We start from the raw sequence: 54,420 nt of genomic DNA, 5'->3' as shown, positions 1-54,420 counted from the left end.
TCTCGTCGCGCTTCCGGTCGTGGACGAGAACGAGCGCATCATCGGCGTCGTCACGGTCGACGACGTCATGGACGCGATGGTCGAGGAGCACACCGAGGACGTGCAGAAGTTCGGCGGAATGGAAGCGCTGGACGAGCCGTACCTCCAGATCGGCTTCTCGGCGATGATCCGCAAGCGCGTCGTCTGGCTCGTCGCGCTGTTCGTCGGACAGATGCTCACGACGTCGGCGATGCAGCAGTTCCAGAGCCAGCTCACGCAGGCCCTCATGCTGACGCTGTTCATCCCGCTCATCATCAGCTCCGGCGGCAACTCCGGCTCGCAGGCGACTTCGCTCATCATCCGCGCCATGGCGCTCGGCGAAGTCACGCTCGCCGACTGGTGGCGAATCGCGCGGCGCGAGCTGCCGCTCGGGCTCGCGCTCGGCGCGGTGCTCGGCGTGCTCGGCGTGCTCCGGATCGTGCTGTGGCAGCAGCTCGGCTTGTGGGATTACGGCGACCACTACCTGCTGGTCGCGCTCACCGTCGGAACGACCCTGATCGGCGTCGTCGCATTCGGCTCGCTCGCGGGCTCGATGCTGCCGTTTCTGCTGAGCCGCGCAGGGCTCGACCCCGCCAGCGCTTCCGCGCCGCTCGTCGCCACGCTCGTGGACGTGACGGGCCTCACGATCTACTTCAGCGTCGCGCTCTTCCTGCTGAGCGGCATTCTACTGTAGCGGAAACACCCGGTTCGCCCTACTATTAGGAGGGCAAATCGGGCTGACCCCCGACCAAGTTCGCCTCTTTCCCTGCAAGCAAACCGACAGGAGACAGCAGATGACGACGGTCCAACGGGTTGCACAGATCTTCGGAGTGGTGTTCATCCTCGTGGCACTCGCCGGCTTCTATACCGGCGGGATGAACATGGATGCGGATCCCGCGACGGCGCCGGCGATATTCGGGATGTTCCCGGTCAACCTGCTCCACAACCTCGTCCACCTGCTGTTCGGTATCTGGGGTCTCGCCGCGTCGCGCTCGTACACCGGCGCCAAGCAGTACGCGCAGATCGCCGGCGTGATCTATCTCGTGCTCGCGGTCCTCGGCTACCTCGCGCCCAGCGGGTTCGGCCTCGTTCCGCTCGGCGGCAACGACATATGGCTGCACCTCGTGCTCGGCGCGATCCTGGCCGGTGTCGGATTCACGGCGAAGCCGGCGACAGTCGCCCCTACGGGGTCGACCATCTAGAACGAATCACCGCTCGCAGAAACGGCGCCCTCACGGGCGCCGTTTTTTTGCGAGCGGGTCCGAGTGGGTTGCAATGGAATCCCCTTCAGCTACCTCGGAGCTTCTTGTCTGGCGGAGACCATCCCCTTCTCCAGCCATGCATGCTCTCCCTTCAACACCTGCATGGCAAGCCGGTACAGTGCCGCATCGTGCTTCCCGTACAGCTCGTCGAACTTGGCCTCGATCCGTCCCCGCGCCTCGCGGCAGAACATGTCCGCCAGCTCGATCCCGCGCGCATTCCCGTTCTCCTTCAGCATGTGCGCCCGGACGCACGCCGCCGACATCGCGTACAGCTCCGCCCCTATGTCCACCGCGCGAAACAACACCATCTGCCGCTTCTCGAGCTTGGGTCCGAGCCGCACCATCACGTGAAACAGCGCGCGTCCCAGCCGCCGCGTGGTGCGCTCGACGTACCGCACGTGCCGCGCGAGCCTGCCGAACTCCGAGTAGCTCTTCACCTGCTTCGCCGGGGACCAGCGCATCGGATACCAGGTGACGTAGAACGGCATCGCGCGCGCCAGCGCGCGCAGCTTCTGCCTCGTGCCGAGCTTGGGATTCACGATGTCGAACGCGAGCGCGAAGTGGTGGTCCACCGCCTCGCGCGCGATGAACAGCCGCATGATCTCCGACGATCCCTCGAAGATCAGGTTGATCCGGAAGTCGCGCATCGCGCGCTCGACCGGAATCCCGGGCTCGCCGCGGCTCATCAGCGACGCCGCCGTCTCGTACCCGCGGCCGCCGCGGATCTGCAGCGTGTCGTCCACGATCCGCCAGCCGGCTTCGGTGTTGTACAGCTTCGCGATCGCGGCCTCGAGGCGGATGTCGTAATTCCCGCGCTCGTACAGCATCGTCGACAGCTCCGCCACGGCCTCCATCGCGAACGTCGTGGCCGTCATGCGCGCGATCTTCTGCGCCACCGCCTCGTGCTTGCCGATCGCCTGCCCCCACTGCACGCGCTCGTTCGCCCACGTCCGCGCGACGTTGATCATCTGCTTCCCCGCGCCGGCCGCGCCCGCGGGCAGCGTCAGCCGCCCGGTGTTCAGCGTGACCAGCGCGAGCTTGAGCCCCCGTCCCTCCTCGCCGAGTATGTTCTCGCGCGGTACCCGCACGTTCTCGAAGCGCATCAGGCCGTTCTCGATCGCCTTGAGCCCCATGAAGTGCAGCCGCTGCGCGACCGATACGCCGGGCATCGAGGTCTCCACTATGAACGCGGTGATCTGCTTCCGCGGCTTTCCGTGCACGACGACGTCGGGAGTGCGCGCCATCACCACCAGCAGCTCCGCGCGCGTCCCGTTGGTGCACCAAAGCTTCTCGCCGTTGAGGATGAAGTGGCTCCCGTCCTCCGACGGCGTCGCGGTCGTCGTCATGTTGGCCGGATCGGATCCCGCGTCTACCTCGGTCAGGGCGAACGCCGAGATCGCGCCGCGCGCGAGCCGGGGGAAATATTTCCGCTTCTGCGCGTCCGTTCCGAACAGCTTGAGCGGTTGCGGCAAGCCGATCGACTGACTCGCGGAGAGCAGCGCGACGAGCGAGCCGTCCTTCGACGTCACCAGCTGCATCGCGCGCGTGTACGTGAGCTGCGACAGGCCGAGCCCGCCGTATTCCGTCGGGATCTTGATCCCGAACGCGCCCATGTCGCGCAGCTCCTGCACCATCGGCTCGGGGATGTTGCCCGTTCGGTCTATCTCGTCGGAATCAACCCGCTCCATGAAGGCCTTGAGCCTCGCGAGAAAGGGCGCCGCGCGCGCCGTTTCAGCGGGATCGTCGGCCGGGTGTGGATGGATGAGGTCGAGCCGGAACCGGCCGAGAAACATCTCGCGCACGAAGCTCGGGTGCGCCCATTCGGTTTCGCGGGCTTCTTCGGCGACGTCGCGGGCGTCTTGTTCGGAGGCTGTTGTCTGCATGCTGATAGGTGACTAGTGACTAGTGACTAGTGACTGGTGACTAGTGACTAGTAAAGGGCAGAATAGTGCTGCGTGGTAGTTACTACACTGACCGGAGTTTTTCTATCAGGGTTGTTTCTAGTCACTAGTCACTAGTCACTAGTCACCGCCTTGCCGCCGCCTCCGCAGCACCAGAATCGCAGTCCCGCAGATGGCTATGAGCGCGAACACGAACCACTGCATCGCATAGCTCCGGTGACTACCCTCATCCAACGCCGGTGGAGGCGCCCGCGGTGGGGTGCGCTCCGGGTCTGCGCCGGGAGAAGTCAGCACGACGTAGTAGGGCGCCACCGGATAAGGCAGAATCGAGTCGATCGTCGGCAGATGAGGGCGCCGAACCGCATCGAGCCGTCCCGTGGTTCGCGCACCCGCTCTGCTTCCCGTCTCGAGCAAGCGCACGTAGCCCACGGCGTCGACGGGATCGTCCTCGCGCCACGGCCTCGTGTCCGCGGCGACGCCGTCCGGGGCGTAGATCCAGCCGCGGTTGACGAGGATCGCCGTGTCGCTCCCCGCGACCCGCAGCGGCGTCAGCAGGTTCACGCCCGGCGATCCCTGCCGCGACCGCAGCGTCAGTACCAGCTCGCGCTCGAAGTCGTACTCGCCGGTCACGAAGACGCGGCGATGTCTCGCCTGCTCGAGGTCGCGCGGTACGTTCCGCAACTGCACCGGCTGCTGCCCGAGCCGCAGCTCGATCGGCGCGTTGTACGCCTGCCGCTCGCGCAGCCGCGACAGCTGCCAGAACCCGAGCCGCACGAACAGCGCCACGACCAGCAGCGCGACTCCGATGAAGACCTTCTCGCGCGTCGTCAAAACAACAGCAGCTGCTCGCCGATCGTCTCCGGCGCCACCGGGGTCTGCCCCACGGCCCGCTGAATCTCGCGCGCGCTCGCGGGGCCGTGGCCGGCGAAGTGGTTGTTGACGTACGCGTACACCATCGTGACGCTGGCGGCGAGCGAGATCAGCGCGTTGCGCCAGAGCTCGATCTCGCGCGTCCGGTCGGCCTGCACGCGCGAGTAGTCCACGATGTCGCGGTTCGGCCCCATGAACCGGATGTAGGCGAAATCGGCGGTCGGCTTCTGCGCGAGCGCGAGCATCGTCTTCCGCGGAATCCACCGTCCCTCGACCAGCGCGAGCGCGACGTTGTGCTCGCGCAGCAGCGCGTAGATCCCGTCGTTCATCCAGCCGCGGTGGCGAAACTCGATCGCGACCTGGAGGTCGCGGGGCAGCCGCTGGAGGAACGCGACGAGCGCCGGAAGCTCCGGCGGCGCCAGGTCGGGCCCCAACTGAACGAGCGTGGGACCGAGCTTCGAGCCGAGCGCCCGCGCGCGCTCGAAGAACAGCTCGGTGGCCCCGGTGGTGTCGCGCAGCCGCTGCTCGTGCGTGATCTCCTGCGGCAGCTTCAACGCGAACGCGAACCCCGGCGGCGTGCGCTCGGCCCAGCTCTGAAACGTCGTCAGCGCCGGAATCGCGTAGAAGGTCGAGTCGACTTCCACGGTGTCGAAGGCGCGCGCGTACACGGAGAGATAATCCGACGGGCGTGTCCCCGTGGGATAGAAGGGGCCCTCCCACGCCTCGTAGTTCCAGCCCTGGGTGCCCACGCGGACGTTTCCGAGCATGACAACAAGATACAGCTAGCAGCTGGCTGCAGTTCTCAGTGTGACGGTGCCTGTGTGTCGCCGATCATGTCCACCATCACCTGCGCCGCCAGCGGCGCGCCGATCGACAGCCGCTCGTCTCCGACCGACAGCGTGATCGGGCCGTCGAACGGCTCGCACGCGAGCACCGCCACAGTCACCCCCGGCATGATCCCCAGTGAGGCCAGGTAGCGCAGCACCTCGGGGTCGTCGTCGCTCACGCGCACGACGGCCACGCGGTGACCCGGACCCAGATCCGCGAGCGAGCAGTACTGCGTCTCGTCCACCTTCCCCTCGCGCGTCGGGATCGGCGCGCCGTGCGGATCCACCGCCGGCTCGCCGATCGCGGCGGCCATCTTGTCGATCAGCTCCTCCGACGCGGCGTGCTCGAGCCGCTCGGCCTCCTCGTGCACGTTGTCCCAGCGGTAGCCGAGCGTCTCCACCAGATACGACTCGATGATGCGGTGCCGCCGTAGCGTGCGCAGCGCCGCGCGCCTCCCGGCCTTCGTGAGCGTCACGCCCCGGTACCGCTCGTACGCGAGCAGGCCGTGGTCGGCGAGCCGGCGGATCATCCCCGTCACCGACGCCGGCGCGAACGACAGCCGCTGGGCGATGTCGTTCGTGGACGCCGCGCCGCCGGCCAGCTCCAGCTCGTAGATCGCCTTGAGATAGTCCTCGGCGGGGCCCGTGATGACCGAGTCCTTGTCCTTCATCGCTTCGCGCTTGGTGGAATCGGCCGGGCTCCTGCTCATTGCGCCGCGCTCGCTTCGCGCGGCATCCCGCGCACGAGCAGCACCGGCACCATCGAGCTGTGCCGCACCGCGTTCGCCACGCTCCCGCGCAGCAGGTCGTTGAGGAGCTTGTGCCCGTGCGTGGTCATCGCGATCAGGTCGCACTGCTCGCGGTCCGCGGCCGCGGTGATCTCCGCGCCGGGGTCGCCGCTCGCCAGCACCGCTTCCGCGGCGATCCCCTGCTCCTGCAGCGAGGCCGCCAGCCGCTCGATGTACGCCAGATCTTCCTTCATCTCTTCCGACTCACGGAGATCGAGCTGACGGATATTTCGTGCCACCCAGCCGTCGGCCACGTGGATGATCACGACGCTGGAGCCGCACAGCTTCGCGAGCCGCGTGATGTGCGCGAGGATCGTCGCGTCGTACTGCGAGTTTTCGACGGGCACGAGAATGCGCTGGTACATCAGATCCCTCCGGCCCTGAAGATCTGCACGAGCAGCCACCCGTTCAGCGTCGCGATGATGACCGCGACGACGTAAGCCCCGACTTTCAGCCAGCCCGGATTGGCGAACCCGCCCATCTTGACCTTGTCCGACGTGAACCGCACCAGCGGAAAGACCGCGAAGGAAAGCTGCATGCTCAGGATCACCTGGCTGAGCACCAACAGCTTCGCCGTCCCGCTCTCCCCGTACAGTATGGCGACGATGGCGGCGGGGATGATAGCTATTCCCCGCGTGATCAGCCGCCGGAGCCACGGGCGCAGGCGGATGTTCAGGAAGCCTTCCATCACGATCTGCCCCGCGAGCGTGCCGGTGAGCGTCGAGATCTGGCCCGACGCGAGCAGGGCGAGCGCGAACACCGTGCTGGCGCCGGCGCCGAGCAGCGGTGTCAGCAGCTTGTAGGCGTCCTGTATCTCCGCGACGTTCTGGTTCGGCGTGCCGTGGAAGGTCGCGGCCGCGACGATCAGTATCGCCGCGTTGATGAACAGCGCGAACGACAGCGCGATCGTCGAATCGATGAACGCGAACTTCACCGCTTCCTTTTTTCCGGTGGCCGTCTGCTCGTACTTTCTGGTCTGCACGATGGACGAGTGCAGATAGAGGTTGTGCGGCATCACCGTCGCGCCGAGTATGCCCATGGCGATGTACAGCATCGCTGGATTGTGCAGCAGCTCCGGCGGTGGCGCGAACCCGAACACGATCCCCGCAACCGGCGGCTTGGACATCCAGATCAGCGCCGCGAAGCACACGCCGACGGTGCCGAGCAGCACGATCACCAGCGCCTCGAGCAGCCGGAATCCCTTGTTCTGGAGGTACAGCACCAGCAGGACGTCGAGCGCCGTGATGGCGATGCCCCACGTCAGCGGGATTCCGAACAGCAGGTTGAGCGCGATCGCCGTACCGATGACTTCGGCCAGGTCGCACGCCGCGATCGCCAGCTCGCAGATGATCCAGAGCATGAAGGAGACGGGCCGCGAGTAGTGATCGCGGCAGGCCTGGGCGAGGTCGCGGCCCGTCACGATGCCGAGCTTGGAGGCGAGCCCCTGGAGCAGGACCGCCATGATGTTCGCCAGCAGAATGACGCTGAGCAGCGCGTACCCGAACTGCGCACCGCCCGCGAGATCGGTCGCCCAGTTGCCCGGGTCCATGTAGCCGACCGCGACCAGGTATCCCGGGCCGGCGAACGCCAGCATCTTCCGCCACCAGCTCGCGCCGGTGATCGGTATCGTCCGGTACACCTCCGCCAGCGACGGCGCCAGCCGCGCGTGCCTCCATCCGGGCTCAACCGGCGGATTCACGTGCATCTCGATGTCGTGCGGTGGCTTTACCGGCCCGGCCAAATGACTCTCGTGTGGAAGGCGTCCGAGAAGTTAGGCGTGCCTAAACTCTCTCGTAAGCGGCTCTTTCTGGCCATCTGGCGGTCTGGCCTCTGACTTCTCATTGCTTGGATTCCCTTTCCCTAACCAGGAGCTGACAAGCGGCTAAGTAGCTGCCCCACAATACGTTCCGTCATCCCCCAGACGGTGTGATCCCCGTGCTGGAACGCCCGCACCCGCATCGCCATCCCCTGCGCGGTAACCTCCGTCTCACCCCACCCCGACTCAACCCGCAGCGCATCCAACGGCACCCAGAACGCCTCCGCGACTTCGCCGCTCGCCTGAATCGCGGCCTCAGCGGAGACCGCGGTCACGAAAGGACGGACAACTATCCTCGGCAGCAATATCGTATTCGGCCGGACGTCGTCGAGCGCGCCGAGGATCGCCCCGCTCGCCGCGAGGTCGATCCCCGTCTCCTCCCACGTCTCGCGGATCGCCGTGCGATCCAGCGATTCATCGCCCGGCTCGTGCCGCCCGCCCGGAAACGCCACCTGCCCGCTCCACGGATCCTCGGCGTACTCCGCGCGCCGGATGAACAGCAGCTCGAGCCCGCGCATCTCCACCGCCCGCAACACCAGCGCGACGGCCGCCGAGCGCGCGTCCGGATCGGGCGCGCCCACCCCGGGTCGGGCCGCGAGTGACTGCGCGATCCTGACGACCTCGGGGTCGGCCAGCGTCCGGTCCAGGCTCATTTCAACCGGGCAGAGTCGCCGGGTAGAAGTCGGCGGTCCCGGCCATCGCCATGCGCAGCTCCTCGGGAATCGTCACGAGCGGGTGGGCGGCGCCCAGCCCGTGGTTCGCGCCTTCGATAACGCGCACTTCCGCGCGCGCGTTGGCCCGACCCAGCCTGTGCGCGTCGCTCACCGGAACCACGTCGTCAGCGGAGCCGTGCACGATCAGCCACCGCGCGCGCACCCGCGCGGCGGCGCGCTCCACGTTCAGCCTCGCGCGGGATTCGCGCTCGCACTCCTCCCACGCGGACTTGTCGATCCGCAGCACCTGGCCCGTGCGGCTGTTCACGACCTCGGTGTAGCCGCGCTCGCGCCAGTCGCGCAGCTGCTCTTCCGACCACCGCTCGATCGTCGCGATCGACGCCCACGTCACGAGCGAAGCCACGCGGTCCGAGTCGGCCGCGAAGAAGATCGCGGTCGCGCCGCCGCGCGAATGTCCGAACAGGCCGAACTCGCGCGCGATCCATCCATGCTCCGTCGCGTGGTCGACCACCGCGCCGAGGTCCTCCAGCTCGCGCGCGTACGTGTTCCCCGCGAAAGCCTCGATCTCGGTGAAGTTCTCGCGGTCCTTCCCGACGCCGCTGCCGGAGAAGTCGAACGCGATGGCGTTGAGCCCGCGCTCGTTCACCGCCTCGGCGAGCGTCGGCCACGGGCCCCACCGCGCGAACCCCTTGAATCCGTGACAAAGCACGACGCCGGTCTTCGCTCCCTCGGCGGCGTACAGGTCGCCCCGCACCGTGCGGCCGCCGGGAGCCGCGATCTCGAGCTCCTGCCTCAAGATTCCACCTCCCTCCCTTCCATCGCCCACTGCAGAAAGCCGCCGGACATGGACGCGACGTTCTCGTACCCCATCTGCTGCATCGTGTCGGCCGCCAATGCCGAGCGATTCCCCCGCGCGCAGTAGACAATCACGCGCGCGTCGCGCGGGGCGGCGTCCTCGACCTTCGACTCCAGATGGCCGCGCGGCAGAAACACCGCGCCCGGAATCCTGCCGAGGTTCCACTCGTTGGGCTCGCGCACGTCGAGATAGACCGCCGGCTCGCCGCGCTCCCGCAGCGCGGCCACTTCGGCCGGCGTGACCTCCCTGATCCGGCCGCGCGCCTCCTCGATCAGATCCGCTCCCGTCTTGTAGCTCATGATCGCTCTCCGGTGATTGGCAAGACGTTGAGAGTGCGCGCGTCCGCGTCGAGCCGCGCGCGCGCGCCGACCGGCAGCGTCCACTGGTCGTCTATGTGGCCGATCGGCGCGCCGGCGATGCACGGCACATCCACCAGCTCGGCCATCTCCGTGAGTATCTCGTCCAGCTCGCGAGTGCCGCTCGCCGAGCTCGCGGGGCAGTCCGTGCACTCGCCGAACACGATTCCGCGGCAGCTCTCCAGTGCGCCGCTCAGATATATCTGCCGGAGCATGCGGTCCACGCGGTATGTGCGCTCGCCGACGTCTTCCAGAAACAGAATGGAATCCTCGAGGTCGGGCGCGAACCGCGTCCCGATCATGGCGGCGACGAGCGCGAGGTTGCCGCCGACGAGCCGTCCCACGCAGCTGCCGCCGCGCAGCACGCGCGCGTTGGGCGCCGCGCCGCACGGATCGGTTCCGCCGCTCACCGCCGCGAGCAGCGACGCGCGGCTGAAGTCGGTCAGCCGCACTCGCGCGGTCGGACCGTGAAAGCACACGATCCGGGATCTTCCGCTCACCGCCGACAGCAGCGAGGTGAGATCGGAGAAGCCGATGATCGCTTTCGGCCGCTGCGAGAGCGCGTCGAAGTCCACGTCGGGCAGGAGCCGCATCGCGCCGTAGCCGCCCCGCAGGCACCAGATCGCGTCGATGTCGTCGTCGCGGATCGCGTCGTTGAGATCGCGCAGCCGCTCGTCGTCCGTCCCCGCGAAATACCGGTGCTTGTTCAGTACGTGCGCGCCGGTGCGCGGCTCCCAGCCGAGCGAGCGGGCGTTGGCCTCGCCGCGCTCGACGTCTTCCGGGCCGGTCAGCGTGCCCGCGGGCGCCACGAGCGCGACGCGCGCGCCGCGCTTTATCGGAGGAACGGGCCGGATCGGGGCGAGTGGCATGAATTGTTATTTCCGGGAAGGACGATGCATTCGGTGCTCCGGATGCGGAATGGCATATCGCTTGCCTTTTTACAGCGCAGGAACGTGGTAATGACTTTAGCAGGAGGAAGAGAAATGGCGAACTCCAACTGGAACAAAAAGGATTCGGCCCGCACGTCGTCCAGCCGCGAGAAGAGCGGCGGTAAGCGCGGCTCGCCGAGCGGAAGCGAGAACCAGGGCGATGCGTTCGAGACCGACAATACGCGCCAGGGCGGGATGAGCGGATCGAGCGGCACCACCGGCCCGACCGGGCTGGGCGGCGAGACGTCGGAAGATGCGACTTCGCCCCCCGGCGGAGTGGAAGGCACGTCGACACGCGACGGACGCGAGGATCCCGACAGAGGGAGCCGGCGGTAACCTGGCGCGGGTTCGGCGGATCTAGCGGGGCGTCGCCACTGCGACGCCCCGCTAGTTTTTTCCAGTGACCTCAATTCGGATCGCACTGCTCGCGGCTTTGCCGTGGGTGCTGCTGCCCATCGGGATGGTGCTGCGGATGCGGCGCTCGCGCACGCTCGACGAGTTTACGGCCGAGCCGCCGCGCGACGCGCCGCTGGTCTCGGTGATCGTCCCGGCGCGGAACGAGGCGCGCAACATCGGGCGCTGCGTGCGCTCGATCCTCTCCACTGATTATCCCAACGTCGAGCTGATAGTCGTGGACGATCAGTCCACCGACGGCACCGGCGCGATCGCGGCCGGGCTCGGGGCCACTGTGATCGAAACTCCGCCGCTCCCGGCCGACTGGTTCGGCAAGCAGTGGGCGTGCTGGACCGGCAAGTCGCGCGCGCGCGGGCAAATCCTCTGCTTCACCGACGCCGACACCGAGCACGCGCCCGATCTCATCCCGCGCACGATCAACGCGATGCGCGCGCTCGAGGCCGACCTGTTCACCGTCTCCGGCAGGCAGGAGATGGTGACGCTGTGGGAGAAGCTGGTGCAGGCGCAGGTATTCGGGATGCTCAACGCCTGGTACGGCGGCACCGAGGAGATCAACCGCTCGAAGCACGCGTGGCGCAAGATCGCCAACGGCCAGTACCTGGTGATCCCGCGCGCGGTGTACGGCGAGACGGGCGGGCACGAAGCCGTGAAGCACACCGTGGCCGAGGACCTGCTGCTGGCGCAGCGGTTCCATCGCCTCGGCAGGAAAGTCGTGTTCATCGAGGGGCGCGAGCAGCTCTCGACCCGCATGTACTCGTCGCTGCGCGAGATGATCGCCGGCTGGGGGAAGAACGTGTACGCCGGAGGAATGCACGCCATGCCGCCGCGTGTTCCGCGCTGGATCTTCCCGCTCGGACTTGTCTTTCCTCCGCTGTTCAACCTGCTGCCGCCGGTCACGCTCGGGCTCGCGGCGCTCGGGTTCGCGTCTTACCCGGTTCTCGTCTGGGCGGCTGTCGCCACGGCAGCGACCGTGTTGCTGTGGATGAAATTCTATAGGGACGCGGGGGAATCGGTGTTTCTTGCCCTGTTGTATCCGCTTGGCGCCGCGATGGCGCTGTTCATCTACGTACGCGCGATAGCGCGCGGGCGCAATGTGAGCTGGAAGGAAAGGGACTACGTAGCCAGCTAGATCGGACAATGCGGGTAACAAAACGATGACTGGGGCTGAGCGCGTGTTGCCGATAGTGCACCGTGCTCTCGCTCAGCCGCGCCCGCGCCCTGCTCTCCGCGGCATCGTCGCTCGACCAGCTCGCGTCCATCGCCCGCGAGCTGGGCTTCCCGGGACCCGCCCGCCGTCTGGACAGAGCCACACGCGAGGCCATCGGGATTCCTTCCGCTGTCGCCGAGGTTCGGATCAGCCGCGGGCCAGGCTCCACGCGCGCGCTGATTCTCGACGTGACACAATCCGTCCCGCTGAAGGACGCGCTCACGCGAACCGCGTCGCGCCTCTCCTCGCACGCGCCGCAGCTGCTCTGGCTGCTGCTCGCGATCGACGCGGACCGAGCGCACGTCGCCGTTGCCGCGTTTTCGCACGAGCGACATCCGCCCCGCACCCGCGCGCTGCTCTGCGAGCGCGCGAACGTGCTGGACAGCGACGCCGAGACCCTCTGCGCGCTCTCGTCGGCACGCGCGCAGATCGACGTGCTGATGCACTGCCGGTGGACGGAGGTACTGGGCCGCGAGGCTCTCACGCGCCGCTTCTATCTCACACTGGAGCGGGTTGTCGAATCGCTCGCGCAGTCAACGACTAGCTCGCTGGGATCGGCGGATTCCCGCGAGCTTTCGCTGCTGTACGTGTCGCGGCTCCTGTTCCTCTCCTTTCTCGAGACGCAGGGCTGGCTCAACGGCAATCACGGCTTTCTCGCCAACGGCTTTGCCGATTGCATGGCTGACGGTGGCCGATATCACCGCCGCGTCCTGCTGCCGCTCTTCTTCGGAACGCTCAACACTCCGCCGCGCGCCAGAAGCGCCCGCGCGCGCGGGTTCGGCGACGTTCCCTTTCTCAACGGCGGACTGTTCTCCCGGAGCGCCCTCGAGCGCCGAGCGCGGGCGGTCGAATTCCCCGACGAAGCGATCGGCGTTCTCTACGGCGAGCTGCTCTGCCGCCATCGCTTCACCCCGCGCGAGGATTCGAGCGAATGGTCCGAGGCGGCCGTCGATCCCGAGATGCTCGGCAAGGCTTTCGAGTCGTTGATGGCGCCTCCGGAACGCAAGTCTTCCGGCGCGTTCTACACCCCGCAAGCGCTCGTCGAGCGGGTGATGCGCGAAGCTCTGGCGCATGCGCTCGCGGACAAAGCCGTGTCCAGCGAGGAGATCGAATCGTTGCTGGCGAGACGCGAGGTCCCGTGCGCCGCCCGCGCCACCCTGCTGGAACGATTGCGCTGCTTTCGCCTGCTCGACCCGGCGTGCGGCTCGGGAGCGTTTCTCGTCTACGCCCTCGGAGAGCTGAGCTGGCTCGCCGCCGCGTGCGGAGATGGACGAACCGCGGGCGACGTCACCCGCTCGACTCTGACGACTTCCATCTTCGGCGTGGATTCCAACCCGATGGCGGTCTGGCTGTGCGAGTTGCGCCTCTGGCTCGCCATGGTGATGGAGCAGCGGGACGAGGGGATTCGCTCGATCACGCCGCTGCCCAACCTCGACCGGCAGATCCGTGTCGGCGACACGCTCACGGGCGGCACGTTCGGCGCGGCAGACCGCGTCCCGTCCCGCGCGGTCTCACGTCTGCGGCTTCGCTACACGCGGTCCCGCGGCCCCCGCAGAAAGACGCTTGCGCGACTGCTGGATCGGACCGAGCGAGCGCTGGCGATCGCCGCGCTTGCCGGCGAGATGAAAGCGCTGGAGAGCGCGCGGCGCGAGCTGCTGCTGTCCGCGCGCGCGCGCGACCTTTTCGGCGGCCGTCAACCGCCCGGCGCGGACACCCGCCGGGCGCTCCTGGACATTCGTTGCGCACTGCGCGAGCTGAGACAACGGAACCGGAATCTGCTCGCCGGCGCCGCGTTGCCCTTTTCGTTCGCGGCTCACTTTTCCGAGGTCGCCGACGCCGGCGGCTTCGATCTCGTCGCCGGTAACCCGCCGTGGATCCGCCTGCACCGCATTCCCGCGCCAATGCGCGCCCGCCTGCGCGAGGAGTTCCGCGTGTTCAGGGGATCGGCCTGGACGGCCGGCGCCGAAGCCGCGCGCGCGGGCGCCGGCTTCGGCTCGCAGGTCGACATGGCGGCTCTCTTCGTCGAGCGATCACTGACTCTGCTCCGTCCGGGCGGAATCGCGGCGCTTCTGCTCCCCGCCAAGCTCTGGTCCTCGCTCGCCGGCGGCGGCGTCCGCGCACTGCTGCGAAACGAGACCGCGATCCTCACGCTGGAAGACCTGAGCGGCGCGCCCGTCGCATTCGACGCGGCGGTCTATCCGTCGCTGCTCGTAGCGCGCACGTCCACTCCCGAGAGCGGAAGTCTCACCCGCTGCGCCGTGCACCGGCGCGCCACGAAGTTCGCGTGGCACGCGCAGACCGCGCGAATTCCGCTCGACGGCACGACGGGCAGCCCGTGGATCCTCACTCCGCCCGACGTTCGAGGCGCGTTCGACAGGCTGCGTGCCGCCGGCGTTCCGCTCGCGGAGACTCGTCTGGCGCGTCCGCTGCTCGGCGTGAAGTCGGGCTGCAACGAAGCCTTCGTAGTCACGACGGATGGCGGGCACGACCGCGCAACCACGCTGATCCGAAGCGGTGACCGTACGGGTGCGATGGAAACAGCTCTCCTGCGCCCCGCGATCAAGGGCGAGCACATCGCGCCCTGGCGCTGCGCGCGCCCCGGCACCCAGCTGATCTGGACACACGGCTGCGACGGCCGTGCGCTGCGCTCTCTCCCGCAACACGCGAGACAGTGGCTGGATCATTACCGCGCGCGGCTCGAGGCACGCACCGACGGTCGCTCCAGCGAGCGCTGGTGGTCGCTGTTCCGCACGGACGGCGCCGCCTGCGATCTGCCGCGCGTCGTCTGGGCCGATGTCGGAAAGCGCCCGCGCGCCGCCGTGCTCGCGCAAGGCGACGAAGCAGTCCCGCTGAATACGTGTTACGTGGTCAGATGCAGGGACGAGCGTGAAGCGCTCACCTTCGCCGCAATTCTGAACAGCGACCTGGCCGCGGCCTGGCTCAACCTGGTCGCCGAGCCCGCGCGCGGCGGATACCACCGCTACCTCGGCTGGACCATGGCGCTGCTGCCGCTTCCCAGGGACTGGAGCGCGGCGTGCGCGACGCTCCCCGCCGTCGCCCGGTCCATGATGGACGGCGGCGGTGATTCCCGCGAGCTGCTCGAGGTCGTGCTCGGAGCGTACTGCGTCCGCTTCGCCGACGTCGAGCCGCTGCTAGCGTGGACGGGTTAGCGCCCGCGCATCCCGACGTCGTTCGCCGGATCATCGCCGGCGAATGGCTGCGCGCGGACGACGTTTCCCCTGTCCTGGGAGCTGTGACGCTGCGCGGCCATCAGGTGGACGCCACGCGGCGCCTTCGCGCGATCATCGAGAGACACGGCGGAGCGTTGCTGTGCGACGAAGTCGGGCTCGGCAAGACTTACGTGGCGCTGGCCGTCGCTCGTTTGCATGCGCGCCCGCTCGTCGTGGCTCCGGCTTCGCTCCGGCCGATGTGGCTCGACTCAGCGCGCAGAGCCGGCGTCGCGATCCGGTTCGTTTCAATGGAATCGTTGAGTCGCTCGGTTCCAGCCGGGCGGGAAAACGATCTGGTCATCGTGGACGAGGCGCACCATTTCCGAACGCCTTCCAGCGCGCGCTACCGATCGCTCACCAAGCTCGCCGCGCGCTCGCGTGTCCTCCTGGTCTCCGCCACTCCGCTCCACAACAAAGCCGCGGACATGGGAGCGCTCTTCGCGCTCTTCCTCGGCTCGGCGGCGCGGGGTCTGCCGGATGGGGAGATCGCGCGCTTCATCGTGCGCCGCGGCCAGCACGAAGCGGTGGGCTCGTTTCCACGCGTGCGCCAGCCCGTGCGTCTCGAGCTCCCGCGCAATGCGCGACTGCTCCGAAGGCTGCTGGCGCTTCCCCCTCCGATTCCCCCCAAGGATGGCGGCATCGCGGCCGCCATGGTCACGCACACGCTCGTTCGCCTCTGGGCGTCGAGCGACGCGGCACTTCTGGAGGGGTTGCGCCGGCGGCTGGCGAAAGCGATCGGGCTCCGGCAGGCGTTGGAGGCGGGCCGTTATCCGACCCGCAGCGAGCTCGCGGCATGGACGTACGCCGAAGGATCCGTGCAGCTGAGCTTCGCCGGGCTGCTTGCCTCCGAGAATCCGCCGCAGTCGGCCGGGTTGCTCGAGGCGGTCCTGAAGCACGAGCACGCGCTGAGCGAGCTGCTCGCGAAGTTGCCGCGCGATTCGGCCGCCGACTTCGCCCGCATCGAGCACCTTCGCGCGCTGCGTCGCCAGCACGGGGACGCGAAGATCGTCGCCTTCTCGCAGTTCTCCACGACGGTCGGGATGTACTACCACGCTCTTACAAGCTCGGGCGGGACAGCGATGCTGACTTCTCGCGGCGCCCGCATCGCCAGCGGGGCGATCACCCGGCGCGAGGCGCTGGAGCGGTTCGCGCCGGGCGCGCTCAACGCACCGCCGCCGGGACCGACGCAGGAGATCTCCCTGCTGATCGCGACCGACCTGCTGAGTGAGGGCGTCAACCTCCAGGATGCGTCCGTCGTAGTTCACCTCGATCTGCCGTGGACTGCCGCGACCCTCGAGCAGCGGGTCGGTCGCGTCGCGCGTTTGAGCTCGCGATGCAGCGAGGTATTCGTGTATTCGATCGCCCCGCCGGCGGCGAGCGAGCAACTTCTCGGGGCCGAGTCGATCATCCGCCGGAAGGCGATGCTCGCCGACACGCACGTCGGCGCGTCTCGCATTCCTCCGCTGTTCCCTCGCGCGGGTCGAGTGTCGCGGAGCGAGGTCGAGGATGCGGAGGCGATTCGACGCACGTTGGCGGAATGGACAAGGCGCGGGTCACTCCGGGACGAAGGCCGACCCGTGTGGGCGGCTGTCACGGCGGAGCTCGACGCGCTGCTCGCGCTGCTGACGGTGCGCGGGAAGACGACGCTGCTTGCGGGCGATGCCACGGCGGTGTCGACCAGCTGTCGCGTGATCCGCGAGGTCGTCGACGCGGCGAACGGCGATTCCGCGTCCGTCCCATCCAGCGACGTCGCGGCCGTGCTCGCCCGCCCGCGCCGGTGGCTCCGTGGCGAACTTGCGTCACAAGATGCCGGGGGCGCGCTCGTCGCGCGTACGGTTCTTTCCCGCCGCATCGCGGCGCGGCTCGCGCGGCAGCTCTCGCTCTGCCCCCGGCACGAGCGGACAGGATTATCCGTGCGCGTCGCGGCCTTGCACGAGCGTCTTCAACGGCCGCTCACGCTGGGAATCGAAAGCGAGATCGAGACGATGCTGGAGTCGGGCGAGGCAGGTGACTGGGCCGCCGCTTTGGAGGGAATCATCGGCACGGCGGAGCAGGAACAGCTAGACGAGGAAAAAAGCCGTGTGCGCGCGGTGCTAATCCTTAGAAGCAGTTCCGCCCCGAGCGGGAAGACAGGGAATCCAACGGCAACTACTCGGGGCTCGTTTTCTACCCTTCCTTCACTGCGGCAACCAACGCCTGAATCGCCGCCTTGCCATCCCCGAAATACATCAGCGTGTTATCGGCGGCGAACAGCGGATTCGGGATCCCGGCAAACCCGGGACTCAGGCTACGCTTCATCACGATCACGCTCCCCGCCTTGCCGACCTCGAGAATCGGCATCCCCGCGATCGGGCTCGACGGATCCGTAATCGCCAGCGGATTCACCACGTCGTTCGCGCCGATCACCAGCACTACGTCCACCTGGCCGAACTGCGGGTTGATCTCGTCCATCTCCTTCAGCTTGTCGTACGGCACGTCGGCTTCCGCCAGCAGGACGTTCATGTGCCCGGGCATCCGGCCCGCCACAGGATGAATCCCGAACTCCACCGTCGTCCCCTTCGACTCCAGCAGCGTCGCCAGCTCGCGCACCGCGTGCTGCGCCTGCGATACCGCCAGCCCGTAACCCGGCACGATCACCACCCGCCGCGCGGTCTCGAGCAGCATCGCGATCTCTTCCGGTGAAGTCGACTTGATCTTGCCCGCGTACGTCTCGTCCGCGCTCGCGCCCGTGCTCTCGCCCGAGCCGAGCTTGCCGAGCAGCACGTTCGGCAGCGACCGGTTCATCGCCTTGCACATGATCTGGCTCAGGATGATCCCCGACGCCCCCACCAGCGAGCCGGTGATGATCAGCGCGTTGTTGTTCAGCACGAACCCGGCGGCCGCGGCCGCGAGACCCGAGTAGGAGTTGAGCAGCGCCACCGCGACCGGCATGTCCGCCCCGCCGATCGGGATCGTCAGCAGCACGCCCAGCACCGACGCGACCAGCACCAGCGCCCAGAACGTCATGTCCGACGTCGGATCCAGCACGATCCACACCGCCAGCGCCAGCGCGACGATCGCGAGCAGCGCGTTCAGCGGCTGCTGCATCGGGAAATGGATCGGCTTTCCGGGGAGCAGGAACTCCTGGAGCTTGTCGAACGCCACCAAGCTCCCCCAGAACGTCACCGCGCCGATGATCCCCGACACCGCCGTCGCGATCAGCAGCTGCAGGTTGGGATTCACCGCGTCGTGCAGCGCCGCGCCGGCGATCAACACCGACGCGCCGCCGCCGAAGCCGTTCAGCAACGCCACCATCTGCGGCATCGCCGTCATCTTGATCTTGAGCGCGAACACCGCGCCGATGATCGCGCCGAGCGCGACGCCGGCCGCGATCAGCATCAGCCCGCGCGTCCCCGACTCGATCACGTTCCGGTCGAGCAGCGTCGCCACGATCGCCAGCAGCATGCCAACCGCCGCCTTCCGGTTCCCCGCGACCGCCGTCTTCGGGTGCGACAGCCCCATCAGGCCGAGGATGAACAGCACCGCGGCCGCGAGATAGAGGATGTTGATCAGCGAGAACATCCCCTACTCCTTCTTCCTGAACATGCCGAGCATCCGGTTCGTCACCAGGAACCCGCCCACCACGTTGATCGTCGCGAACACCACCGCGATGAAGCCGAAGATCGTGCTCAGCGGGCTCGGCGTCGCGATCGAGATCATCGCGCCGACGATCGTGATCCCCGAGATCGCGTTCGACCCCGACATCAGCGGAGTGTGCAGCAGCGGCGGCACGCGCTTGATCACGAACACGCCGACGAATACCGCGAGCACGAAGATCGTGAGGGCGCTGATGAACGTTTCCATTATCCGTTCCCCGAATCGGCGAGCAGCTTCTTCACCCGCTCGTGCACGACTTGCCCGCCCTGCGTCACCAGCGTCTCGCGCGTGATCTCGTCCTCTCGGTCCACGTTCAACGCGCCGTCCTTGAGCAGGTGCAACAGGAAGGTGGACACGTTCTTGGCGTACATCTGGCTGGCGTGGTACGGCACCGTCGCGGGGAGATTCGTCGGACCGAGCACGGTCACGCCGTTCAGCTCCACGACCTCGTCCGCCTTCGTCACCTCGCAGTTCCCGCCGCGCTCGGCGGCCAGATCCACGATCACGGAGCCGGGCGCCATGTGGGTCACCATCTCCCGCGTGATCAGCACCGGCGACTTCTGCCCCGGGATCGCCGCGGTCGTGATCACTACGTCCGTGCCGGCCACGACCTTGCCGAGCACCTCGCGCTGCCTTCTATAGAACGACTCGTCCTGCGCGGCGGCGTACCCGCCGCTTCCCTCGGCGGCGGTCGTGTCCAGCGGCAGCTCCACGAACTTGGCGCCGACGCTCTGCACCTGCTCCTTCACCGCGGCGCGCACGTCGTACGCTTCGATCACCGCGCCGAGTCGCTTGGCCGTCGCGATCGCCTGCAGCCCCGCGACGCCCGCGCCCAGCACGAACACGCGCGCGGGGGTGATCGTGCCCGCGGCGGTCATGAGCATCGGGAACATGCGCGGGAGATGCGTCGCGGCGAGCAGCACCGCCTTGTACCCGGCGACCGTGGCTTGCGACGACAGCGCGTCCATGCTCTGCGCGCGGGTGATGCGCGGCATCAGCTCGATGGAGAACGCGGTAGCGCCAGTACCCGCGAGCTTGCGCATCGTCTGCGGCGCGCCGAGCGGGTCGAGAAACGCGATGACTGCCTGGCCGGAGCGAAGCCCCGCGAGATCTTCTCCCGCGCGAACCTGCGCGATGACGTCGGAGTCGGAGAAAAGCTGCGCGCGCGGGACTATCTGCGCGCCCTTGTCGGTGTACGCCGCGTCGGTGAATCCGGCCGCGGTGCCCGCGCCGCTCTCGACCAGCACCTCGGCTCCCTTCGCTTTCAGTGAAGCGATGACTCCGGGCACGAGCGCGACACGCCGCTCGCCGCGAAATGTCTCTTTCGGAACGCCGATCTTCATGCGGGACTGCCGGAGCGCGGAATCATCGCCCGACAATTTAACTACCCGCGCGATTTCGATGCGGCGACTGTCGGGTCATCCCTTACTCTCCGCGGCATGCGCGCGAAATCCCGAAAACGGATACGGAGAGGGTCCAGCGTTGCGCGCGCGGCGCGAATGTGTAGCTTTCTACACATGGCTACCAATTTGGCGTTAGACGACCGCCTGGTGAATAAGGCATTGCGACTCGGAGGCCACCGCACAAAAAAGGCGACAGTCACCGAGGCACTCAAGGAGTACATCCAGCGACGGCAGCAGCTCGGGATTCTGGAGTTGTTCGGGACGATCGACTTTCATCCAGATTTCGACCGCGAATACAAGCGGGCCCGCCACCGGCGGTGAGAGCCCTCGTCGATACGTCCGCCTGGTCGCTGGCCTTGCGGCGGACACGCAAAGTCGAGCACCCGGCCGGGACGGCGCTCGCGGCCCTCATCGAGAAGGGCGATGCGCTGCTACTCGGGCTCGTCCGCCAGGAGCTGCTCTCGGGGATGCCCGATGCGCGCAGCTTCGATGTGCTCAGGGAGTACCTCCGAGCGTTTCCGGACGTCATGGTTCAGGCCGACGACCACGAAGAGGCGGCGCTGTTCTACAACCGATGCCGCAGCCGGGGAATACAGGGATCTGCGGTTGATTTTCTGATCTGCGCCGTAGCGGCCCGCCGCGATCTTCCCATTCTCACGGTGGATCGCGATTTCCCGCGTTATTCCAGCCTTCTGCCGATCCGGCTTTACCCGCTTCCGGCCTGAAGGCTCAGGTCAAGGCGGGGGGGCGCCCTCAAGCGACGCGCGGGCCTACCCGTGCCGCGGCAGGTGCACCGTGAACCTCGTCCCGTCCTCCTCTGAGGACTCGACCACGATTTGGCCCTTGTGCGCGTGCACGATCCGCTCGGCGATGTACAAGCCGAGGCCGAGGTTGCCCGTGGGACTATTCCCACCGACGGCGCCCGACTCCGACTTCTTCATCGGGTTGAACAGACCCTTGAGCTGCTCCGGCGGGATCGCCGCGCCGCGGTTGTGAATCTCGACGGTGACTTCGTCGCTGTCGCCGTGCACTGCCACGGTCACGCCCGTGTCGGCCGCGCCGTGCTCCAGAGCGTTTCCGATCAGGTTCGTGAGCACCTGCGTGATCCGCTCGCAATCCCACTCCCCATCCAGCGAGCCGCGGGCGTCCACGTCTATGCTCCGCGACGGATAAATGGCGCAGAGCTCCGCGACCACGTCGTGCACGGCTTTGCCCATGTTCATGCTGCCGCGGTCGATGGGAATCCCGCCTCCCAGCCGGCTCCGCGTGAAATCGAGCAGCGCTCCCACCATCTGGTTCATGCGGATAGCGCTGCGCGAGATCCTCTTCGCCAGCTCCAGGTGCGGCTCGACCAGCTCGCCCGTCTCCAGCATGAACTCCGACGACATCAGCACCGCGCCGAGCGGCGTGCGCAGATCGTGACCGAGGATGGCGAGGAACATCTCCTTGGAGTTGTCCAGGTCCTGCGTGTACCGCATGATCGACTCTGCGAGCGCCTGGTCGATCGCTTCGTTGAAGCGCGTCAGGTCCTCGAGGTCGTCCGGCGTCGCCTTGCCCTGCGACTTCGCCCACAGCCGGATCACGCTCGCGCGCAGCGCACGGTACTCGGACACCATCTGGTCGGTGGTGAAGCCGCTCTCCGCGCGGTCCGCCCCGTGCCTCGTCGCCGCGGTTCTCGTCACCTCCTCGGGCGCGTTGCCCTTGGACTTCTCGGCCTGCGCCCGATCGCCCTGCGGCGTGGCGAGGTCCTTGGCGATCACCGTCAGCATCTCGCTCGCGTGGTCGCGCAGCGCCGCGATGTCCATCGAGCCGCTAGCCGGCGCGCAGGTGCGCGCGAATGCCTCCCATTCCGCCATTATCGGCTCGCGATTCGCGATGATGAATTGGGAGAGACGCATGTTCCAAATCGTAGGGAAGATGCGTGCCGCCGCGAGGGTGTGCCCCCGGCTTAGGCGCCCTCCCCGGAAAGCAGCTCGGTAAGCGCGTGGAGGTGCACCGCCAGCGCGCTCATCCCTTTCGGCGAAAGCGAATACCAGCTCGTCGGCTTCCGACCCACGAACTCCTTCCTGACCTTGGCATAGCCCGCGTTCTCGAGCTTGCGCAGGTGCGCTCCGAGCGAGCCGTCTGTTTCGGCGGTCAGCTCCTTGAGCCGGGAGAAGGACAGCCGGTCGTAGCGCGACAGCAGCACGCAGACCGCCAGCCGCACGCGGTGGTCGAGGACCGAGTCGAGCGCCGCGAGGCGCTCGGGAAACCCGGATGCGATTCTCAATTTTACGGCAATCTCCTGTAAGCGGCTTATTTAGAGTACTCTGTATAGTAGAGTACGACCCCGCATACGTCAATTCTGTATGAAGTTACGCTCCTCAATCCTCACTTAACCCGTAATCGTCGATGGCTGTCAGTCCTGAGACCGCAAGGGTCCTCCATCTGCAATCCGCGGTCAAGGTCGCCCAACTGGACAACCCTAGAGAGGGCTGGCACCATCCCTGCCTCCTGATCACCCATGACGACCTTCTCAGTGGGGTACCTGATCGGCAGCCTCTCGAAGAAGTCCATCAACCGGAGGCTCGCCCACGCGCTCATCCGGCTCGCGCCGAAGGAGCTGGCTTTCACCGAGATCCCCATCGCCGATCTCCCGCTGTACAACTACGACCTCGACAACGACTTCCCGCCCGCGGCGACCGCGTTCAAGGAGCAGATCGCCAAGGTGGACGCGGTCCTCTTCGTCACCCCGGAATACAACCGCTCCATCCCGGGCGCGCTCAAGAACGCCATCGACTGGGCCAGCCGCCCGTACGGCCAGAACTCGTTCGCCAGGAAGCCCTCCGCCGTCATCGGCGCCTCCCCCGGAAAGATCGGAACCGCCGTCGCCCAGCAACACCTCCGGAGCATACTCGGCTACAGCAACTCACCGCAGATGAATTCTCCCGAAGCATACATCCAGTTCGAAAAGGGGATGATCACGGATGACGGAGAGGTCACGAAGGAAGACACCGCGAAGTTTCTGCGCGATTACATGACCGAGTTCCACGGCTTCATTACCCGCGTCTACACGGTGCTCCCGAGACCGGAATAGGGCTTTCCCCTATCTGTAGAAATCCGGACATTGCCCGCCTGAACACCCGTCGCCAGACTACAGTGCCCCCCGAACTTCGCTCATTGACGACGGTGGAAACCCACCGCATGGACGCATCCCGCTAGTGGCCGTTCAAAGCACCGCTTCCGACCTGGAACGCCCTGACGGGATGTCGAGCTACGCGGCGCTCGTCGACAGCGTTCGCCGCCTGACTTTCATGTCGAAGGCGTCGACGGCGATGTTGATGCGGGACGAGCCGCGCGACATTCTCGCCGGCGTGTATGCCCTGCTGCGCGCAGAGCTGCGGCTCGACTGCTGCTTCAACTATCTCGTCGAGGACGACGCGACCAAGCTGCGGCTGAACTTCGCCGCCGGCGTGACCGGGGAGCAGGAGAGCTCGCTCGAGTGGCTGGACTTCGGCCAGGCAGTGTGCGGCGTGGTCGCGGTGCGGCGCGCCGAGATCGTGCGCGAGGACGTGCAGGCCGCGCGCGATCCGATGGTCGATCTCATCCGGTCGATGGGCATTACCGCCTACATCTGCGAGCCGTTGATGGCGGGCGATCGGCTGGTCGGCACCTTCTCGGTGGGGACGCGCAGCCGCACGCGCTTCCTCCGCGAGGAGATCGCGCTGCTCCGCACGATCGCGGCGCCGCTCGCGTTCGCGCTCGACCGCCGCCGGCTGATCCGCCACCAGCGGCTGCTCCGCCAGCGCAGCGACCGCCTCCAGGCGCTGACCGCCGCGCTGTCCAGCTCCGCGACGCCGACCGAAGTGGCGGCCGCGGTGATCGAGCACACCACCGCGATGTTCGGCGCCGTCGGCACCATCATCACCCGCCGTATGCGCAACGGCCAGTCGCTCGAGATACTCGGGGCCCGCGCGGTTCCCGATCACATCAAGCGCGAGTGGGCGGTCTTTCCGGTCGACTCCGACGTCCCGCTCGCCGAGGTCGTACGCACCGGCGATACCGTCGTCATCGAATCGCCAGAGGAATGGTCCGCCCGCTACCCGCGGTTCGCCGGGTTGCTGGAGGAGTCCGGGCAGCACTCGCTGATCGCCGTGCCGCTGGTGATCGAGTCGCGCACCATCGGCTCGATGGGCGTAGCGTTCGGGCACCCGCGGCGGTTCACCCGTGACGACCACAACGCCGCCAGCATCATCGCGCAGCATTGCGCCCAGGCGCTCGAGCGCGCGCGTCTGCTCGAGGCGGAGCAGCTGGCGCGGCAGGCGCTGGAATCGTCCGACCGCGAGAAGGCCGAGCTGCTGGCGTCCGTCAGCCACGACCTCCGCACGCCGCTGAACGCGATCGGCGGCTACGTCCAGCTCCTGCAGATGGGTGTCCGCGGCGAGCTGACCGAGGGCCAGGCCCACGACCTCGACCGGATCGCGGGCAACCAGCGGCACCTGCTGCACCTGGTGGAGGAGCTGCTGCGCTTCTCCAGGGAGACCGCCTCGCCGCAGCCGCGCGAGATCAAGCGCGTCCCCGTGGTCGACGCGCTCCGGACCGCGCTCGATTCGGTCGCCCCGTAGGCGGCCGCAAAGCAAATCGAGCTGACGATCGCGCCGGTGGATGGCCTGGCGGTGGAAGGCGATCCGGACCGGATTCAGCAGATCCTGCTGAACATCCTCGCCAACGCGGTGAAGTTCACTCCGGCGGGCGGGCGCGTGACGCTCTCGGCGGATGCGCCCACCGCGGACGCCGCGTGCCTCCGTGTCCGCGACTCGGGCCCGGGCATTCCGAGCGAGATGCAGGGCCGGATCTTCGAGCCGTTCAGTCAGCTCGAGGGCCGACCCGCCGGCAGCGACGGCGTCGGGCTCGGCCTCGCCATCAGCCGCACGCTCGCGCGCGCGAGCGGCGGCGACATCGCGGTGGAGAGCGTGCCGGGCGACGGCGCGACGTTCGTCGTCAGTCTGCCGCGCGCCATGTAGCGTCGCGACCAGTCGCCGCGCCGTTACAACTGCACTCTTTTCAGTAGCTGCGCGTTGATCGCAACGATCACCGTGCTCGCCGACATGAACACTGCGCCGACCGCGGGTGTCAGCAGAATTCCCCACGAGTAGAGCACACCCGCCGCGAGCGGAATGGCGACGATGTTGTAGCCCGCCGCCCACCACAGGTTCTGCAGCATCTTCCGGTAGGTCGCGCGCGACAGCGTGACGATCCTGGGGATGTCGCGGGGATCTGAGCGCACGAGGACGATATCGCCCGCCTCCACCGCGACGTCGGTTCCCGCGCCGATCGCGATCCCGACGTCGGCCGTGGCGAGCGCGGGCGCGTCGTTCACTCCGTCGCCCACCATCGCGACCTTGCTTCCGTCCGCCTGCAGCTCGCGCACCTTGGACGCCTTGTCTTCGGGCAACACCTGCGCGAACACGGTGTCGATCCCCAGCTCCTTCGCCACCGCGTCGGCGACCGCCTGCGCGTCGCCCGTGAGCATCGCCACCTTGATCCCGCGCTCGTGCAGCGCGCGGATAGCTTCGCGGCTTTCCTCGCGGATCGCGTCCGCCACGGCGAAAATCGCGATGGCTTTGCGGTCCCGCACCAGATAGATGGCCGCCTGTCCGCGGCCTGCGGCGGCATCGGCCGCGGCCCGGAGAGCGTCGGGGACCTGTACGTCCTCCGCCTGGAGCAGCGCGGGTCCGCCGATGTGATACTCCACCCCTTCTATGGAAGCGGCCACGCCCTTGCCGGTGATCGCCCTGAATCCGTCGGCCGCCGGCAGCGCGAGCTTGCGGTCTTCGGCGGTCTTCACGATGCCGCGCGCGATCGGATGCTCCGACTGCGACTCGATCCCCGCCGCGATTCTGAGCGCGTCGTCTTCCGACGTGCCCTCCGCCACCGCCATGTGCACCACCCGGAATTCGCCGAGCGTGAGCGTGCCGGTCTTGTCGAAGATCACCGTGCCGACGTTGCGCGCTTCCTCGAGTCCGCGCCGGTCGCGCACCAGCAGCCCGTTGCGCGCGCCGAGCGTGGTGGAGATCGCGACGACCAGCGGCACGGCCAGGCCGAGCGCGTGCGGACAGGAGATCACCAGAACCGTGACCACACGTACGACCGAGAAATCGATGGACGCGCCGAGCAGCTGCCACACCACCAGCGTGACCACGCCGGCAACGATGGCCACGCCGGTGAGAATCTGCGCCGCGCGATCGGCGAGATGCTGCGCTCGCGACTTGGAGGTCTGCGCGTCGGCCACGAGCCGCATGATGCCGGAAAGCTTCGTGTCGTCACCGGTGCCCGTGACTTCGATTTGCAGCGCGCCTTCGCCGTTGATCGTCGCGGCGATCACCTCGTCGCCCTCCTGCTTCTTCACCGGACGCGACTCGCCCGTGATCATCGACTCGTTGAGATCGCTGCTCCCCTTCCGGACGACGCCGTCCGCGGGCACGCTCTCGCCCGGGCGGACGAGCACGACGTCGCCGGTGCGCAGCTCGCTGACCGGCACTCGCTCCTCGCCCGCGTCCGTCACGCGCGTGGCCGTGTCCGGCAACAGCTTGGCCAGCTCCTGCAGCGCCCCCTGCGCCTGCGTGATCGAGCGCATCTCGATCCAGTGGCCGAGCAGCATGATCGTCACGAGCGTCGCCAGCTCCCACCAGATCGGCTCCGCGTCCACGAGTCCGAGCTGCACGACCCAGGAGAAGACGAACGCGACGACGATCGCGAGGGAAATCAGCGTCATCATCCCGGGCAGCCGCGCCTTCAGCTCGCGCCACGCGCCCTGGAGGAAGACGAGGCCGCCGTAAAGGAAGACAACCGTCGCCAGCACCGGCGCGATCCAGTCGGAGCCGGCGAAGCTCACCGCGCGGTATCCGAGGATCATCTCCACGTGCTCGGACCAGTAGATCACCGGCAGCGTGAGCAGCAGCGACAGCCAGAACCGGTCGCGGAACATTCCCGGACTGTGGCCCGCGTGCTTGTCGTGCTTGTCGTGCGCGCCGTGGGTAGCGGCCGCGGCCGCGGGTGCCTTCCGCCGGGTCTCCGCTTCGGCCCCGTGCCCGTGCTCGTGCTGCTGGTGGTCGTGCGGCGCCATCACCCCACCTTCATCGCCGGCGCCAGCCCCAGCGACTGCAGCGCGATCGTCGCGATGACGAAGGCCACGGCCGCCACAGACACGACCGTCCAGATGCGTTTGAGGGGCGTCCCCGCGGCCGCCGCGCCGAGCACCGCGCCGGCGAGCCCCAGCTCCGCTGTCTGACCGACCCACCAACCCATCAACAGCGTTGGAGGCGCCGGGCTGATCGAGTAAATCCCCAGCAGCAACGCGCCCCACACGACCGCCCCGACGATCACTCCGTAGCGCAACCCCGCGCGCCAGCCACGCACGCCAAGCCGCGCGAGCAGCCAGTACAGCGCAATCGTGAGACCGAGAAAGGCGGCGTAGCCGAACGGAATCCGGCGGAACGCCTCCTCCAACGGCAGGAGAAACGGGTTCGGCGCCATGTACAGTCGCGCGAGCAATCCGCCGTGCAGGAACAGGTCGAACGCGACCGAAAGAATCCATGCGGCGGCAATCGAGTGAATCGCGCGCGAGTTGGGCATCAGGGGTGGTTGTCGAATCTATAGCCGCCGAGCGCCCGGCGGATCGCTTCCTCGAGGCCCACCGGCCGCACGGCGAACGCGCTCAGCGCGGCCGGGTCACGGACGACGGTGGGGTGGGTGATGCTCTCGATCAGCTTGCGACCGACTCGCGCGTACACCGGCGTGACGAGACTGAGCCACAGGCTCGAGAGAAACGGAGTCAGCACCGGCACGGAGATGATGCGCAACGGCTTCCCGCGCTGCCGCGCGTACTCGCGCATGATGTCGGCGTACGACATCTCGTCGGCTCCGCCGATCTCATAAGTCGCGCTCCGCGTCGTCGGAACCGTCAGCGCGGCCACGAGGTATTCGAGCACGTCGTCTATCGCGATCGGCTGCGCCGGCACCTTCACCCACCGCGGAGTGATCATGACGGGAAGGCGCTCCACCAGCGACCGGATCATCTCGAACGAGAGACTCCCCGCGCCGATGATGATGGACGCGCGCAGCTCGATCACCGGCACTCCCGATTCCCGCAGGATGTCGCCCACCTCGTGCCGGCTCTGCAGATGCGGCGACAGCTCCTCGTCTCCGCTCCCGAGCGCGCCTAGATAAATGATGCGCTGCACGCCCGCGGCGGCGGCGGCCTCGCCGAAGTTGCGCGCGGCAGCGCGGTCTTCGCTCTCGAAGGATCCCGCGGAGCCCATCGAGTGGACCAGGTAGTACGCCGCGTCCACATCGCGCAGCGCGGCGTCGAGGCTTGCGCGGTCGAGAACGTCGCCGGCGACGACCTCCGTCGTACGCCCCACTTTGGGCGTCAGCTTCTCCGGCTTCCGCGCGACGCAGCGGACGCGGTGTCCGCGCTCTTCGAGCACGGAGAGCAGTCGTCCGCCGACGTATCCGGTCGCGCCGGTCAGAAGTACGAGCGTCACCGCGCCGGCGGCTCCAATCCGGTCTCGGCGCCGCCGGGCGGGTCCAGCTCGAACGACGTCGCGTTGTCGGTGACAGCCGGACGGTAGATCTCGGCGAGGGCCGGCCCGTCCCCGGGCTCCGCCAGACGAATTAGCGTGGCCATTTAGACCGCTATACTTGGCATTATGCCCAGTGCCATTGTCATTTTGCCAAGTAGACTATATATTCTCGGCACCCGATCAGGATCGCCATGAAGAAAGCCCGACTGGAGAACCGGTTAAAGGTAGCGCGCGCGGAGCACGGTCTCTCGCAGGGAGAGCTCGCGCGGATCGCCGGCGTCACGCGCCAGACCATCAGCTCGATCGAGACGGGCCAGTACCTCCCCTCGGCGCTGCTCGCGTTCGTGCTCGCCGACTGTCTCGGAAAACGTGTCGACGAGCTGTTCACCCTGTCAGAGGAATGATGTGATGCCCGAATCTCCGATCCTGCGCGACGAGCGCACCGACTTCGTCGAGAACACCAGCTATCGCTGGGCATATCACCTTCTCTCCTACGGCCTGCTCGCGAGCGTCGCCTATCGCTCGTTCGTGAGAAACGAATCCTCGTGGGATCTGCTGGCGCTCGTGATCGCCGGCGGCGCGGTCGCGACGCTGTACCAGGGCACGCACCGCGTCCTGTCCTGGCGCTGGGCGATACTCACCTGGGCTGGAGTCGTGCTCGCGGTCGTGATCGCCGCGAGCATCGTGCTGTTGTCGAGCTGAGACGAATCTCGCCCGATTAGCGCACGATCCATCGTGGCCGGATCGTCATGCCGCCGCCGCCGCCAAGTCGAGTAGCAGGCGCGTTGCGGCAGCCGTGCCGAACACGGTACATACCTCGAAGCCGCACGCCCGAATCCAGAACGAAAGGCTGCGCCCGGACCGGAGCAGCCATACGTCCGCGAGACCGAGCGCCGGCAGAATGACGACAAGTACGAGGAACTTGCTCCACAGCTCGGCGAGAGGCAGCAGCAATCCGATACCGAATCCGGCGAGCAATAGAAACACGGTCCACGCAACTTTCTTCCTGCGAGACAGATCGGACCGCAGAAAGAGCCGAAGGCCCATGAGCCACAGCGCGCCTGAGGCGAATAGGATCGCTATTCCTACCAGCAGAGCCACAGCTGAGCGATGACCAGGCTAATTGGCCGCCGGTACGAGATTGAACGAGTGCGGAGTGCCGCCCTGCAGGCGGACGTATGGCACCGTCGCGCCGAGTGTCCAGATGCCGTGCTCGACCGCCACCTTGATGATCTGCCATTTCGGTAGCGGGATTCTTCCGAACAGGCGGCCCTCAGTGGCAAGATCCTCCTGCGACAGCGCATTGAGCATGTCGCGCACGCGATCGAAGCCAATGTTGACGAATCGCTTGAGCTCCGCCTTGTCGTTGAGGTAGACCTCTTTCTCGATGCCGAGCGGCGTCCGGTCGGCGTCGATCCCCGACGCGATCAGGTTCACGTTGCCGACCACGATGTGCTCGATCTGCTCGGCGAAGTCGCGCACGCCCGGCGTGGGCGCGGTGCGCAGGCCGGCGGCCGGCATCGAGTCGACCATGGCGAGCACGCTCGTACGCATGCGCTCGAAGTCGGCGATGTACTGCTCCTTCGGCGCTTGGGCGAGCGCGGACGACTGCGCCGCGAGCATGAGCACGAGCGTGGCGAGCGGGATTCGAAACAGCGGGCGCTTCATGGCAATCCTCTATTGCTGGGGGATGACTTGATTCTACGGCCGCGCGCGCGTCGGGGTTGTCCGCCTTTTCGCCCCGACGCGCTCAGGGCTTCACGGCCGTCAGCATCACTGCTTTGACGCCGAACGCCTCGGCGGACGACTGAGTCGACTCCTTGCGGAACCGGAACCGCGGCACGACCGCGGAGCGGACCTTCTTGAAGCCCGATTCCTCGAGCAGCCTGAACATCTCTCCCTCCGGGAGAGCACCGCCAATTCAGCTGGCCCAGAGCTTGGGGTCGTTCACGATGGATTGCGAGAGCTGCTTGGCGCTGACGATGTCGGTGATCGACAGCCGGCCCCCCGGTCGCAGGACGCGGAACAGTTCCTCGATCACGCGCCGCTTGCGGAACGAGAGGTTGATGACGCCGTTCGACAGCGCCACGTCCACCGACGCGTCGGGGAGCGGAATATCCTCCATGCTGCCGGACCGGCAATCCATCGAAGTGCCCGCGGCGGCGGCGTTGGTTTGCGCTTTGCGGCACATCGCCGGATTCAGGTCGACGCCGATCACGCTTCCCGTCGGACCGACTTGCCAGCCGGCCACGATCGAATCGAGCCCGGCGCCGCTGCCGAGGTCGAGCACCGTCTCGCCCGGCTTCAGGTCGCTCCGGAGATGCGGATTGCCGACGCCCGCGAAGGACGCGACCGCTTCGGCGGGCGCGCGATCCAGCCAGTCCGCCGGGTAATCGAACAGCTCGGCGGCCTCTCGACCGTGATAGAAGTGAAACTCGCTGCGCGGATTGTCCGCGACCTCCTGATACATGCGAAGGATCTCGTCCTTCAGCTCGGCCTCGAGCGAAGCCTGCGCTTCGACAGCTTCAGTCATGTCGTCCTCCTGCAAGATGCCTGCGCGGTTGGCTTGTCTCTTTCACTTTACGATTCTCATCGACTCACGTCACAACCACCGCGCAATGGTTCGCGATCGTTACGGCTGCCTCACCGCGGTCTCGACCGCCACCGCATCCAGCGGTGATTCAAAGGCGATGAAGAGAACGCACGGGACGGCGCTCGCGCACACGCCGCTGTGCGGCAGCTTCGCCGGACCGTACGCATAGCTACCCGGCCGGAGTAGGATTGGCGCTTGGCCATCGTAGGTCACGTGTAGCTCGCCGGCGAGCAGCACCATCCGCTCCGCCGAAGTGTGCCAGTGCAGCGGCAGGATCGACTTGGCCGGCACCTTGAAGAACACGTCGACGTTGTCCTTCGAGGGGTCGCCGTGCACCACGGCGATGGCGCATCCAGCTGGCAGGAACGGAGGGCACGGTCCCCACTGGAGCTGCGAGTCCCCGGCGGTCAGCACCAGCGCCGCCTCCTGCGCGGGAGCCTGCGCACTTACAAGCGAGCCCGCGACGCTTACAACGACCAGGGAAAACAGCGCCGCCTGCAACAGGCGGCCGGGCAGAGTGCGATGACGCATGACGACTTCTCCTTCGGTTGAGGAAATCGTGCAACGCAGCCGCGCCGCTAAAAGCGGTGGACCGGGAAATCACACGGGCGTCGCCGCCCGGAAATAGAAGTCGAGCATCGCTTCTAGTGGCGCAGGATCGCGCCGCAGCCGCATGCGGAGCGCGGCGCCTTCCCAACAGTCGATCAGCAGATCCGCCATCCGCTCGCAGTCGGTTCCGGCCGGAAGGTCGCCCTGCTCGCAGGCCTCACTGAGGCAGGTGGCGATCTTTGCGGCGATCGCCTCGAAGCACTCTTCGATCTTCCGCCGGAACACGTCGCTGGTCCCGGACAGTTCCTGGCCCACGCCGCCCAGAAGACATCCCATGGAGCCGTCCTTCACATACTTCTCGCTCGAGCGCTCGAAGAAATCGCGCACGCGCTCCAGCGGGGGCCGCGATTCGTCGCCGAGACACTGATCCAGGCCGGCGTGGACTGCCTGCATGTAGCGGTCGATGACCTGGAGCGCGAAGTCTTCCTTGTCGGCGAAGTGGTGATAAAACGATCCTTTGGGAGCTCCGGTCGCGTCGAGCAGCGCCTGGATTCCCATGTCGTTGTAGCCGCGCTCGAGCAGCATTTTGAGACCGGCATCGAGCAGGCGGATTTTGGTGGCGTTAGTCATGTAACCCCGATTACTAGACCATTCGGTCTATTGGCTCTAAGCCTAATCCGCCTGCGGCGGCTGTCAAGCGGCCAGCCGGGAGCCGAACTTGCATATGCAAGAATAATGCGATATTCTTGCAATCGCATGACAGACTCCATTCTCTTCCACCCGGCCTCCCAAGCCGACCCTGCCTCGGTCGTGGCCAAGGCGACGATCTCTGCTGCAGCGCGGCTCGGCGTCCGGAACAGGCAGCTCGCGAAGATCATCGGCACGAGCGAAGCGTCCGTATCGCGGCTGCGAAGCGGGCGGGAACTCGACCCGGACGGAAAGGAAGGCGAGCTCGCCCTGCTCTTCCTGCGCCTGTACCGCTCGCTCGACGCGCTCGTCGGCGGCGACGACGACAAAGCGAGAGCGTGGCTGCACGCCGACAACGACCACCTCGGCGGCGTCCCCGCCGATCGCATCCGCACCGTCGAGGGACTCGTAGATGTCATCCAATATCTGGACGCGATGCGCGGGCGACTCTGAGCTACGCCCGCTCCGCCTCTCGCCCTGGCGAGTGGTGGAAGCGCAGCATCAAGTGTCCACTCGCAAGCTCGTGGACTCCGCCGAGGAGCAGGCGCTGCTGGAGGAGCTGATCGACGGGGTGAAGCCGCCCGATCGCACCGGCGGGCGGCTGCATTATCTGCTGTTCACGCCGTTCCGCTATCCGCCGCTGCCGCACGGGTCGCGCTTCGGCGGCCGGCGCGAGCGCGGGATCTGGTACGGCTCTATCGAGCAGCGCGGCGCGTTCGCCGAAGTTGCGTACTACCGGCTCTTGTTTCTCGAGGGAACCGGAGCGGAGCTCGGTACAGTCGAGACCGCGCTCACCGCATTCATCGCGCTAGTGCGCACCGCGCGCGGCATCGATCTCGCCGCTCCGCCGTTCGACGCGCACCGCCGCGCGATCGCCTCGCCGACGAGCTACGCGTCGTCGCAGGCGCTTGGCGCCGCCATGCGAAGCGCGGGCGTCGAGGTCTTCAAGTATCCGTCGGCCCGTGACCTGGCGGGCGGCATCAACGTTGGTGTGTTCGCGCCGTCGGCGTTCGGCTCAGCGAAGCCGAAGTCGTTCGAGACCTGGTATTGCTTCGCGTCGCGCGAGCGGGTCGAGGTCGTGCCGGGCGGCTACTTCAAGCGCGACACGCACGCGTTTCCGCGCACGCAATTTCTCGTGCGGGGAGTGCTGCCTTCGCCGGCGTTATAGCCCCGCGCCCGGCGGTCACTTGTCAGACCAGACCGCGAGCTCGTTGCCGCTCGGGTCCTTGAAGTGGAACCGGCGGCCGCCGGGAAAGTCGAACGGCTCCTGTGTAATCTGCCCACCCGCTTCACGAACCCTGGCAACGGTCGTTGCAAGATCGTTGGAGTACAGGATGACCAGCGGACCGGCCGTCGCTGTCTCCGATTTCAATCGCAGCCCGCCGGCCTCGCCACCCCGTCCTCTCTGAATCCCGGCGTAGTCCGGCCCGTAGTCGTTGAACTTCCAGTCAAACGCCGATTCGTAAAAGCGTTTCGCTTGGACCATATCGGTGATTTCGAATTCGATGTAATTGATTTCGTGATGGATATGATCGTTGTCAGCCAATTTCTGTTCCTCCGTAGGTTATTGCGGCCGTTCCCTCCCATCATTTATGCAGGAACCGAGCAAGGCGACCGTGAGGACCAGCAGTACGGTAACCGGCATCACCTCATAATGCCGCATGCCGGGTCGGCGCGCACGCGTTTTCGGTCCACTCTGTTAGGCCGGCTACGCTCCCGCTCTCCCCTTCGTTCAGTTGGCCGGCAATGCGTACATGGCGTGCGGTTCGACGGCAGATCAGATTCCGGCCATGACAAGGCGTCTCTTCATTGCCGGTTCCATCCTGATAATCGCCGGCTGCGCGACGATCCGGCGCGCGCCCGGGACGACCGACGCTCCCCCCTGCTGCACGCGCGACGCGTTTCGCGCCGCGCTCGCGGACGCCGGCCGCTATCGCAATCCGGGGATCTCGACGCGGCGGTTCACGCATCGGGAGTTCTGGACCGCGGTCGACGGGTCCATCAGGTCTCCGGGCGCCGGCGTCGAGACCATCGGGCAATCCGTGCTCGGCCGCGACATCCGTGCCGTGACGTTTGGCAACGGCCCCACGCGCGTGCTGCTCTGGTCGCAGATGCACGGCGACGAGTCCACGGCGACGATGGCGCTCGCGGACATCTTTCGTTTCCTGTCCGAGGCGGACGCGTCACCGCTGCGCCAGCGGCTGTTGCGCGACCTGACGATCGTTTTCGTGCCGATGCTCAACCCGGACGGCGCCGAGCTCTTTCAGCGGCAGAACGCGGCGGGTATCGACGTCAATCGTGACGCGCGCCGTCTGGCGACGCCGGAAGCCCGCGCGCTCAAGGCGCTGCGGGACGCCGTGCAGCCGCAATTCGGGTTCAACCTGCATGATCAGAACGCGCGGACGCGCGCCGGCGCGGATGGCGTCGCGTCCGGCATCGCGCTGCTGCCCCCGGCATACGATGAAGGCAAGAGCTATAACGAAGTCCGGCGGCGTGCCCGGCTGGTCGCGGCCACTCTCGCGACGGCGTTCGCGTACGAGATTCCCGGACGTGTCGCCAAGTACGACGACGATTACAACGCGCGCGCGTTCGGCGACCTGATGCAGCAATGGGGCACGAGCACCGTGCTCATCGAGAGCGGCGCGCTGCCGGGCGATCCGCAGAAGCAGCGGCTGCGCGCGCTGAACTTCGCCGGCATCCTGTTGGCGCTGGACGCGATCGCGACGCGCGGCTACGAGACGGCGGACGCCGGCGCGTACGAGCGGCTGCCATTCAACGAAGGCGGTGCGTTCGACCTGCTCGTTCGCGGCGGCCACCTCGTGTTGCCGGGCAAGCCGCCGATGCAGGCGGACCTCGCGATCAACTACGACGACGCCGTCGCGCGGACGGGCGGCCGCCTGCGCGAAGTCGGCGACCTCGCCGATGTCGTGGCCATCGACACGATCGAGGCGGGCGGGCTGTATCTCTACCCCGCGCCGGATGCGATGAGCATTACGCCCGCTGGCCCGATGCTGCGGCTGGGCGCGTTCGCGGAGATCGACGTGCGTCGCGGCCCGTATCCGGCGAGCGACCTGGTGCGGCGCATCACGGAGCCGGCGGCGCAGCGATAAAGCACCGCGGGACCACTCTGCCGCTAGCTTAGTGTCCATGGCGACCGACGTACGAACCATCGCGATTCTAACCGGCGGCGGCGACGTCCCCGGACTCAACCCGGCGATCCGAGCGATCACGATCCGCGCGCTGCGCGAAGGACACCGCGTCATCGGCGTCCGGCGCGGCTGGGCGGGACTCGTCGATTACAGTCGGGAGGCCGGCGCCGACAACTCCGCCAACGTGCGGGAGCTGTCGGAAGCCATCGTGAATCGCGCCGGCCGGACCGGCGGTACCTTCCTCCACACGTCGCGCATGCGGCCGAGCCATCTCCCGCGCGAGCGCATCCCGCCGCACCTCACCGGCTACGACCAGCCGATCAACGACATTACGAAGGACGTGCTCCGGAACCTCGAGCACATCGGCGTGGACGTGCTCATTCCGATCGGAGGGGACGACACGCTCAGCTACGCGAAGCGGCTGCACGATGAGGGCGTGCACATCGTCGCCATCCCGAAAACGATGGACAACGACGTGTTCGGCACCGACTACTGCATCGGCTTCAGCACCTGCGTCACGCGCACGATCGAGCTCACCCACCGGCTGCGCACGTCGGCGGGATCGCACGAGCGCTTTCTCGTCATCGAGGTGTTCGGCAGGTACGCCGGGTTCACGTCGCTCCTGCCGACGATGGCCGGCGCGGCCGACCGCTGCGTCATCCCGGAGCACCCGGTGGACGTCGAGCACCTCACCGAGCTGCTGACGCTGGATCACAACAGGAACCCGAGCAGGTACTCAGTGGTGCTGGTGTCGGAGGGCGCGCGGCTGACCTCGCAGGAAGGCATGAGCTTCGAGAGCGAGGAGACCGACATGTTCGGTCACCGCAAGCTCGGCGGCATCGGCGACAAGGTCGCGTCCGCGCTGAAGGAGTACTCGCCCAGGTACAACAACGGCCGCCGGATCGACGTCGTCAGCCAGCGGCTCGGCTACCTCGTGCGCTCGGGCGATCCGGACGCGCTCGACTCCATCGTGCCGATGGCGTTCGGCAATCTCGCGCTCGACCTCATTCTGAAGAAGCAGTTCGGCCGGCTGGTGAGTGTGCACCGCGGCTTCTACGACAGCGTGTCGATCTCGAGCGTGACGTCGGAGAAGAAAGTCGTCGACGTGAAGAAGTACTACCACACCGAGCGCCTGCGGCCCATCTACGAGTTCGACGGCGCGCCGCTGCTCATCATGACGAGTGACTGATTACCGCGTTTGGTGCGGGCGCACGAGCGGCACGAACCGCACGGGCAGCGTCTTCTCCTCGATGACTCCATTCGCCGTCTTCGTGATGATCCGCATCTCCTGCTCCCCGGTGCCGACCGGAATCACCATTCGTGCACCGATGGCGAGCTGCTGCACGAGCGCGGGCGGTACATGATCCGGCGCGGCGGTGACGAGGATCGCGTCGAACGGCGCGTGGTCCGGCCACCCGACGTATCCGTCGCCGGTACGCAGGTGCACGTTACGATAGCCGAGCTCTTCGAGCACGGCGCGAGCGCGCGTGGCCAGCTCAGGCAGTATCTCGATGGTATAAACATCGCGCGCCAGCTCAGCGAGAACTGCTGCCTGGTAGCCTGAGCCCGTCCCGATCTCGAGCACGCGATCTCCGGACGATATCGCTGCTGCCTCGGTCATGTAGGCCACGATGTACGGTTGCGAAATCGTCTGCTCCAGCCCGATCGGCAGCGGCTGGTCCGCGTACGCGAGGTCGCGATACTGCTCAGCGACGAATCGGTGGCGCGGGACGCGTGCCATCGCGGCAAGCACGGTCGGATTACGAATTCCCCGGGCGCGCAGCTGATGTTCAACCATCAGGCTGCGCTCCTCCGCGCGCGCATCCATCGCGGCGGTGCGAGTCGGAAGGGATTCCTGCGCTGGGTTCCCCTGACATCCCGACGCAACCACGCCGAGGAACAGGAAGGCTGTCTTCGCGCGTCCGTTCATCCGCGAATCCTCAGGCGGACCGCGCACCGCTCAATCACCGCGCCGCCCGTCCGGCACGAAGCTCACCGGCTCGCCGACGCGGATCGTGCCCGGTTGCAGCACCGTGCCGTACACGCCCGCGTTGTTCCCGTTCAGCCGGACGACTGTCTTCAGCACCCGCGCATCCTGCGTAGCGGTGTCCGGATCCAGGTTGATCATCATGCATCGCATGTCGCGCACCGTCACCCTCACGGCCGGCTGTGGATCGCTGTTACCGAACAGCAACGTTCCGCCCACCCACGCGTCCTCGAGAAACGGTTCGCGATCCCGGGTCTCCAGCACGATGTTGGCGCGGAAACGCCTGCGGTCCAGGTCCAAACCCGCCTCGTCACCGATTCCGGCAATGGTCGCCGTGCTGATCACCGATATCGAGGCATCGTCGAACATTCCGTGTCTGTTCTGCATCAGCTCTACGCCGCTCCCGAAACGCTCGGCGATTTCGCTTTGCAGCTCATCACTCCGAAGTTCCAGCTCCCGCCCCGCGGGAGTGCGCACGTGGGTTGGCAGCGGCTGGCCGGTGGTCTCGTCGAGTCCGAACGGCTGGTACAGCAAAAGCTCGGCGACCTTGCTGGCGTTCAGCCACGGAAAGCCGGTGTCGTTTCCGATGCGGCGGAAGGCGAAGCGCCGATCGCCCGCGAGCCCGTGCCAGCCGAGGAATGCCGACTCCATCGCCGTGCCGGCCATGGACTTGACCGGATACCGCACGAGTTCGCGGACGTGCCCGAGCTCATTCATCGTTGCCGCCGCACTTTGCGCTCATGCGTCGGCTCGGCGGCGATCAGCGGGGAGTAACCGCGTGCTCCCCCTCTAGCTTCGCGATGAAGCGCTGTGACTCGCCGATGCGCTCGACCTCGACAGCGATGGCGTCCACCGACTGCTGCAGCTGCTCCAGGCGCTCGGCGTCCTCGAGCAAGGTCGGCGGCTGCGCTCCCGTTCGCGTGACTATCCGCCACGACGCGTAGACCCCCACGATGAGCAAGACGACATGCACGGCGGCATGTTCGCCTTGAGCCAGAGCGCCGGCGTACCCCGCGCCCGCGGCGTTCACCAGGTTGAAGAGCGAAAGAGCTGCCAGCCAGAGTTTGGAGCGTCGAGTCATGCTGCCGCCGGGTCGGTGGATACACCCTTACGCGCCGCCTTTGGTCGAAGTTTCCGAAGCACAGGTGCCCGTTCGCCTCTTCGCCACCACTTACAGCTCAGCGACAGCGCGTGAGGCGTACGAAGCGGGGATAGTACGTGTCGGCGTCCGTGAAGAGATCGGGGAAGTGAAACGAGCTGTTGACATACGTCAACACGAGATCCGCACCGGTCAGCTCCGGGTGGCCTTTGCCCGCATAGATCGCGACATTCGGCCGGTAGTATTCCGGCGGGCGGTACACCATGCGCGGTGCGGTCCAAGGCCCGGTGAGGGCGGACGCTGCGCGCAACATGACATCTGACGGACCGAAGGTAAGAGATTGCACGCCGATGAAGCGCTGCGTCGCAGGGTCCAGATGCACCGAGAGCTCTGACCGCCCGTTCTCGAAGATCGGATAGCGCTGCACGCTCGATGAGTCCGGAACCCATCCGACCCGTTCCCCCGCCCACCATTCCGGATTGAGCAGATTCCCCCGCCTAACCTCATCAGCGCGCCAGCGCGCGGCGTATATCGGGTGCGATTTCACCGGGTTCTGTGACCCCAACGCATACACGTGCTCGCCGAGTTGTATCACGTCGGCATACCCCAGGAGAACGCCCAATGGGTTTGCGGGTGTCTCGAGTGATCGCACTCGCCAGGCGGACGGCTCGTCGTCGGGATTTTCTATCATCACCGCATGCCACCCGACGTGCTCGAAGCCGAGCCCGCCGGCGGCCTCCGTTGCGCCGCGTACTGTGCGCGCGAAGAACAACACCAGTCGTTCCCGCACGCGAATGCCGTTACCGAACCACAACGATTCCCCGCCGCTGTCCGGAAACAGCGGCGCCGGTTTTCCGTCGGACGCCCTGCCCCAGTAAAACTTGATCGCCGCGGTGCTCGGGTCAGTGCCCGTTTGAATCGCTACGCTGTTGCTTACCATCCGTGCGCCGCGGCGCTTGGCGGTGCCTGACGGATCGATCCAACTGTCGCCGAACAGCCATAGAATGCGGCCGCCACCAAGATCGACGGTCGATGCGACGTCCGCGCCCACCCAATGCGGATCCACACGAAAGAGCTTGTCGGCTGCGCGCCACGCTGACGCCTCGAAACACGGCACGTCTACGCGGCTTGGGGCCGGCTTCGAGTCGGGTGAGCCCACGCGTCGCCATGCGGCGGGCTCTGACAGACTGCCTGGCCGACTCAGATATGGTGCGAGCACCGCGCGAAGCCGCTCCGTGGTGCCCTGGAGAATTGGTCGATCTTCCATGCGCGCGTGCTCCAGCTGAACGTCGCCCGACTGGAGGCGCACGAGCAGCGAGTCGGGCTCCAGCAGCGAAATGCGGACCTCGTTCGACGCGACATCCAGAGCCACCAAGGCATGCCCGGGTATGGTGAACCCCGAGTAGAGATCTTGTGCGCTGCTGCCCGGTGCAGCCGGCCACACGTCGAGTATCACCCTGCTGCCAAGTCGGCCGAGCCGTCCCTCCAGCTTGGTCGCCTTTCCGTCGGTCGTATACTCGATCCCGTATGTGTTGCCGGCACCGCGTGAGACCACCGCTCGGTCAGAGCCGCCAACCTCCTCCCAGATGCCGAGCAGACCGGGCTCGAACGTCGCGTCCGATTCCGCGACGACCGGGTTGACGGAGAGCACGCATCCGCTCGCGAAGAACGCGGCGGCAATGAGCATCAAAGCATGCGCGGAGCGATGATGCGCCGCGCGAAGCACGAGATAGAGCAGGATCGCCGCGACCGCGCCCAGCGTGTCCATCAGCATGTCCTTCTGAGCGTCCCAGATGTCACCCTGACTGCCCAGAAAGTCCGCTCCCGCTTCGGCGTTGCCGCCATACGCGGCGTACACCCACTCGATCAGCTCGTACGACATCGCGACGAAGCTGATCGCGAAGATGGCGAAAAGACTTGCCATCGCCACGCTCAGCCGCTTCCTGACGATCAGGTATTCGGCAATGCCGAACGCGTAGAAGCCCACGCTGAAGTGGCCGATCCGGTCGTACATGTTCCGCTCGAACCCGAAGGCGCGGTTGAACCAATCGAACGGTACCCGCTCGAACGTGTAGTGCCCTCCGATAGTATGCACGTACGGGAGGATCGACATCAGAATGTAGGCAAGGGGGGAGAGCCTCACGCCGCGCAGGTACAGAACGACGAGCGCCAGCACGACCAGGACGATGGGGATGTTCTCCGCCCACCATACCGCACGGTCATACGGACCGATCGCTCCCCAGATGAAGAGCAATACGTAAACGGTGAGCAGGATGTGCGGGATGCGATCGCCGAATCTCCGCACCGCGTTTACTCGCTTTCCGTGCACGTTGTGCGGCGGGCAATCACCGCGGCGCGCGGGAGATCATTCCCGAACTCATTCGCGTCACTTCCAACGACGGCCTCGCCTGCCAGGTCACCATTGGGGCGACGCGCGACGCGCACCAACGTTGATTGGAAACCGTTCGACCATGTCAGCACGACGCTGTCGGCGGTTGCCGTCCACCGCGGGGTTCCCGGGAAGCGGTTGCCAGATGGGTACGCGATATCGGGGCGCAGAACCCATCCGCCGCGCGCCGCGCCAACGGTATCCAGCCGCACGCTCGAGGGGAGCTTGTGATAGGCGGCGTTAACACCCAGCGGTCGTGACCAACTGCCGAGGGACAGCTCGTAACATCCGGCCAGCGAGGCGGGCGCTTCCGCCGCTGTCGCCTGCGCATGACCCGAGCGCGACGCCACGGCCAACGCAAGCCCTCCGGTCAGTACAAACGACACCAGACGATTCATATGGTCTGTTCGGAGCTAATGTTCCGGTTCAGCGGCGGCGCGGAGCGCCGTCCGCTGACACCGGTTGGGTAGCTGTCTCACCGTCATGTTTGGATCAGGCAAGGTCGAAGCGGTCGAGGTTCATCACCTTGGTCCACGCCGTCACGAAGTCCTGCACGAACTTCTCCTTCGCGTCGGCGCTGCCGTAGACCTCGGCAAGGACCCGCAGCTGCGAGTTGGAGCCGAAGACGAGGTCGACGCGCGTACCGGTCCACCTAACCTTGCCCGTCTTGCGGTCGCGCCCTTCGAACACTTCCCTCGCCTCCGAGGTCGGCTTCCACTCGATGCTCATGTCGAGCAGATTGACGAAGAAGTCGTTGGAGAGCGTCTCTTGCTTCGAGGTCAATACCCCGTGCTTTGCGCCGCCTACGTTGGTGCCCAGCATGCGCATGCCGCCGACGAGGACCGTCATTTCGGGTGCCGTGAGCGTCAAAAGCTGCGCTCTGTCGAGCAGCAGTCGCTCGGCAGATACCACGAACTCGCCTTTCATGTAGTTGCGGAAACCGTCGGCGATCGGCTCGAGCACCGCGAAGGACTCGGCGTCCGTCTGGTCCTGCCTCGCATCCATGCGTCCGGGGTTGAACGGCACCTTCACGGTAACGCCGGCCTTCTTCGCGGCCTGCTCGACGCCCGCGCTGCCCGCAAGCACGATCAGGTCGGCGAGCGACACCTTCTTGCCCCCCTTGGCCTTCTTGTTGAAGTCGGCCTGGATGCCCTCGAGTGCCTTCAGCATCTTCGCCAGCTGTGCCGGCCGGTTCACGGCCCAGTCCTTCTGCGGGGCGAGCCGGATGCGCGCACCATTGGCGCCGCCGCGCTTGTCGGAGCCGCGAAAGGTGGACGCCGACGCCCAGGCCGCCGACACGAGTTGCGACACCGACAGCTTTGAGGCGAGGATCTTCTTCTTGAGGTCGGTAATCTCCTTCTCGCCGATCAGCTTGTGGTTGACGGCGGGGATCGGGTCTTGCCAGATCAACTCTTCCTTCGGCACTTCCGGTCCCAAGTAGCGAACGCGTGGGCCCATGTCGCGGTGCGTCAGCTTGAACCAGGCGCGCGCGAAGGCGTCGGCGAAGGCCTGCGGGTCCTCATGGAACCGGCGTGAGATCTTGCCGAACTCCGGATCGAAGCGCAGCGTCAGGTCGGTGGTCAGCATGGTGGGCTTGTTCAACTTGCCTGGGACGTGCGCGTCGGGAATGATCGCCGGCGCGTTCTTGGCCACCCATTGCTTGGCGCCGGCCGGCGACTTGACCAGCGCCCATTCGTACTTGAACAGGATCTCGAAGAAGTTGTTACTCCACAGCGCCGGAGTCTTGGTCCAGGTTACTTCCAGGCCGCTCGAAATCGTGTCGGCGCCGCGGCCCGTGCCGTAGTCGCTCATCCAGCCCAGGCCCTGCGCCTCCAGCGGCGCGGCTTCCGGATCCGGGCCCTTGTGCGATTCCGGGACGGCACCATGGCACTTACCGAAGCTGTGGCCGCCGGCGATGAGGGCGACGGTCTCTTCGTCGTTCATCGCCATGCGGCTGAAAGTGGCGCGGATGTCCTTGGCGGCGGCCATGTAGTCGCCGCTCGCGTTCGGGCCTTCCGGGTTCACGTAGATCAAGCCCATGTGGGTGGCGCCGAACGGCCCCAGATCCCGATCGCCGCTGAAGCGCTTGTCGACGCCCAGCCACGCGATCTCCTCACCCCAGTTCACGTCCTCGTCCGGCTCCCACACGTCCGCGCGGCCGCCGCCGAAGCCGAAGGTCCTGAAGCCCATGGACTCCAGCGCGACGTTACCGGCGAGGATGATTAGGTCGGCCCACGAAATCTTCCTGCCGTACTTCTGCTTGATCGGCCAGAGCAGGCGCCGTGCCTTGTCGAGATTGACGTTGTCGGGCCAGCTGTCGAGGGGCGCGAATCGCTGCTGGCCCCGGCCGCCGCCGCCGCGGCCGTCGGCAATGCGGTAAGTTCCGGCGGCGTGCCAGGACATGCGGATGAAGAACGGGCCGTAGTGGCTAAAGTCCGCCGGCCACCAGTCCCGCGAGTCGGTCATCAGCTTGACCAGATCCTTCTTCAGCGCCTTGTAGTCGAGGCTCTTGAACTCCTTCGCGTAGTCGAAGCCGTTGCCCATCGGGTCGGATTTCGCGGAATGCTGGTGCAGCAACTCCAGTCGAAGCTGGCTCGGCCACCAGTCGCGGTTGGTCCTGCCGACGCCGGCGATGTGGATGAACGGGCACTTGCCTTCCTCACTCATCTTAATTGCTCCATTCAGGCATAGGCAGGATTGTACAGCTAACGGCATGCCGATAAGCTGCGGGCGCCGAAGGCGACCGTCGGCTTCATCGGCTTGTTGGGCGGCCCCAGCTTCGCGCTCATACATCCTCAATCGTCAGGGCTTTCGGTCGTCGCCCGTCGACGTCAACAACCCCGTACCTCTCCACACAGTCCGCCGCGACGATGACTGATCCCGATAGTGCGAGGATATTCGGGTCGGTCGTCAAGGCTGCGACAGCGCGGCCGATGAACTGGGGCGACTCCGAGTTGCTGAGATCAAGGTACGCTGCCGCCTCCATCACCTTCTCGGTCCGAACAAGCCCCGGATATAGAGATACGACCGCAACTCCATGCTCTCTGAGTTCGTGGGCCATGTCCTGCGTCATCTTGTCGGTGGCGGCCTTGGACACCCCGTAGGGGACGTTCGCGATGTGCTTCTGAGCCGACCAGAAGGAGATGTTCACGATCAAGCCGCTCCGCTGCTCGACCATCCGCCGTGCAGCCAGTCGGCTCGCAACAAAATGGGCGCGGACTCCTGCAGAGAACATTGAGTCCCAGCGGAACAACGGCTGTTGCCAGAACGGTCGGCTCCAAGTGAACTCGCCATCCTCGACCATCCGTTCATAGCCGCCCCAGACGTTGTTGACCAGGAGATCTATACGGCCTCGATCTGAGTGGATCCGGTCGAAAGCCCGCTCCACCTGATCATCATCCGTGTGATCGCATGGGATCGGAATGCAGCTCGCGCCGAACTCAGTCTCAGCAACCGTCCGGCCGGTCACGTAGACCGTGGCGCCGGCTCCGCCAAGCGCTTCGGCAATACCCTTGCCGACACCTCGGCTGCCACCCGTGACCAGGGCCACCCGTCCTCGATGCGTCGCTGCGGCAGTCATGAAACGTCCAGTGTTGGTCCGCCCAACTATTCAATTATACGGTCAGGATAGACTGCGACTCCGCACGAATTCCCGCAACCGCACGCCGGGTTTCACCGCCGATCAAACTTCTTCCACCGATGGAAGACCATACGTCGCAGCGGTTTAGAATTCCGCACGCCGCCCGACCATGCGAATTAGGCTGCAAGTAGGCGGCTGCGTTGCTCCGCGTCACCATCTCCGGAGAATAGAGGGCGTCGAGGTCCTCGATAATTCGCTCGCGCGCATCCGCTTTTGCAGGATTAGAGGCGGTCGGCCGGGCTGCGAACGCCGAGGCCGCCTCGGTTCAAGACATGCGTGTACACCATCGTCGTGCGCACGTCGCTATGGCCCAGCAGCTCCTGGATTGTGCGGATATCCGAGCCGGATTCCAACAGGTGCGTCGCGAACGAGTGGCGAAGCGTGTGACAGGTCGCTCGCTTTGCGATCCCGCTCGCGCGAACGGCCACAGTGAACGCACGCTGAATGACCGTCTCATGCAAATGGTGCCTGCGACGGACGTTCGTGGTGCGCTCGCGATACAACCGGGTAGCGGGGAATACGTACTGCCACGCTCACTCGCGATCGGCGTTCGGAAGCTTACGGCCTAGTGCGCCAGGAAGTGGAGCGCCGCGCGCGCCGCCGGCAAGGTCGCGATGAAACTGCGCCTTCACGCGGCCGAGGTGCATGCGCAGGGCCGGCACTGCGGCTCTTGGCAACGGCACGCGACGGCCCCGCGACGGCGTGCCGGCCGGGGTCTACGCCCCGATCGGATGCCAGGTCGTCTTGAACTCGATGAAATTCCTGATCTCGTACACGCTCTGCGCGGACTCCGAGAACCAGTCGATCACCTGCTCCGCCGAGCGCGCGCGCAGCCGCTTCACGCTGTCGGCGGCGCCGAGCGCGAGCTCCTTCTTCTCGGCGGCGCCCACGACCGCGTCCAGCCCGCGGATGTGCGTGTGCGTCGCGAACGTCGGCACCAGCTCCTTGCGCTGGCCGGTGAGGATGTTGACGACGCCGCCGGGCAGATCCGACGTAGCGAGCATCTCGCCCAGCACGATAGCCGGATACGGATGCTGCTCCGACGCGAGCACGACGACCGCGTTCCCGCTCACGATCACGGGCGCGACCTGCGAGATCAGCGCGAGCAGCGGCGAGCCGTCGTCCACGATCACGCCGACGATCCCGACGGGCTCGACGACGGTGAAGTTGAAGAACGGCCCCGACACGGGATTCGTGTTGCCGAGCACCTGCTCGAATTTGTCGGCCCAGCCGGCGTAGTAGATCAGCCGGTCCACCGCGGCGGCGACTTCCCGGCGCGCGACGGCGGGCGAGACGCCGCTCGGCCCCGATATCGCCGCGGCCATCTCGTCGGAGCGCGACTCCAGCATCTCGGCCAGGCGGTACACGATCTGCGCGCGGTTGTACGGCGTGCGCTTCGCCCACGACGCGCCGGCCTTCGCGGCGGCTTCGACCGCGTTGCGGAGATCCTTGCGCGTGCAGAGCGGGATGTTGGCGAAGAACGAGTCGTCGGCACCCTTGAGCGGATAGGTGCGGCCGGACTCGGATCTGATGAACTCGCCGCCGACGTAAACCTTGGGCGTCTTGGCTACTGGAACACGCGGACCGGCGCTGCGTGCTGCGTGCTGCAGCCTGCGCCCTGGAGAGGACGAGCCATTTCCGGACTTCCGATTGTCGCCCGGCATCAGATTACCCTCACGTAGTCGAGCAGTCCTTGGCGGCCGCCTTCACGGCCAAATCCGCTCTCCTTGTAACCGCCGAACGGAGACGATGGATCGAACTTGTTGAACGTGTTCGCCCACACGACGCCGGCCTTCAGCTCGGTGCTCATCTTCAGAATGCGCGAGCCCTTGTCGGTCCACACGCCGGCCGACAGGCCGTACGCGGTGTTGTTCGCCTTCTCGACTGCTTCCTCGAGCGTTCTGAAAGTCAGCACGCTCAGCACCGGACCGAAGATCTCCTCGGTCGCGATGCGGTGGCTCTGCGTCACGCCCGTGAAGATCGTCGGGCGATAAAAGAAGCCCGCGCCCGGCAGCCGGCACGACGGCTGGAACAGCTTCGCGCCCTGCTCCACTCCCGACTGCACCAACTCCTCGATCTTCTCCAGTTGCGCGCGGGAGTTGATCGCGCCGATGTCGGTGTTCTTGTCCAGCGGATCGCCCACGCGCAGCACCGAGATGCGGCGCTTCAGCTTCTCGACGACCTCGTCCGCGACCGACTCCTGCACCAGCAGCCGGCTGCCCGCGCAGCACACGTGCCCCTGGTTGAAGAAGATTCCGTTGACGATCCCTTCCACCGCCTGATCCAGCGGCGCGTCGTCGAACACGATGTTCGCGGCTTTTCCGCCCAGCTCCATCGTCATCTTCTTGTCGCTGCCGGCGAGCGAGCGCATGATCAGCTTGCCGACCTCGGTCGAGCCGGTGAACGCCACCTTCGCCGCGATCGGATGGGACATCACCGCCGCGCCCGTCTCCCCCGCGCCCGTCACGAAGTTCACCACGCCCGGCGGGAGATCGGCTTCCTGCAGCAGCTCGGCGAACTTCATCGCCGTCACCGACGTGGTCTCCGCCGGCTTGAGCACCACGCAGTTTCCGGTGGAGATTGCCGGCGCGATCTTCCACGCCAGCATCAGCAGCGGGAAGTTCCACGGAATCACCTGGCCGACGACGCCGAGCGGCTCGGTCGGACGGCCGGGGATCGCGTACTGGATCTTGTCGGCCCAGCCGGCGTGGTAGAAGAAGTGCGCGGCAGTCATCGGCACGTCGAAGTCGCGCGATTCCTTGATCGGCTTGCCGCCGTCCATCGTCTCGGCCACCGCGAACTCGCGCGCGCGATCCTGAATGAGACGAGCGATGCGATACACGTACTTGCCGCGCTCCTTCCCCGGCATCTTCCGCCAGGTCGAGTCGAACGCGCTCTGCGCCGCCTTGTACGCGCGATCCACGTCGTGCGTGCCGGCCACGGCGATGCGCGCGAGCTTCTTCTCCGTCGCGGGGTTGATCGAGTCGAAGTACTTCCCGCTCTCCGGCGCGACGAACTCGCCGCCGATGAACAGCTCGTACTGCGGCTTGATCTTCGGGTCCGCGCTCTCCGGCGCGGGATCGAACTCCCACAGGTCGCCGAAGATGAGCTCGGGGACGCGCGCGGCGACCACCGCCTGCGTCTTCTTGCGCGCTTTCGGCGCGGTCCTGGTCAGACTCATCAGTAGCTCCCGCTCGCTTCGGAGAAGTAGTACGGCGCCTGGTACGCGCCGGTCTTCTGTTTCTCGATCTGCCGCAGAAGGTCGTTCAGCAGCGCGCTCGCGCCGAACCGGTAGCGCGTGTTGTTGAGCCACGCGTCTCCCAAGGTCTCCTTGACCGCCACGAGGTAATGCAGCGCCTGCTTGGCCGTGCGGATCCCGCCCGCGGGCTTCATTCCGATCGGCGTGCCGGTCGCGAGGTAGAAATCACGGATCGCCTCGAGCATCACCTGCGTGTTCGCGAGCGTCGCGCTGCCGGACGCCTTGCCCGTGCTCGTCTTGATGAAGTCGTCGGCGCGCAGCACGCGCATCGCCAGCATGGACGCCGCGCGGATGTTGTCGTACGTCTCCAGCTCGCTCACTTCCAGAATCACCTTGAGTGTGGATTCGCCGCACGCTTCCACGACCGCCGCGATCTCGTCCTGCACCGCGTCGAGTTCGCCGGAGAGGAAGAGTCCGCGGTTGATCACCATGTCCACTTCGTCGGCGCCGTCGGCCACGGCCTGCCGCACTTCCTGCAAGCGCAGCTTGAGCGAGCTCTGTCCCGACGGAAACGACGTCGCGACCGACGCGACCTTGATCGAAGTGTCCGCGAGCGCCTTGCGCGCGTGCTTCACCAGGAAGGGATAGATGCACACCGCCGCGACCGACGGCACTTCCGGATCGGAGCTCGGCGCACGCGCCTTCTGGCAGAGCGACGCAATCTTGCCGGGGGTGTCCTTTCCTTCGAGGGTGGTGAGATCGACCATCGACACCGCGGTCTTGAGCCCCCACAGCTTCGACCCTTTCTTGATGCTCCGCGTGGTGAACTTGGCGGCGCGCTCGTCGATGCCGACTTGGTCGACGGGGCCCACTTCGTCGATCAGGTGGCGGAGCGCGGCACGGCGCGAAGCGACGGTCCTCATGCTTGAAATATAGGCCCGGCGGACGAGCTGGCAGCCAGCAGCTGGCAGCCTGCAGCTGGCTGGCTGCTGAGGTTTCAGCTGTCCGCTAGGCGCCAGAGTTGGGCGGCCGCCCAGATCATCCACGCCCCTATGCCGAGAACAACCAAGCCGAAGCCGTGAATTCCGAGAGACAGGTGCCCACTCGTGACCCCGAGAATCAACGCTGTGCTGAGAAGCAAGCCGTACACGGCGAGCGCACGTGTCAGCTCTCGGCCCACCAGGATGGCCGCCGACCAAAGAAGGATCGCGATGCCACCGAACACTGCGTAGAGGGTCGCGAACGCCTGGTTCAACAGCCGTGTGTAACGCAGATCGCTCATCATCACCGCCCGCGTCGCCGCATCAGCCTCGTGCATCCCCCGCAGTACGCCCGGAGCCAAAAAGCCGCTCGCGACGGCCGACATGACGGCCGCAACGCTGGCGAGTGTGAAGAAGACGTACGCACTGACAGCCAAGTCGCGGCGCGCGCGCAGTCGAAGCGTCAATGCAAGCGCCCCCGCCAGTATCAGCGGCTGAGCCACGAGTGCCAGCCAGTGAACGCTGGTCGAGAGGACGTTGGTCATCCCACTCGACGCATCCCGGATTACGTCGCCGCCGGTGGGATGCAGCGTCATTGTCAGCAGCCCTGCAAGAGATCCGACGGCGATCGCTAGTGCGGCGGCGCGGTTCGTATTCATCGGGAGTGAGTGAGCGCTTGTTACCTGCGGAACAGAGGTCAACTTTACGCCGTGCCCACCAGCCCGCCAGCAAAGTCGAACAACGCCGCCCCGGATGTTCGGAATCCGGATGAAATCGATGCCCGCATCACGAGAACCACTCGCGCGCTCGGCGGCGCCCTGATCGCTTTGATACAGGAGCGCGACTTCAGCGAAATCACGGTGCAGCATATCCTCGACCGCGCAGGAGTCGGTCGAGCCACGTTCTACGCGCATTACCGGAACAAGGAAGATGCCCTGCACTCGAGTTACGAGCATTTTTTCGATGCGCTGGACTCGATGCTCGCGCGGCCGTCATCCATTGGACCACGCCTTTTTCCGGTCACCGAGTTTCTCGAGCACATCGCGGCGGAACGGCGCCTCGTGGATGCTCTCAGTCGCGCTGGCCGGCTGGAGGACGTCTCGGCGATGTTCTCCGGCTATGCCACACGCATGATCGAACGCCGGATCGCCAACTGGTCCGGTGCGATATTGCCTCTCCCAAGCATGCTAGCCGCCCGCATGCTCGCGGGAGCCCTCCTCGAGACAATCAGGTGGTGGCAGGATCGTCAGTCGGTGGCAACGCCGGCGCAGATGGACGCCGCATTTCATGCGCTCGCTCGCGGCGCCCTCAGCAACCGCCGTTAAGGGCGTTGCGCCTCACGCTTCCACGGCAAACTCGATCTCCGCCGCCAGGTCCAGATCGTTCTGCGTTATCCCGCCCGCGTCGTGCGTGCTCAGCGTGCACGTGACCTTCGTGTACCGGATATCGATGTCCGGGTGGTGGTCGGCGGTCTCCGCGGCCTCGGCCACGCGGCCGACGAATGAGATCGCGGCCGGGAAGGTTTTGAACTGGTAGGTCTTGGTGATCGCGTCGCCCTTCCGCGACCAGCCGGAAAGGCCGGCGAGCCCGCGATGGATCGCTATGTCGGACAGGAGTTCTCGCATGTCAGCCTCAGGAGTTGTCCTAAGATACAGACGACTGCCGACCCGCGACTAGCCGTGCGGAGGCTGGCGCTCCCGCCAGGCGCTGGCGAACAGCGAAGGCAGATCGAGCGTGAACGGCCGCGTCGCGCCCTCGGGAGTCCATTCGAGCGTCGCGGCGAGAATGTCCGGCCGGTCGTGCCCCCGCCGCCATCGCTCGATGACGCGCGCGTCGACGTCCACGATCCAGTATTCCGGAATGCGACGGTGGTACAGCGCGCGCTTCGTGACGCGGTCGTACCGCGCGGAGGACGGTGACACCACTTCAATCGCGACGAGCAGATCGTGTGCAGGGAAACCGTCCCGCGTGATCCGATCCGCCTCGGTGTTTCCCAAAATGAAAATGTCTGGCTGCGTGACCTGTTCCGCCTCGACCTCGATGTCGGAAGGCGACGTCAGCACGTCAGCCACCGGTTGCTCGCGGAGATACAGCGCAAGCTCAAATAGGAGGCGCGTGACGGCCCACTGATGGGGCGGTGCTGGCGACGGCGTCACCAACAGCTCCCCATCCACCACCTCGTAGCGCGGAGTGGCCAGCGGCGCGGCGGCGATGAGCTCCCGCACCTCGCGCGCGGTCCACCTCTGCTTCTCTCGAGCGGGCATCCCCATACACTGGCGACCTCGGCGCCGAGCAGGCAAGTAGTCACGCCGAATGGTGGCGGCCGGTCGGCACATTCCCGTCATGAGAATCCTGCGGCTATCAGCGAATGCTCACGGCAATTTCACTTGTATCTTCGGTCTTTTTTCGGTATCCTGAAGTCGTGCCAAAGACCAAGCGGAAACCGACCCCCGTCCAGGACGGGCTCTTCGGCGCGGACTACGAGCGAAAGTCCCGTCTCCTCCCGCTATTAGACGAACAAAAGGACATCAGCTACTACGCCGCGCCCGCAAAAAACGTCCTGAACGGCCCCGAGACGACCGGCATGGACTTCTGGTCGCTCAACCCCTACACCGGCTGCGCCTTCGGCTGCACCTACTGCTACGCGCGCTACGCCCACCGGTACGTGATGGAGCGGGCGTCCGACGCGCGGCGCATGGAAGATCCGCTCGCCGCGAAGTACGAGCAGATGCCGCCCTGGCTCGCGTTCGAGCGCAACATCTTCGTCAAGACCAACGCGCCGCAGCTGCTCGCGCGCGCGCTCCGCCACGGCAGCGACAAGCACCAGCAGCTCGTGAACGGAATGGCGCTGCTGATCGGGAGCGCGACGGATCCGTATCAGCCCGCGGAGCGGAGGTTCAGGGTGACGCGCGGGGTGCTCGAGGTGCTGGCGATGCACCCGGGTCTCAAGATCGCGATCATCACCAAGAGCCCGCTGATCACGCGCGACATCGACCTGCTCACGCGCATCTCGCGGCACTCCGAGCTGTCGGTGCACATCTCGCTCATCACGCTCGACCGCGAGCTAGCGCGCAAGCTCGAGCCGCGCTCGCCCACACCCGACTCGCGCGTGCGTGCGCTGTCGCGGCTGCGCGCCGCCGGAATCGAGACCGGGATCAACTGCATGCCCGTGCTGCCGGGGATCACCGACAAGCCCGCGGATCTCGACGCGCTGGTGAAGCGCGTCGCCGAAGCTGGCGCGACCTACGTCGCCGCGTGCGCGCTCCGGCTGCGCAGCTCGGCGAAGCAGCGCTACCTGCCGTTCATTGAGACCGAGTTTCCGCACCTCGCGCCCAGCTACCGCGCGACGTACGGCCGCGGGCACCAGGCGGGCGAGCGCTACCGCGAGGGGCTGGCGAAGTTTTTCGAAAGGACCTGCGCGAAGTACGGCGTGCGCGGGTCGTCGCGGATGGACGACGAGGACGAGGACGATTCCGAGCTGCCTCGTTTTGGCGGGAAAGACTTGCTACAGTTGGAGTTGCTCGACCGCTAACGGACTCGCTCGGCTCGAGGCCCCCGAGCTACTTGTCGAGCACCCTCTTGTACCATGGTTTTGCCGGCTCGGGCGCCTCCGGCAGCGCGTCCATGATCCGCTGCTTCATGTACACCGGCGTCGTCCGCCGCCGCAGTATCTCGGCTTCGTCGTTGATCTTGTCCCACACGGCGGCCTTGTCCTGCTCCGCAGGCGTCTTCTCGTTTTTTTTGTCGTCCATTGATCCGGTCCCCTCGCCTGTCATGCGTATTTGCCTTCGAGCAGCGCCTGCAGCGCCTCGCGCGCCCGATGCACCCGCATCTTCAGCGCGCCGACGGTCGTCTCCAGCAGCAGCGCCATCTCCTCGTACGATTTGCCTTCCACGTGCTTCATCACGAACGCTTCCCGCAGCGACGGCGCCAGCGTGGCGAGCGCGCCCTCGAGATCCCCGCGCAGCTCGCTGCGATCCATCTCCTCATCGGGTGTCGTAAGGGAAGACGGTTGGTCGTCCTCATCGTAACTGAGATGCGAGCGGCGAATGTTCTTGAGCCAGTCCTTGCACGCGTTCGCGACGATGCGGAACAACCACGCGTCGAACCGGCCGCGCACTTCGCCCAGGTGCTGGAACGCCTTGATGAATGACGTCTGCAGAATGTCTTCGGCGACGTCCGGGCTGCCCGTCATGCCGAGCGCGTGCCGGTAGAGCGGATCGCTGTAGCGCGCGATGAGGATGGCGAAGGAATCCTTCGACCCAGCGAGCACGCGGGCGATTATCGCCGCGTCGGGATCCTCGTACTGGGGCTGCTGCGCGGCGAGTGCTGTCTGGTCCACAGCGCTTAGTGTAACGCTGGGTTGGAATAGCTGAAAGACTCGAAGCGGGCTGCGAAGGGGCGGGTCTCACCTTGATAGACGACAGGCGGCATGCGAGGGCAACGCGACCGGCCGTACCACGCGAGCCCAAAAGCGAACGAAAGCTGTGAGCAGCGAGCAGACAGCCTTGAGCAGTCAGCTGGGAGGATGCGGACGTTCCGAGAGACTCATGGTCATTCCTGCGTTGGATCCTACATTCCGCCAAACCAGCACAAACTCCGGAAAAGAGCGGTTACTGACCTTATACTGTCCCTTTAATGACCTAATAATGCGTTGGTAGATAGCCAATTCCACCGGTTTTTCCCTACATCCACCATGAATGTGCAGTCACTTGCGTAGCTCCCGTAGCGACATAAACTTACGCCCGCCTAGCCACACCCGGTTTGCAGTTACTAGTCACTAGTCACCAGTCAACTAGTCACCGCCCTGCCAACCCACCTCCCCTTCCATAGAAGAAATGGCTGAAAAAGCCTCCGGACCCACAACTCCAACAGCCCCCGCAACTCCGGCCATACCCGGAACTCCGGGCGCGCCTCCGGTCCCGCCCCGCCGCAGTCCCGGGCACCGCGGCCAGGACGTGCGCGACACCGTCGCCGAGATGACCGCGAAGGCGCAGGAGATCAGCCTCGAGGCAGGCAGCAAGATGGCCGCAGCCATGAAGGACGTGATCGGCGCCGCCGCCGGACTCACCGGCTTCGTCGCCGAGAGCGCGCGCGACCTCGTGCAGTACATGGTCCGCCGCGGCCAGATGACGCAGGAAGAGGCCGACAAGCTCATCCGCGACGTCGAGGAGCATCACGGCAAGCGGAAAGCAGCCGGCGCGGCGCGCCTTTCGGCATCCGCGAGATCCGCCGCGCACAAGCCGGCCGGCAAGTCGAAGCCCGCGGCCAGGAAGCCCGCCGCCAGGAAGCCCGCCGCCAGGAAGCCCGCGTCCAGGAAGCCCGCAGCCAGGAAGCCGGCCGCCAGGAAGCCGGCCGCCAGGAAGCCGGCCGCCAGGAAGCCGGCCGCCAGGAAGC

At 66.5% G+C, this 54,420-nt stretch carries 61 protein-coding genes and 1 pseudogene (1 of these 62 running past the window's edge); 20 read left to right on the top strand and 42 right to left on the bottom strand.

Going from position 1 to position 54,420, the window contains the following annotated elements:
• Positions 1-712, top strand: partial view of a magnesium transporter gene (gene mgtE, locus WEA80_05405; protein MEX1186007.1) — the 3' portion only. It extends 695 nt beyond the left edge of the window; 712 of the gene's 1,407 nt are visible here — the last part of the coding sequence; its start codon lies beyond the left edge, outside the window; the stop codon is at positions 710-712.
• Positions 713-812: 100 nt separating this feature from the next.
• Positions 813-1,220, top strand: coding sequence for a DUF4383 domain-containing protein (locus WEA80_05400; protein ID MEX1186006.1), 408 nt, complete (start codon positions 813-815; stop codon positions 1,218-1,220).
• A gap of 89 nt (positions 1,221-1,309) precedes the next feature.
• On the opposite strand, the gene WEA80_05395 is transcribed toward WEA80_05400, so the two are convergent.
• The 10 genes from WEA80_05395 to WEA80_05350 form a co-directional block, all read right to left on the bottom strand.
• A complete protein-coding gene (locus tag WEA80_05395) occupies positions 1,310-3,163 on the bottom strand; it encodes an acyl-CoA dehydrogenase family protein (GenBank protein ID MEX1186005.1) in 1,854 nt (617 codons plus the stop codon).
• A 138-nt stretch (positions 3,164-3,301) separates the two neighbouring features.
• Positions 3,302-4,012, bottom strand: a complete 711-nt coding sequence (locus WEA80_05390; GenBank protein ID MEX1186004.1) for an SURF1 family protein — start codon at positions 4,010-4,012, stop codon at positions 3,302-3,304.
• On the bottom strand, positions 4,009-4,818 hold the full coding sequence (locus WEA80_05385) for a DUF72 domain-containing protein (GenBank protein MEX1186003.1): 810 nt from the start codon (positions 4,816-4,818) through the stop codon (positions 4,009-4,011). Before WEA80_05385 ends, WEA80_05390 begins: the two co-directional genes overlap by 4 nt.
• 35 nt (positions 4,819-4,853) lie before the next feature.
• Positions 4,854-5,588: a metal-dependent transcriptional regulator gene (locus tag WEA80_05380; protein MEX1186002.1), complete on the bottom strand. Its 735-nt coding sequence runs from the start codon at positions 5,586-5,588 to the stop codon at positions 4,854-4,856.
• Complete coding sequence (locus WEA80_05375; protein MEX1186001.1) at positions 5,585-6,031, bottom strand: universal stress protein; 447 nt, start codon at positions 6,029-6,031, stop codon at positions 5,585-5,587. Before WEA80_05375 ends, WEA80_05380 begins: the two co-directional genes overlap by 4 nt.
• Positions 6,031-7,407 carry an Nramp family divalent metal transporter gene (locus WEA80_05370; protein ID MEX1186000.1) on the bottom strand — a complete coding sequence of 459 codons (1,377 nt, stop codon included), beginning with the start codon at positions 7,405-7,407 and terminating at the stop codon, positions 6,031-6,033. Before WEA80_05370 ends, WEA80_05375 begins: the two co-directional genes overlap by 1 nt.
• A gap of 119 nt (positions 7,408-7,526) precedes the next feature.
• On the bottom strand, positions 7,527-8,135 hold the full coding sequence (locus WEA80_05365; protein MEX1185999.1) for a CoA pyrophosphatase: 609 nt from the start codon (positions 8,133-8,135) through the stop codon (positions 7,527-7,529).
• Between the two features lies 1 nt (position 8,136).
• A complete protein-coding gene (locus WEA80_05360; protein ID MEX1185998.1) occupies positions 8,137-8,952 on the bottom strand; it encodes an alpha/beta fold hydrolase in 816 nt (271 codons plus the stop codon).
• Entirely contained in the window at positions 8,949-9,311 is a 363-nt protein-coding gene (locus tag WEA80_05355) for a rhodanese-like domain-containing protein (protein MEX1185997.1), read from the bottom strand. Before WEA80_05355 ends, WEA80_05360 begins: the two co-directional genes overlap by 4 nt.
• On the bottom strand, positions 9,308-10,237 hold the full coding sequence (locus tag WEA80_05350; protein ID MEX1185996.1) for an LD-carboxypeptidase: 930 nt from the start codon (positions 10,235-10,237) through the stop codon (positions 9,308-9,310). The genes WEA80_05355 and WEA80_05350 overlap by 4 nt, the downstream gene beginning before the upstream one ends.
• A 114-nt stretch (positions 10,238-10,351) precedes the next feature.
• Here WEA80_05350 and WEA80_05345 point away from each other — a divergent pair, with 114 nt between their 5' ends.
• From WEA80_05345 to WEA80_05330, 4 genes and pseudogenes are all read left to right on the top strand, one after another.
• Positions 10,352-10,633, top strand: coding sequence for a hypothetical protein (locus WEA80_05345; GenBank protein ID MEX1185995.1), 282 nt, complete (start codon positions 10,352-10,354; stop codon positions 10,631-10,633).
• Positions 10,634-10,697: 64 nt separating this feature from the next.
• On the top strand, positions 10,698-11,840 hold the full coding sequence (locus WEA80_05340; protein ID MEX1185994.1) for a glycosyltransferase: 1,143 nt from the start codon (positions 10,698-10,700) through the stop codon (positions 11,838-11,840).
• Positions 11,841-11,902: 62 nt separating this feature from the next.
• On the top strand, positions 11,903-15,088 hold the full coding sequence (locus WEA80_05335; protein MEX1185993.1) for a DNA methyltransferase: 3,186 nt from the start codon (positions 11,903-11,905) through the stop codon (positions 15,086-15,088).
• Positions 15,089-15,345: 257 nt separating this feature from the next.
• Positions 15,346-16,461: pseudogene (locus WEA80_05330) on the top strand (helicase-related protein).
• 853 nt (positions 16,462-17,314) lie between these two features.
• On the opposite strand, the gene WEA80_05325 reads toward WEA80_05330, so the two are convergent.
• From WEA80_05325 to WEA80_05315, 3 genes are read right to left on the bottom strand one after another with little or no spacing between them, the layout of a single operon-like run.
• Entirely contained in the window at positions 17,315-18,709 is a 1,395-nt protein-coding gene (locus tag WEA80_05325) for an NAD(P)(+) transhydrogenase (Re/Si-specific) subunit beta (GenBank protein MEX1185992.1), read from the bottom strand.
• Positions 18,710-18,712: 3 nt separating this feature from the next.
• Complete coding sequence (locus tag WEA80_05320; protein MEX1185991.1) at positions 18,713-18,991, bottom strand: NAD(P) transhydrogenase subunit alpha; 279 nt, start codon at positions 18,989-18,991, stop codon at positions 18,713-18,715.
• The gene (locus tag WEA80_05315; GenBank protein ID MEX1185990.1) at positions 18,991-20,127 is read right to left on the bottom strand and encodes a Re/Si-specific NAD(P)(+) transhydrogenase subunit alpha; all 1,137 of its coding nucleotides are present in this window, start codon (positions 20,125-20,127) and stop codon (positions 18,991-18,993) included. The genes WEA80_05320 and WEA80_05315 overlap by 1 nt, the downstream gene beginning before the upstream one ends.
• A gap of 174 nt (positions 20,128-20,301) precedes the next feature.
• On the opposite strand from WEA80_05315, the gene WEA80_05310 reads away from it, so the two are divergent.
• Together WEA80_05310 and WEA80_05305 are read left to right on the top strand one after the other, a co-directional pair.
• A complete protein-coding gene (locus tag WEA80_05310; protein MEX1185989.1) occupies positions 20,302-20,508 on the top strand; it encodes a type II toxin-antitoxin system VapB family antitoxin in 207 nt (68 codons plus the stop codon).
• On the top strand, positions 20,505-20,912 hold the full coding sequence (locus tag WEA80_05305; GenBank protein ID MEX1185988.1) for a PIN domain-containing protein: 408 nt from the start codon (positions 20,505-20,507) through the stop codon (positions 20,910-20,912). Before WEA80_05310 ends, WEA80_05305 begins: the two co-directional genes overlap by 4 nt.
• Before the next feature lie 45 nt (positions 20,913-20,957).
• Here WEA80_05305 and WEA80_05300 read toward each other — a convergent pair whose 3' ends face one another.
• A complete protein-coding gene (locus tag WEA80_05300) occupies positions 20,958-22,085 on the bottom strand; it encodes a sensor histidine kinase (protein MEX1185987.1) in 1,128 nt (375 codons plus the stop codon).
• Positions 22,086-22,135: 50 nt separating this feature from the next.
• Entirely contained in the window at positions 22,136-22,456 is a 321-nt protein-coding gene (locus WEA80_05295) for a transcriptional regulator (protein MEX1185986.1), read from the bottom strand.
• Positions 22,457-22,690: 234 nt separating this feature from the next.
• On the opposite strand from WEA80_05295, the gene WEA80_05290 reads away from it, so the two are divergent.
• The 3 genes from WEA80_05290 (at position 22,691) to WEA80_05280 (ending at position 25,190) form a co-directional block, all read left to right on the top strand.
• Positions 22,691-23,263 carry an NADPH-dependent FMN reductase gene (locus tag WEA80_05290; GenBank protein MEX1185985.1) on the top strand — a complete coding sequence of 191 codons (573 nt, stop codon included), beginning with the start codon at positions 22,691-22,693 and terminating at the stop codon, positions 23,261-23,263.
• Positions 23,264-23,387: 124 nt separating this feature from the next.
• Entirely contained in the window at positions 23,388-24,791 is a 1,404-nt protein-coding gene (locus WEA80_05285; GenBank protein MEX1185984.1) for a GAF domain-containing protein, read from the top strand.
• Between the two features lie 36 nt (positions 24,792-24,827).
• Entirely contained in the window at positions 24,828-25,190 is a 363-nt protein-coding gene (locus tag WEA80_05280) for an ATP-binding protein (protein ID MEX1185983.1), read from the top strand.
• 23 nt (positions 25,191-25,213) lie between these two features.
• On the opposite strand, the gene WEA80_05275 is transcribed toward WEA80_05280, so the two are convergent.
• The 4 genes from WEA80_05275 to WEA80_05260 are packed head-to-tail and all read right to left on the bottom strand — an operon-like array spanning position 25,214 to position 28,855.
• Positions 25,214-27,292 carry a heavy metal translocating P-type ATPase gene (locus WEA80_05275; protein MEX1185982.1) on the bottom strand — a complete coding sequence of 693 codons (2,079 nt, stop codon included), beginning with the start codon at positions 27,290-27,292 and terminating at the stop codon, positions 25,214-25,216.
• Positions 27,292-27,801 (bottom strand): hypothetical protein, encoded by a 510-nt coding sequence (locus WEA80_05270; GenBank protein MEX1185981.1) that lies wholly within the window; start codon positions 27,799-27,801, stop codon positions 27,292-27,294. Before WEA80_05270 ends, WEA80_05275 begins: the two co-directional genes overlap by 1 nt.
• On the bottom strand, positions 27,801-28,712 hold the full coding sequence (locus WEA80_05265) for an NAD(P)H-binding protein (protein MEX1185980.1): 912 nt from the start codon (positions 28,710-28,712) through the stop codon (positions 27,801-27,803). The genes WEA80_05270 and WEA80_05265 overlap by 1 nt, the downstream gene beginning before the upstream one ends.
• Positions 28,709-28,855, bottom strand: a complete 147-nt coding sequence (locus WEA80_05260) for a hypothetical protein (GenBank protein MEX1185979.1) — start codon at positions 28,853-28,855, stop codon at positions 28,709-28,711. Before WEA80_05260 ends, WEA80_05265 begins: the two co-directional genes overlap by 4 nt.
• 87 nt (positions 28,856-28,942) lie before the next feature.
• Here WEA80_05260 and WEA80_05255 point away from each other — a divergent pair, with 87 nt between their 5' ends.
• Together WEA80_05255 and WEA80_05250 are read left to right on the top strand one after the other, a co-directional pair.
• Positions 28,943-29,155 carry a helix-turn-helix transcriptional regulator gene (locus WEA80_05255; protein ID MEX1185978.1) on the top strand — a complete coding sequence of 71 codons (213 nt, stop codon included), beginning with the start codon at positions 28,943-28,945 and terminating at the stop codon, positions 29,153-29,155.
• 4 nt (positions 29,156-29,159) lie between these two features.
• Complete coding sequence (locus tag WEA80_05250; GenBank protein ID MEX1185977.1) at positions 29,160-29,453, top strand: hypothetical protein; 294 nt, start codon at positions 29,160-29,162, stop codon at positions 29,451-29,453.
• 45 nt (positions 29,454-29,498) lie between these two features.
• Here WEA80_05250 and WEA80_05245 read toward each other — a convergent pair whose 3' ends face one another.
• From WEA80_05245 to WEA80_05220, 6 genes are all read right to left on the bottom strand, one after another.
• Positions 29,499-29,798, bottom strand: coding sequence for a hypothetical protein (locus WEA80_05245; protein ID MEX1185976.1), 300 nt, complete (start codon positions 29,796-29,798; stop codon positions 29,499-29,501).
• A gap of 72 nt (positions 29,799-29,870) precedes the next feature.
• Positions 29,871-30,419: a DinB family protein gene (locus tag WEA80_05240; protein ID MEX1185975.1), complete on the bottom strand. Its 549-nt coding sequence runs from the start codon at positions 30,417-30,419 to the stop codon at positions 29,871-29,873.
• A gap of 82 nt (positions 30,420-30,501) precedes the next feature.
• The gene (locus WEA80_05235; protein MEX1185974.1) at positions 30,502-30,645 is read right to left on the bottom strand and encodes a hypothetical protein; all 144 of its coding nucleotides are present in this window, start codon (positions 30,643-30,645) and stop codon (positions 30,502-30,504) included.
• Positions 30,646-30,672: 27 nt separating this feature from the next.
• Positions 30,673-31,284: a methyltransferase domain-containing protein gene (locus WEA80_05230; protein MEX1185973.1), complete on the bottom strand. Its 612-nt coding sequence runs from the start codon at positions 31,282-31,284 to the stop codon at positions 30,673-30,675.
• A 99-nt stretch (positions 31,285-31,383) separates the two neighbouring features.
• Positions 31,384-31,875, bottom strand: coding sequence for a cupin domain-containing protein (locus WEA80_05225; protein MEX1185972.1), 492 nt, complete (start codon positions 31,873-31,875; stop codon positions 31,384-31,386).
• A 69-nt stretch (positions 31,876-31,944) separates the two neighbouring features.
• Positions 31,945-32,523, bottom strand: coding sequence for a TetR family transcriptional regulator C-terminal domain-containing protein (locus tag WEA80_05220; GenBank protein ID MEX1185971.1), 579 nt, complete (start codon positions 32,521-32,523; stop codon positions 31,945-31,947).
• Positions 32,524-32,649: 126 nt separating this feature from the next.
• Here WEA80_05220 and WEA80_05215 point away from each other — a divergent pair, with 126 nt between their 5' ends.
• A complete protein-coding gene (locus WEA80_05215) occupies positions 32,650-33,033 on the top strand; it encodes an MbcA/ParS/Xre antitoxin family protein (protein MEX1185970.1) in 384 nt (127 codons plus the stop codon).
• 52 nt (positions 33,034-33,085) lie between these two features.
• The gene (locus WEA80_05210) at positions 33,086-33,748 is read left to right on the top strand and encodes an RES family NAD+ phosphorylase (GenBank protein MEX1185969.1); all 663 of its coding nucleotides are present in this window, start codon (positions 33,086-33,088) and stop codon (positions 33,746-33,748) included.
• A gap of 15 nt (positions 33,749-33,763) precedes the next feature.
• Here the strand turns inward: WEA80_05210 and WEA80_05205 are convergent, their stop codons facing one another.
• Complete coding sequence (locus WEA80_05205) at positions 33,764-34,126, bottom strand: VOC family protein (protein ID MEX1185968.1); 363 nt, start codon at positions 34,124-34,126, stop codon at positions 33,764-33,766.
• A gap of 244 nt (positions 34,127-34,370) precedes the next feature.
• On the opposite strand from WEA80_05205, the gene WEA80_05200 reads away from it, so the two are divergent.
• On the top strand, positions 34,371-35,690 hold the full coding sequence (locus WEA80_05200; GenBank protein MEX1185967.1) for a M14 family zinc carboxypeptidase: 1,320 nt from the start codon (positions 34,371-34,373) through the stop codon (positions 35,688-35,690).
• Between the two features lie 37 nt (positions 35,691-35,727).
• A complete protein-coding gene (locus WEA80_05195; GenBank protein MEX1185966.1) occupies positions 35,728-36,918 on the top strand; it encodes an ATP-dependent 6-phosphofructokinase in 1,191 nt (396 codons plus the stop codon).
• Here WEA80_05195 and WEA80_05190 read toward each other — a convergent pair whose 3' ends face one another.
• From WEA80_05190 to WEA80_05135, 12 genes are all read right to left on the bottom strand, one after another.
• Positions 36,919-37,659: a protein-L-isoaspartate(D-aspartate) O-methyltransferase gene (locus WEA80_05190; protein MEX1185965.1), complete on the bottom strand. Its 741-nt coding sequence runs from the start codon at positions 37,657-37,659 to the stop codon at positions 36,919-36,921. It abuts the gene before it with no gap.
• 30 nt (positions 37,660-37,689) lie between these two features.
• Positions 37,690-38,433: an MOSC domain-containing protein gene (locus WEA80_05185; protein ID MEX1185964.1), complete on the bottom strand. Its 744-nt coding sequence runs from the start codon at positions 38,431-38,433 to the stop codon at positions 37,690-37,692.
• A 43-nt stretch (positions 38,434-38,476) separates the two neighbouring features.
• Positions 38,477-38,797 (bottom strand): hypothetical protein, encoded by a 321-nt coding sequence (locus WEA80_05180; GenBank protein ID MEX1185963.1) that lies wholly within the window; start codon positions 38,795-38,797, stop codon positions 38,477-38,479.
• A gap of 97 nt (positions 38,798-38,894) precedes the next feature.
• Complete coding sequence (locus WEA80_05175; GenBank protein MEX1185962.1) at positions 38,895-41,144, bottom strand: DUF2238 domain-containing protein; 2,250 nt, start codon at positions 41,142-41,144, stop codon at positions 38,895-38,897.
• The gene (locus WEA80_05170) at positions 41,126-41,602 is read right to left on the bottom strand and encodes a hypothetical protein (protein MEX1185961.1); all 477 of its coding nucleotides are present in this window, start codon (positions 41,600-41,602) and stop codon (positions 41,126-41,128) included. Before WEA80_05170 ends, WEA80_05175 begins: the two co-directional genes overlap by 19 nt.
• 94 nt (positions 41,603-41,696) lie before the next feature.
• Positions 41,697-43,871, bottom strand: coding sequence for a catalase/peroxidase HPI (gene katG / locus WEA80_05165; protein MEX1185960.1), 2,175 nt, complete (start codon positions 43,869-43,871; stop codon positions 41,697-41,699).
• Positions 43,872-43,989: 118 nt separating this feature from the next.
• Positions 43,990-44,754, bottom strand: coding sequence for an SDR family NAD(P)-dependent oxidoreductase (locus WEA80_05160; protein MEX1185959.1), 765 nt, complete (start codon positions 44,752-44,754; stop codon positions 43,990-43,992).
• Between the two features lie 311 nt (positions 44,755-45,065).
• Positions 45,066-45,347, bottom strand: a complete 282-nt coding sequence (locus WEA80_05155; protein MEX1185958.1) for a tyrosine-type recombinase/integrase — start codon at positions 45,345-45,347, stop codon at positions 45,066-45,068.
• Between the two features lie 213 nt (positions 45,348-45,560).
• Positions 45,561-46,508 carry an aldehyde dehydrogenase family protein gene (locus WEA80_05150; GenBank protein ID MEX1185957.1) on the bottom strand — a complete coding sequence of 316 codons (948 nt, stop codon included), beginning with the start codon at positions 46,506-46,508 and terminating at the stop codon, positions 45,561-45,563.
• Entirely contained in the window at positions 46,508-48,025 is a 1,518-nt protein-coding gene (locus tag WEA80_05145; GenBank protein MEX1185956.1) for an aldehyde dehydrogenase family protein, read from the bottom strand. The genes WEA80_05150 and WEA80_05145 overlap by 1 nt, the downstream gene beginning before the upstream one ends.
• A complete protein-coding gene (deoC, locus tag WEA80_05140; protein MEX1185955.1) occupies positions 48,025-48,966 on the bottom strand; it encodes a deoxyribose-phosphate aldolase in 942 nt (313 codons plus the stop codon). Before deoC ends, WEA80_05145 begins: the two co-directional genes overlap by 1 nt.
• 74 nt (positions 48,967-49,040) lie before the next feature.
• Complete coding sequence (locus WEA80_05135; GenBank protein MEX1185954.1) at positions 49,041-49,619, bottom strand: hypothetical protein; 579 nt, start codon at positions 49,617-49,619, stop codon at positions 49,041-49,043.
• 114 nt (positions 49,620-49,733) lie between these two features.
• On the opposite strand from WEA80_05135, the gene WEA80_05130 reads away from it, so the two are divergent.
• On the top strand, positions 49,734-50,348 hold the full coding sequence (locus WEA80_05130; protein MEX1185953.1) for a TetR/AcrR family transcriptional regulator: 615 nt from the start codon (positions 49,734-49,736) through the stop codon (positions 50,346-50,348).
• 12 nt (positions 50,349-50,360) lie between these two features.
• On the opposite strand, the gene WEA80_05125 is transcribed toward WEA80_05130, so the two are convergent.
• Both WEA80_05125 and WEA80_05120 read right to left on the bottom strand, forming a co-directional pair.
• Positions 50,361-50,648 (bottom strand): 4a-hydroxytetrahydrobiopterin dehydratase, encoded by a 288-nt coding sequence (locus WEA80_05125; protein MEX1185952.1) that lies wholly within the window; start codon positions 50,646-50,648, stop codon positions 50,361-50,363.
• A gap of 48 nt (positions 50,649-50,696) precedes the next feature.
• Entirely contained in the window at positions 50,697-51,287 is a 591-nt protein-coding gene (locus WEA80_05120) for a Uma2 family endonuclease (protein MEX1185951.1), read from the bottom strand.
• Positions 51,288-51,445: 158 nt separating this feature from the next.
• On the opposite strand from WEA80_05120, the gene WEA80_05115 reads away from it, so the two are divergent.
• Positions 51,446-52,555: a radical SAM protein gene (locus tag WEA80_05115; GenBank protein MEX1185950.1), complete on the top strand. Its 1,110-nt coding sequence runs from the start codon at positions 51,446-51,448 to the stop codon at positions 52,553-52,555.
• A gap of 28 nt (positions 52,556-52,583) precedes the next feature.
• Here the strand turns inward: WEA80_05115 and WEA80_05110 are convergent, their stop codons facing one another.
• Both WEA80_05110 and WEA80_05105 read right to left on the bottom strand, forming a co-directional pair.
• Positions 52,584-52,775 carry a hypothetical protein gene (locus WEA80_05110; GenBank protein MEX1185949.1) on the bottom strand — a complete coding sequence of 64 codons (192 nt, stop codon included), beginning with the start codon at positions 52,773-52,775 and terminating at the stop codon, positions 52,584-52,586.
• Between the two features lie 20 nt (positions 52,776-52,795).
• Positions 52,796-53,365 carry a sigma-70 family RNA polymerase sigma factor gene (locus WEA80_05105; GenBank protein ID MEX1185948.1) on the bottom strand — a complete coding sequence of 190 codons (570 nt, stop codon included), beginning with the start codon at positions 53,363-53,365 and terminating at the stop codon, positions 52,796-52,798.
• A gap of 616 nt (positions 53,366-53,981) precedes the next feature.
• Between WEA80_05105 and WEA80_05100 the strand changes: the two genes are divergently transcribed.
• Positions 53,982-54,420 (top strand): hypothetical protein (locus tag WEA80_05100; GenBank protein MEX1185947.1); only part of this gene is annotated, 439 nt, incomplete at its 3' end.

This window comes from Gemmatimonadaceae bacterium (assembly GCA_040882285.1).
Lineage (GTDB): Bacteria > Gemmatimonadota > Gemmatimonadetes > Gemmatimonadales > Gemmatimonadaceae > JACDCY01.
Note: the sequence above shows the minus strand (reverse complement) of the source record. Positions and strands in the feature narration are given on the sequence as shown.

What these genes read in the sequence shown, in the direction of transcription:
- WEA80_05400 (MEX1186006.1), top strand. Translation starts at nt 813, where the DNA reads ATGACGACGGTCCAACGGGTTGCACAGATCTTCGGAGTGGTGTTCATC.
- WEA80_05395 (MEX1186005.1), bottom strand. Translation starts at nt 3,163, where the DNA reads ATGCAGACAACAGCCTCCGAACAAGACGCCCGCGACGTCGCCGAAGAA.
- WEA80_05385 (MEX1186003.1), bottom strand. Translation starts at nt 4,818, where the DNA reads ATGCTCGGAAACGTCCGCGTGGGCACCCAGGGCTGGAACTACGAGGCG.
- WEA80_05380 (MEX1186002.1), bottom strand. Translation starts at nt 5,588, where the DNA reads ATGAGCAGGAGCCCGGCCGATTCCACCAAGCGCGAAGCGATGAAGGAC.
- WEA80_05375 (MEX1186001.1), bottom strand. Translation starts at nt 6,031, where the DNA reads ATGTACCAGCGCATTCTCGTGCCCGTCGAAAACTCGCAGTACGACGCG.
- WEA80_05365 (MEX1185999.1), bottom strand. Translation starts at nt 8,135, where the DNA reads ATGAGCCTGGACCGGACGCTGGCCGACCCCGAGGTCGTCAGGATCGCG.
- WEA80_05355 (MEX1185997.1), bottom strand. Translation starts at nt 9,311, where the DNA reads ATGAGCTACAAGACGGGAGCGGATCTGATCGAGGAGGCGCGCGGCCGG.
- WEA80_05350 (MEX1185996.1), bottom strand. Translation starts at nt 10,237, where the DNA reads ATGCCACTCGCCCCGATCCGGCCCGTTCCTCCGATAAAGCGCGGCGCG.
- WEA80_05345 (MEX1185995.1), top strand. Translation starts at nt 10,352, where the DNA reads ATGGCGAACTCCAACTGGAACAAAAAGGATTCGGCCCGCACGTCGTCC.
- WEA80_05325 (MEX1185992.1), bottom strand. Translation starts at nt 18,709, where the DNA reads ATGTTCTCGCTGATCAACATCCTCTATCTCGCGGCCGCGGTGCTGTTC.
- WEA80_05320 (MEX1185991.1), bottom strand. Translation starts at nt 18,991, where the DNA reads ATGGAAACGTTCATCAGCGCCCTCACGATCTTCGTGCTCGCGGTATTC.
- WEA80_05315 (MEX1185990.1), bottom strand. Translation starts at nt 20,127, where the DNA reads ATGAAGATCGGCGTTCCGAAAGAGACATTTCGCGGCGAGCGGCGTGTC.
- WEA80_05310 (MEX1185989.1), top strand. Translation starts at nt 20,302, where the DNA reads ATGGCTACCAATTTGGCGTTAGACGACCGCCTGGTGAATAAGGCATTG.
- WEA80_05300 (MEX1185987.1), bottom strand. Translation starts at nt 22,085, where the DNA reads ATGCGTCTCTCCCAATTCATCATCGCGAATCGCGAGCCGATAATGGCG.
- WEA80_05290 (MEX1185985.1), top strand. Translation starts at nt 22,691, where the DNA reads ATGACGACCTTCTCAGTGGGGTACCTGATCGGCAGCCTCTCGAAGAAG.
- WEA80_05275 (MEX1185982.1), bottom strand. Translation starts at nt 27,292, where the DNA reads ATGGCGCCGCACGACCACCAGCAGCACGAGCACGGGCACGGGGCCGAA.
- WEA80_05270 (MEX1185981.1), bottom strand. Translation starts at nt 27,801, where the DNA reads ATGCCCAACTCGCGCGCGATTCACTCGATTGCCGCCGCATGGATTCTT.
- WEA80_05260 (MEX1185979.1), bottom strand. Translation starts at nt 28,855, where the DNA reads ATGGCCACGCTAATTCGTCTGGCGGAGCCCGGGGACGGGCCGGCCCTC.
- WEA80_05255 (MEX1185978.1), top strand. Translation starts at nt 28,943, where the DNA reads ATGAAGAAAGCCCGACTGGAGAACCGGTTAAAGGTAGCGCGCGCGGAG.
- WEA80_05250 (MEX1185977.1), top strand. Translation starts at nt 29,160, where the DNA reads ATGCCCGAATCTCCGATCCTGCGCGACGAGCGCACCGACTTCGTCGAG.
- WEA80_05245 (MEX1185976.1), bottom strand. Translation starts at nt 29,798, where the DNA reads ATGGGCCTTCGGCTCTTTCTGCGGTCCGATCTGTCTCGCAGGAAGAAA.
- WEA80_05240 (MEX1185975.1), bottom strand. Translation starts at nt 30,419, where the DNA reads ATGAAGCGCCCGCTGTTTCGAATCCCGCTCGCCACGCTCGTGCTCATG.
- WEA80_05235 (MEX1185974.1), bottom strand. Translation starts at nt 30,645, where the DNA reads ATGTTCAGGCTGCTCGAGGAATCGGGCTTCAAGAAGGTCCGCTCCGCG.
- WEA80_05230 (MEX1185973.1), bottom strand. Translation starts at nt 31,284, where the DNA reads ATGACTGAAGCTGTCGAAGCGCAGGCTTCGCTCGAGGCCGAGCTGAAG.
- WEA80_05225 (MEX1185972.1), bottom strand. Translation starts at nt 31,875, where the DNA reads ATGCGTCATCGCACTCTGCCCGGCCGCCTGTTGCAGGCGGCGCTGTTT.
- WEA80_05220 (MEX1185971.1), bottom strand. Translation starts at nt 32,523, where the DNA reads ATGACTAACGCCACCAAAATCCGCCTGCTCGATGCCGGTCTCAAAATG.
- WEA80_05215 (MEX1185970.1), top strand. Translation starts at nt 32,650, where the DNA reads ATGACAGACTCCATTCTCTTCCACCCGGCCTCCCAAGCCGACCCTGCC.
- WEA80_05200 (MEX1185967.1), top strand. Translation starts at nt 34,371, where the DNA reads ATGACAAGGCGTCTCTTCATTGCCGGTTCCATCCTGATAATCGCCGGC.
- WEA80_05195 (MEX1185966.1), top strand. Translation starts at nt 35,728, where the DNA reads ATGGCGACCGACGTACGAACCATCGCGATTCTAACCGGCGGCGGCGAC.
- WEA80_05190 (MEX1185965.1), bottom strand. Translation starts at nt 37,659, where the DNA reads ATGAACGGACGCGCGAAGACAGCCTTCCTGTTCCTCGGCGTGGTTGCG.
- WEA80_05185 (MEX1185964.1), bottom strand. Translation starts at nt 38,433, where the DNA reads ATGAATGAGCTCGGGCACGTCCGCGAACTCGTGCGGTATCCGGTCAAG.
- WEA80_05180 (MEX1185963.1), bottom strand. Translation starts at nt 38,797, where the DNA reads ATGACTCGACGCTCCAAACTCTGGCTGGCAGCTCTTTCGCTCTTCAAC.
- WEA80_05170 (MEX1185961.1), bottom strand. Translation starts at nt 41,602, where the DNA reads ATGAATCGTCTGGTGTCGTTTGTACTGACCGGAGGGCTTGCGTTGGCC.
- katG (MEX1185960.1), bottom strand. Translation starts at nt 43,871, where the DNA reads ATGAGTGAGGAAGGCAAGTGCCCGTTCATCCACATCGCCGGCGTCGGC.
- WEA80_05150 (MEX1185957.1), bottom strand. Translation starts at nt 46,508, where the DNA reads ATGCCGGGCGACAATCGGAAGTCCGGAAATGGCTCGTCCTCTCCAGGG.
- WEA80_05145 (MEX1185956.1), bottom strand. Translation starts at nt 48,025, where the DNA reads ATGAGTCTGACCAGGACCGCGCCGAAAGCGCGCAAGAAGACGCAGGCG.
- deoC (MEX1185955.1), bottom strand. Translation starts at nt 48,966, where the DNA reads ATGAGGACCGTCGCTTCGCGCCGTGCCGCGCTCCGCCACCTGATCGAC.
- WEA80_05135 (MEX1185954.1), bottom strand. Translation starts at nt 49,619, where the DNA reads ATGACGCTGCATCCCACCGGCGGCGACGTAATCCGGGATGCGTCGAGT.
- WEA80_05125 (MEX1185952.1), bottom strand. Translation starts at nt 50,648, where the DNA reads ATGCGAGAACTCCTGTCCGACATAGCGATCCATCGCGGGCTCGCCGGC.
- WEA80_05120 (MEX1185951.1), bottom strand. Translation starts at nt 51,287, where the DNA reads ATGCCCGCTCGAGAGAAGCAGAGGTGGACCGCGCGCGAGGTGCGGGAG.
- WEA80_05110 (MEX1185949.1), bottom strand. Translation starts at nt 52,775, where the DNA reads ATGGACGACAAAAAAAACGAGAAGACGCCTGCGGAGCAGGACAAGGCC.